The organism is Streptomyces sp. NPDC092952, assembly GCF_044754785.1.
GTDB lineage: Bacteria > Actinomycetota > Actinomycetes > Streptomycetales > Streptomycetaceae > Streptomyces.
In genome coordinates this window covers 1-54763 of sequence record NZ_JBIVPT010000005.1, presented here as the reverse complement: position 1 = coordinate 54763, position 54763 = coordinate 1, and the positions used below count along the sequence as shown (strand labels likewise).

52 protein-coding genes, 1 other RNA gene and 1 pseudogene (1 of these 54 cut by a window edge) are annotated in these 54763 nt (G+C 73.7%); 29 read left to right on the top strand and 25 right to left on the bottom strand.

What is annotated here, in order from left to right; genetic code table 11:
• Position 1, top strand: a 1-nt sliver of a protein-coding gene (locus ACIQGQ_RS14310; protein ID WP_402394991.1) for a polysaccharide lyase 8 family protein. Its footprint begins 2441 nt before the window's first position; just 1 of its 2442 coding nucleotides falls inside the window; the start codon falls outside the window, past its left edge; only part of the stop codon is in view: it crosses the left edge, with 1 base visible at position 1.
• 12 nt (positions 2–13) lie between these two features.
• Here the strand turns inward: ACIQGQ_RS14310 and ACIQGQ_RS14305 are convergent, their stop codons facing one another.
• Positions 14–628: a TetR family transcriptional regulator gene (locus ACIQGQ_RS14305; protein WP_402394988.1), complete on the bottom strand. Its 615-nt coding sequence runs from the start codon at positions 626–628 to the stop codon at positions 14–16.
• A gap of 106 nt (positions 629–734) precedes the next feature.
• Between ACIQGQ_RS14305 and ACIQGQ_RS14300 the strand changes: the two genes are divergently transcribed.
• Positions 735–1610 (top strand): class I SAM-dependent methyltransferase, encoded by an 876-nt coding sequence (locus ACIQGQ_RS14300; protein ID WP_402394985.1) that lies wholly within the window; start codon positions 735–737, stop codon positions 1608–1610.
• Between the two features lie 97 nt (positions 1611–1707).
• Here ACIQGQ_RS14300 and ACIQGQ_RS14295 read toward each other — a convergent pair whose 3' ends face one another.
• Positions 1708–3150, bottom strand: a complete 1443-nt coding sequence (locus tag ACIQGQ_RS14295) for an MFS transporter (protein ID WP_402394982.1) — start codon at positions 3148–3150, stop codon at positions 1708–1710.
• Positions 3151–3375: 225 nt separating this feature from the next.
• Here ACIQGQ_RS14295 and ACIQGQ_RS14290 point away from each other — a divergent pair, with 225 nt between their 5' ends.
• Positions 3376–4239 (top strand): RNA methyltransferase, encoded by an 864-nt coding sequence (locus tag ACIQGQ_RS14290; protein ID WP_402394980.1) that lies wholly within the window; start codon positions 3376–3378, stop codon positions 4237–4239.
• A gap of 46 nt (positions 4240–4285) precedes the next feature.
• On the opposite strand, the gene ACIQGQ_RS14285 is transcribed toward ACIQGQ_RS14290, so the two are convergent.
• The 3 genes from ACIQGQ_RS14285 to ACIQGQ_RS14275 form a co-directional block, all read right to left on the bottom strand.
• Positions 4286–4810 (bottom strand): hypothetical protein, encoded by a 525-nt coding sequence (locus tag ACIQGQ_RS14285; protein WP_402394977.1) that lies wholly within the window; start codon positions 4808–4810, stop codon positions 4286–4288.
• Positions 4811–4837: 27 nt separating this feature from the next.
• Positions 4838–5593 (bottom strand): SDR family NAD(P)-dependent oxidoreductase, encoded by a 756-nt coding sequence (locus tag ACIQGQ_RS14280; protein ID WP_402394975.1) that lies wholly within the window; start codon positions 5591–5593, stop codon positions 4838–4840.
• Between the two features lie 159 nt (positions 5594–5752).
• Positions 5753–6085: a hypothetical protein gene (locus tag ACIQGQ_RS14275; protein ID WP_402394972.1), complete on the bottom strand. Its 333-nt coding sequence runs from the start codon at positions 6083–6085 to the stop codon at positions 5753–5755.
• 83 nt (positions 6086–6168) lie between these two features.
• On the opposite strand from ACIQGQ_RS14275, the gene ACIQGQ_RS14270 reads away from it, so the two are divergent.
• Positions 6169–6633, top strand: coding sequence for a MarR family winged helix-turn-helix transcriptional regulator (locus tag ACIQGQ_RS14270; RefSeq protein ID WP_402394969.1), 465 nt, complete (start codon positions 6169–6171; stop codon positions 6631–6633).
• Between the two features lie 27 nt (positions 6634–6660).
• Here the strand turns inward: ACIQGQ_RS14270 and ACIQGQ_RS14265 are convergent, their stop codons facing one another.
• From ACIQGQ_RS14265 to ACIQGQ_RS14250, 4 genes are all read right to left on the bottom strand, one after another.
• On the bottom strand, positions 6661–7179 hold the full coding sequence (locus ACIQGQ_RS14265; protein ID WP_402394966.1) for a GNAT family N-acetyltransferase: 519 nt from the start codon (positions 7177–7179) through the stop codon (positions 6661–6663).
• 163 nt (positions 7180–7342) lie between these two features.
• Positions 7343–7774 carry a GNAT family N-acetyltransferase gene (locus ACIQGQ_RS14260; RefSeq protein ID WP_402394963.1) on the bottom strand — a complete coding sequence of 144 codons (432 nt, stop codon included), beginning with the start codon at positions 7772–7774 and terminating at the stop codon, positions 7343–7345.
• An 11-nt stretch (positions 7775–7785) separates the two neighbouring features.
• Positions 7786–8145: a hypothetical protein gene (locus ACIQGQ_RS14255; RefSeq protein WP_402394960.1), complete on the bottom strand. Its 360-nt coding sequence runs from the start codon at positions 8143–8145 to the stop codon at positions 7786–7788.
• A gap of 273 nt (positions 8146–8418) precedes the next feature.
• The gene (locus tag ACIQGQ_RS14250; RefSeq protein ID WP_402394958.1) at positions 8419–9072 is read right to left on the bottom strand and encodes a class I SAM-dependent methyltransferase; all 654 of its coding nucleotides are present in this window, start codon (positions 9070–9072) and stop codon (positions 8419–8421) included.
• Positions 9073–9165: 93 nt separating this feature from the next.
• On the opposite strand from ACIQGQ_RS14250, the gene ACIQGQ_RS14245 reads away from it, so the two are divergent.
• Positions 9166–9771: a GNAT family N-acetyltransferase gene (locus ACIQGQ_RS14245; protein ID WP_402394955.1), complete on the top strand. Its 606-nt coding sequence runs from the start codon at positions 9166–9168 to the stop codon at positions 9769–9771.
• Between the two features lie 123 nt (positions 9772–9894).
• Here ACIQGQ_RS14245 and rnpB read toward each other — a convergent pair.
• Positions 9895–10296, bottom strand: an RNA gene (gene rnpB, locus ACIQGQ_RS14240) — RNase P RNA component class A.
• A gap of 77 nt (positions 10297–10373) precedes the next feature.
• Here rnpB and ACIQGQ_RS14235 point away from each other — a divergent pair.
• The 3 genes from ACIQGQ_RS14235 to eda all read left to right on the top strand — a co-directional run bounded on the left by ACIQGQ_RS14235 (position 10374) and on the right by eda (position 12735).
• Complete coding sequence (locus tag ACIQGQ_RS14235; protein ID WP_402394952.1) at positions 10374–11117, top strand: MerR family transcriptional regulator; 744 nt, start codon at positions 10374–10376, stop codon at positions 11115–11117.
• 107 nt (positions 11118–11224) lie between these two features.
• Positions 11225–12025, top strand: coding sequence for a peroxide stress protein YaaA (gene yaaA, locus ACIQGQ_RS14230; protein ID WP_402394950.1), 801 nt, complete (start codon positions 11225–11227; stop codon positions 12023–12025).
• Positions 12026–12111: 86 nt separating this feature from the next.
• Positions 12112–12735, top strand: a complete 624-nt coding sequence (gene eda / locus ACIQGQ_RS14225) for a bifunctional 4-hydroxy-2-oxoglutarate aldolase/2-dehydro-3-deoxy-phosphogluconate aldolase (protein ID WP_402394947.1) — start codon at positions 12112–12114, stop codon at positions 12733–12735.
• Between the two features lie 25 nt (positions 12736–12760).
• Here the strand turns inward: eda and ACIQGQ_RS14220 are convergent, their stop codons facing one another.
• From ACIQGQ_RS14220 to ACIQGQ_RS14205, 4 genes are all read right to left on the bottom strand, one after another.
• Positions 12761–14029, bottom strand: coding sequence for a bifunctional RNase H/acid phosphatase (locus ACIQGQ_RS14220; RefSeq protein ID WP_402394945.1), 1269 nt, complete (start codon positions 14027–14029; stop codon positions 12761–12763).
• Positions 14029–14772 carry a C4-type zinc ribbon domain-containing protein gene (locus ACIQGQ_RS14215; protein ID WP_366296693.1) on the bottom strand — a complete coding sequence of 248 codons (744 nt, stop codon included), beginning with the start codon at positions 14770–14772 and terminating at the stop codon, positions 14029–14031. The genes ACIQGQ_RS14220 and ACIQGQ_RS14215 overlap by 1 nt, the downstream gene beginning before the upstream one ends.
• Positions 14769–15608, bottom strand: a complete 840-nt coding sequence (locus ACIQGQ_RS14210) for a Nif3-like dinuclear metal center hexameric protein (protein ID WP_402394942.1) — start codon at positions 15606–15608, stop codon at positions 14769–14771. Before ACIQGQ_RS14210 ends, ACIQGQ_RS14215 begins: the two co-directional genes overlap by 4 nt.
• A gap of 118 nt (positions 15609–15726) precedes the next feature.
• Positions 15727–16770: an ABC transporter substrate-binding protein gene (locus tag ACIQGQ_RS14205; RefSeq protein ID WP_402394939.1), complete on the bottom strand. Its 1044-nt coding sequence runs from the start codon at positions 16768–16770 to the stop codon at positions 15727–15729.
• 197 nt (positions 16771–16967) lie between these two features.
• On the opposite strand from ACIQGQ_RS14205, the gene ACIQGQ_RS14200 reads away from it, so the two are divergent.
• Complete coding sequence (locus ACIQGQ_RS14200; RefSeq protein ID WP_402394936.1) at positions 16968–18176, top strand: hypothetical protein; 1209 nt, start codon at positions 16968–16970, stop codon at positions 18174–18176.
• A 466-nt stretch (positions 18177–18642) separates the two neighbouring features.
• On the opposite strand, the gene ACIQGQ_RS14195 is transcribed toward ACIQGQ_RS14200, so the two are convergent.
• From ACIQGQ_RS14195 to ACIQGQ_RS14185, 3 genes are all read right to left on the bottom strand, one after another.
• On the bottom strand, positions 18643–19584 hold the full coding sequence (locus ACIQGQ_RS14195) for a 3-oxoacyl-ACP reductase (protein WP_402394934.1): 942 nt from the start codon (positions 19582–19584) through the stop codon (positions 18643–18645).
• Positions 19585–19618: 34 nt separating this feature from the next.
• Positions 19619–20695 (bottom strand): Zn-dependent alcohol dehydrogenase, encoded by a 1077-nt coding sequence (locus ACIQGQ_RS14190; protein WP_402394931.1) that lies wholly within the window; start codon positions 20693–20695, stop codon positions 19619–19621.
• Positions 20696–20792: 97 nt separating this feature from the next.
• On the bottom strand, positions 20793–21665 hold the full coding sequence (locus tag ACIQGQ_RS14185) for a MaoC/PaaZ C-terminal domain-containing protein (RefSeq protein ID WP_402394929.1): 873 nt from the start codon (positions 21663–21665) through the stop codon (positions 20793–20795).
• Positions 21666–22010: 345 nt separating this feature from the next.
• Between ACIQGQ_RS14185 and ACIQGQ_RS14180 the strand changes: the two genes are divergently transcribed.
• The 9 genes from ACIQGQ_RS14180 to ACIQGQ_RS14140 all read left to right on the top strand — a co-directional run bounded on the left by ACIQGQ_RS14180 (position 22011) and on the right by ACIQGQ_RS14140 (position 34058).
• Positions 22011–22988 (top strand): ABC transporter ATP-binding protein, encoded by a 978-nt coding sequence (locus tag ACIQGQ_RS14180; protein WP_402394926.1) that lies wholly within the window; start codon positions 22011–22013, stop codon positions 22986–22988.
• Positions 22988–23704 (top strand): ABC transporter permease, encoded by a 717-nt coding sequence (locus ACIQGQ_RS14175; RefSeq protein WP_402394923.1) that lies wholly within the window; start codon positions 22988–22990, stop codon positions 23702–23704. Before ACIQGQ_RS14180 ends, ACIQGQ_RS14175 begins: the two co-directional genes overlap by 1 nt.
• 20 nt (positions 23705–23724) lie before the next feature.
• Complete coding sequence (locus ACIQGQ_RS14170) at positions 23725–24963, top strand: sensor histidine kinase (protein WP_402394921.1); 1239 nt, start codon at positions 23725–23727, stop codon at positions 24961–24963.
• A 67-nt stretch (positions 24964–25030) separates the two neighbouring features.
• Positions 25031–26290 (top strand): M48 family metallopeptidase, encoded by a 1260-nt coding sequence (locus ACIQGQ_RS14165; RefSeq protein WP_402394918.1) that lies wholly within the window; start codon positions 25031–25033, stop codon positions 26288–26290.
• 96 nt (positions 26291–26386) lie between these two features.
• The gene (locus tag ACIQGQ_RS14160) at positions 26387–27019 is read left to right on the top strand and encodes a response regulator transcription factor (protein WP_366296696.1); all 633 of its coding nucleotides are present in this window, start codon (positions 26387–26389) and stop codon (positions 27017–27019) included.
• A gap of 105 nt (positions 27020–27124) precedes the next feature.
• Positions 27125–27544, top strand: a complete 420-nt coding sequence (locus ACIQGQ_RS14155) for a CU044_2847 family protein (RefSeq protein WP_402394916.1) — start codon at positions 27125–27127, stop codon at positions 27542–27544.
• Between the two features lie 3 nt (positions 27545–27547).
• The gene (locus tag ACIQGQ_RS14150) at positions 27548–29731 is read left to right on the top strand and encodes a trypsin-like peptidase domain-containing protein (protein ID WP_402394914.1); all 2184 of its coding nucleotides are present in this window, start codon (positions 27548–27550) and stop codon (positions 29729–29731) included.
• Positions 29728–30696 carry an AAA family ATPase gene (locus tag ACIQGQ_RS14145; RefSeq protein ID WP_402394912.1) on the top strand — a complete coding sequence of 323 codons (969 nt, stop codon included), beginning with the start codon at positions 29728–29730 and terminating at the stop codon, positions 30694–30696. Before ACIQGQ_RS14150 ends, ACIQGQ_RS14145 begins: the two co-directional genes overlap by 4 nt.
• A complete protein-coding gene (locus ACIQGQ_RS14140; RefSeq protein WP_402394909.1) occupies positions 30693–34058 on the top strand; it encodes an SAV_2336 N-terminal domain-related protein in 3366 nt (1121 codons plus the stop codon). Before ACIQGQ_RS14145 ends, ACIQGQ_RS14140 begins: the two co-directional genes overlap by 4 nt.
• 7 nt (positions 34059–34065) lie before the next feature.
• On the opposite strand, the gene ACIQGQ_RS14135 is transcribed toward ACIQGQ_RS14140, so the two are convergent.
• Together ACIQGQ_RS14135 and ACIQGQ_RS14130 are read right to left on the bottom strand one after the other, a co-directional pair.
• Positions 34066–35262: a lipid-transfer protein gene (locus ACIQGQ_RS14135; protein WP_402396006.1), complete on the bottom strand. Its 1197-nt coding sequence runs from the start codon at positions 35260–35262 to the stop codon at positions 34066–34068.
• A gap of 47 nt (positions 35263–35309) precedes the next feature.
• A complete protein-coding gene (locus ACIQGQ_RS14130) occupies positions 35310–37493 on the bottom strand; it encodes an acyl-CoA dehydrogenase (protein WP_402394906.1) in 2184 nt (727 codons plus the stop codon).
• 271 nt (positions 37494–37764) lie between these two features.
• Between ACIQGQ_RS14130 and ACIQGQ_RS14125 the strand changes: the two genes are divergently transcribed.
• Positions 37765–39564, top strand: coding sequence for an MFS transporter (locus tag ACIQGQ_RS14125; RefSeq protein WP_402394903.1), 1800 nt, complete (start codon positions 37765–37767; stop codon positions 39562–39564).
• Here ACIQGQ_RS14125 and pepE read toward each other — a convergent pair.
• On the bottom strand, positions 39527–40255 hold the full coding sequence (pepE, locus tag ACIQGQ_RS14120; protein ID WP_402394900.1) for a dipeptidase PepE: 729 nt from the start codon (positions 40253–40255) through the stop codon (positions 39527–39529). The genes ACIQGQ_RS14125 and pepE overlap by 38 nt on opposite strands.
• Positions 40256–40322: 67 nt before the next feature.
• Positions 40323–41150: an IclR family transcriptional regulator gene (locus tag ACIQGQ_RS14115; protein ID WP_352277788.1), complete on the bottom strand. Its 828-nt coding sequence runs from the start codon at positions 41148–41150 to the stop codon at positions 40323–40325.
• 165 nt (positions 41151–41315) lie between these two features.
• On the opposite strand from ACIQGQ_RS14115, the gene ACIQGQ_RS14110 reads away from it, so the two are divergent.
• The 7 genes from ACIQGQ_RS14110 to ACIQGQ_RS14080 all read left to right on the top strand — a co-directional run bounded on the left by ACIQGQ_RS14110 (position 41316) and on the right by ACIQGQ_RS14080 (position 48638).
• Complete coding sequence (locus ACIQGQ_RS14110; RefSeq protein WP_402394897.1) at positions 41316–42272, top strand: DUF1177 domain-containing protein; 957 nt, start codon at positions 41316–41318, stop codon at positions 42270–42272.
• Complete coding sequence (locus tag ACIQGQ_RS14105) at positions 42272–43660, top strand: cytosine permease (protein WP_402394895.1); 1389 nt, start codon at positions 42272–42274, stop codon at positions 43658–43660. The genes ACIQGQ_RS14110 and ACIQGQ_RS14105 overlap by 1 nt, the downstream gene beginning before the upstream one ends.
• Positions 43657–44997: a M20/M25/M40 family metallo-hydrolase gene (locus ACIQGQ_RS14100; protein ID WP_402394892.1), complete on the top strand. Its 1341-nt coding sequence runs from the start codon at positions 43657–43659 to the stop codon at positions 44995–44997. Before ACIQGQ_RS14105 ends, ACIQGQ_RS14100 begins: the two co-directional genes overlap by 4 nt.
• A 196-nt stretch (positions 44998–45193) precedes the next feature.
• Entirely contained in the window at positions 45194–45952 is a 759-nt protein-coding gene (locus ACIQGQ_RS14095) for a MerR family transcriptional regulator (protein WP_402394889.1), read from the top strand.
• Positions 45953–46237: 285 nt separating this feature from the next.
• Complete coding sequence (locus ACIQGQ_RS14090; protein WP_402394886.1) at positions 46238–46591, top strand: hypothetical protein; 354 nt, start codon at positions 46238–46240, stop codon at positions 46589–46591.
• A gap of 42 nt (positions 46592–46633) precedes the next feature.
• A complete protein-coding gene (locus ACIQGQ_RS14085; protein WP_402394883.1) occupies positions 46634–47878 on the top strand; it encodes a hypothetical protein in 1245 nt (414 codons plus the stop codon).
• Positions 47862–48638 (top strand): hypothetical protein, encoded by a 777-nt coding sequence (locus ACIQGQ_RS14080; RefSeq protein ID WP_402394881.1) that lies wholly within the window; start codon positions 47862–47864, stop codon positions 48636–48638. The genes ACIQGQ_RS14085 and ACIQGQ_RS14080 overlap by 17 nt, the downstream gene beginning before the upstream one ends.
• Before the next feature lie 27 nt (positions 48639–48665).
• Here the strand turns inward: ACIQGQ_RS14080 and ACIQGQ_RS14075 are convergent, their stop codons facing one another.
• Positions 48666–50642, bottom strand: a complete 1977-nt coding sequence (locus ACIQGQ_RS14075) for a heavy metal translocating P-type ATPase (protein ID WP_402394879.1) — start codon at positions 50640–50642, stop codon at positions 48666–48668.
• 94 nt (positions 50643–50736) lie between these two features.
• Between ACIQGQ_RS14075 and ACIQGQ_RS14070 the strand changes: the two genes are divergently transcribed.
• Positions 50737–51114, top strand: a complete 378-nt coding sequence (locus ACIQGQ_RS14070; protein ID WP_402394876.1) for an ArsR/SmtB family transcription factor — start codon at positions 50737–50739, stop codon at positions 51112–51114.
• Positions 51115–51263: 149 nt separating this feature from the next.
• Here ACIQGQ_RS14070 and ACIQGQ_RS14065 read toward each other — a convergent pair whose 3' ends face one another.
• Positions 51264–51839 carry an SMI1/KNR4 family protein gene (locus tag ACIQGQ_RS14065; protein ID WP_402394873.1) on the bottom strand — a complete coding sequence of 192 codons (576 nt, stop codon included), beginning with the start codon at positions 51837–51839 and terminating at the stop codon, positions 51264–51266.
• A gap of 337 nt (positions 51840–52176) precedes the next feature.
• Between ACIQGQ_RS14065 and ACIQGQ_RS14060 the strand changes: the two genes are divergently transcribed.
• The gene (locus ACIQGQ_RS14060; RefSeq protein ID WP_402394870.1) at positions 52177–52731 is read left to right on the top strand and encodes a hypothetical protein; all 555 of its coding nucleotides are present in this window, start codon (positions 52177–52179) and stop codon (positions 52729–52731) included.
• Positions 52732–52744: 13 nt separating this feature from the next.
• Here the strand turns inward: ACIQGQ_RS14060 and ACIQGQ_RS14055 are convergent, their stop codons facing one another.
• Together ACIQGQ_RS14055 and ACIQGQ_RS14050 are read right to left on the bottom strand one after the other, a co-directional pair.
• Positions 52745–53482, bottom strand: a complete 738-nt coding sequence (locus ACIQGQ_RS14055; RefSeq protein WP_402394867.1) for a VOC family protein — start codon at positions 53480–53482, stop codon at positions 52745–52747.
• Between the two features lie 28 nt (positions 53483–53510).
• Positions 53511–53657 (bottom strand): annotated as a pseudogene (locus ACIQGQ_RS14050) (nuclear transport factor 2 family protein); the annotation flags it as partial.
• A 134-nt stretch (positions 53658–53791) separates the two neighbouring features.
• On the opposite strand from ACIQGQ_RS14050, the gene ACIQGQ_RS14045 reads away from it, so the two are divergent.
• Positions 53792–54316: a MepB family protein gene (locus ACIQGQ_RS14045; protein ID WP_402394864.1), complete on the top strand. Its 525-nt coding sequence runs from the start codon at positions 53792–53794 to the stop codon at positions 54314–54316.
• Positions 54317–54763 lie beyond the last annotated feature (447 nt).

Genomic DNA, 54763 nt, shown 5'->3' with positions numbered 1-54763 from the left:
ACGGACGGCCCGGTCATCCGCCTGCGGCCGGCCCGTCCGGCCGCAGGCCCGCGTCGAGCTGGGCCACCAGCCGGGCGACCCGGTCCCGCTCGGCGCCCCGGTCGGGCCCGCCGGTCATGAGCAGATGGTGGAGGGTGCCGACCAGGGCGAGGGCCACGGCCCCGGTGTCGGCCGCCTCCGCGACCCGCCCGCCGAGGCGCTCCGCGTCCAGGTAGGCGGTGATCGCTTCCTGGACCGTGCCGAAGCCCGGCGCGCCGTCGAGCAGGGCGGCCCGGATCCGCGCGGCGGCCGCGGGGCGGGCGAGCGCCAGGCCCGCGACGGTGGGCCCGGAGGAGGCCAGCAGGGCCAGGGCGACGTCGAGCAGGTTCGCCGCGACGGCACCCCGCCCCACCCGGCCCGGCAGCCCCTCGGCGTGCCGGGCCACCCGGGCGAACCGGTCCAGCACCAGCTCCGCGACGAACGCGTCCAGTCCGTCGAAGTGGGCGTGCAGCAGCCCCTTCGCGCAGCCCGCCTCGCCGGTGACCGCCCTGCTCGTCAGGGCTCCCGGCCCCTCCCGTTCCAGCACCCGCTCCGCGGCGGCGAACAGCAGCTCGCGCACGTCCGGAGTCGTCACACCACGCGGGGACATGAGCCCCTCCCTCTCGCCCTGTTTACAGCATGGGCGTTTGCCCATACCTTTGCCCGACCATGTATGGGCACTTGCCCATACTAGCCGTTTCCGTCGGGAGCAAGGGATGCGACAGATCGTCAATGAGAGCCAGGACCAGGCGTGGAACGGTTACGAAGGGACGTACTGGGCCGAGAACCAGGCCCGTTGGGACGACGTGAACGACGGGTTCAACGAACTCCTGCTCTCCGCCGCCCGCGTCGCGGAGCGGGACCGGGTGCTCGACCTCGGCTGCGGGGCGGGGCGCACCACCCGGCTGGCCGCGCGGCGGGCGGCCCTCGGGAGGGCCACGGGGGTGGACCTGTCGGCCCCGATGCTCGCCCGCGCCCGGGTCTCGGCGCGGCGGGAGGGCCTCGGCAACACGGCGTTCGAGCGGGCCGACGTCCAGGTCCATCCGTTCGGCCCCGGCTCCTTCGATGTGGCGGTCAGCCGGTTCGGGGTGATGTTCTTCGCCGACCCGGTGGCGGCGTTCGCCAATGTCGGGCGGGCGCTGCGGCCCGGCGGCCGGATCGCCTTCGTCTGTTCCACGGATCCCGGCCGGACCGAGTGGCTCGGGGCGATCCGGGGGCTGCGCGGCATCCTCCCGGTCGGCGGCCTCGGCGCACCCGGCGCCCCGGGGATGTTCTCGCTGGCCGATCCGGGGACCGTACGGGAGGTGTTGTCCGACGCCGGGTACGAGGCCGTCCGCACCGAGCCGGTGGAGGCGTACGGGATCTGGGGCCGGGACGCCGCCGACGCGGCCGCCTTCCTGCTGGGCTCGGGACCGGGCCGGCATCTGCTGGACCAGGTCGGGGCGGCCGACCGGGAGCGCGCTCGACGGCGCCTGGTCGAACTCCTGGAGCCGTACGAGCGGGACGGGGCGCTCCGGCTGCGCACCACGGCCCTGCTGGTCACCGCCCGGCGCCCGGCCTGCGGGGCGGGTGCGGAGCGGCGTCCGGGGTGAGAAACGGAGCGGCGTCCGGGGCCGGGGCGGACACCCGCCCCGGGCCGCGGACGCCGCCCGGTTCCGTCATCGCGGAGACATTCCGCTTCCTTCCGGCTCACCCGTTCGCACCCTCCTCGGCCGGTGCGGGCGCGGAGCGCAGTGTCAGCAGGGCGGCGAGGCCCCCGACCACGGCGAGCACCGCGGCTCCGGTGAAGGCGGCGGAGAAGCCGTCGGTGAGGGCCACCGGGTCGCCGAGTTCGCGGGAGCCGTGCGCGGCGGCGATCGCGGTCATCGCGGCGAGGCCGAGCGCGGAACCCACCTGGTAGCTGGTGTTGACGATCCCCGAGGCCAGGCCGCCCTCCTCCGGGCGGGCGCTGGAGAGCGCGGTGCCGAGCGACGGGATGAACGCCAGGGACATGCCGACCGCCGCGAGCAGGGAGGCGGGCAGGACGTCGACGAGGAAGCTGCCGTCCGGGCGGGCCAGCGAGAGCCAGAACATACCGGCCCCGAGCGCCAGCAGGCCCAGGACGATGAGGGGCTTGGGTCCGAAGCGGGAGATCAGCCTCGGTGCCAGCACGATCATCATGATCATGATGGCGACGGTCATCGGCAGCAGCGCGGCACCGGAGGCGAAGGCGCCCAGCCCCAGGACCTGCTGGAGATAGAGGTTGAGGAAGAACCACATGGGGATCCACGCGGCGGCCATCAGCAGCTGGGCGAGGTTGGCCCCGGCCAGGTTGGGCGCCCGCAGGATCCCGAGCCGCATCAGCGGTTCGCGCCGCCTGGACTGGATCGCGACGAAGGCGGCGACGAGCGCCACCCCGGCCAGCAGGACCAGCCAGGTCTCGCCGGAGCCCCAACCGGTCTCGGGGGCCCGGACGATGGCGTAGACGGCGGCGGCCAGGCCCGCGGTGACGGTGACGGCACCGGCCAGGTCGACCGATCCGCGCCGCCCCGCGCCCGAGGGCATGACGGCCGGCGTGACGAGCAGGACGGCCAGCGCGACGGGGACGTTGATGTAGAAGACCCAGGGCCAGCTGGCGTACTGGGTGATGACGCCGCCGAGGAAGACCCCGGCGGTCCCGCCGGCCGGCGCGGCGGCACCGTACAGCGCGAAGGCCCGCCCCAGCTCCTTGGGGCGCGAGCCGAAGAGCGTCATCAGCAGGGTGAGCGCGGACGGTGCGATGAGCGCGGCGCCCACGCCCTGGAGGGCCCGTCCGGTCAGCTCGACCCAGACCTCCCCGGCGAGGCCGGCGGCCAGGGAACCCGCGGCGAGGACGACCCACCCGGCACTGAACAGGCGCCGGGCGCCGAGCAGGTCCGAGAGCCGGCCGCCGAGCAGCAGCAGCCCGCCGAAGGCGACGACGTAGGCGTTGAACACCCACGACAGGTTCTCCTGGGAGAAGCCCAGGTCGGACTGGATCCTGGGCAGGGCCACCCCGATGATCGAGGTGTCCATGATGACGATGAACTGGGCCAGGGCGATCAGGGCGAGCGCGGACCATCTCCGCGCGTCGGACGGCGCGCCCGATGCGCTTCGTGCGGATGATGCGGACATCACAGAACAACTCCTTTACCTGGAGGGGGTATCCACGCGGAAGAACATACCCCCAGGGGGTATCTATTTCCAGTCCTGGAGCCGAGAAAGGGCGGACGCACCGCTCAAGCGGGCGAGCCGCCGACCGGGCGGCCGGATCGCGCCAACTGGCCTTCCGTACAAGGAGTGGGAGAGGATGCGGGGGCACGCGCCGCGCGGCGATCGACTTCGATTCGGAGGACCCGGGTGGCAGTTCAGCGGATCTCGACCCGCAACGCCCGCTTCCAGCAGCTCCAGACACTGCTCGGCAACCGCACCAAGCGCGGGCGCGCCAAGGAGTTCCTGGTCCAGGGCGTACGCCCGATCACGATGGCGGTGGAACACGGCTGGACCGTACGGTCCCTGATCCACGGAGCGGACCGCCCGCCCTCCCGCTGGGCCGAGGACCTGTTGCGCCGGGTCGGCGCCGAACGCATCGTGATGGCACCAGAGTTGCTCGCCGAGCTGAGCGAGAAGGCCGACGGGTCGGCGGAGTTGCTGGCGGTGGTCGCGATGGAGCCGGACAGCCTGTCACGGATCAGGGTCCACGAGGACTTCCTCGGGCTGCTCTTCGACCGGCCGACCCAGCCCGGCAACATCGGGAGCATCGCGCGGTCGGCCGACGCGATGGGGGCCGACGGGCTGATCGTCACCGGGCACGCGGCGGACCCGTACGACCCCAAGTCCGTCCGGGCCTCGACGGGTTCGCTCTTCTCCGTGCCCGTGGTGCGCAGTCCCTCGCACCGCGAGGTGATGGCGTGGCTGGACGAGCAGCGCGCCCGGGGCCTGCCGGTGGCCGTCGTCGGCACGGACGAGAACGGCGAGGCGGACATCGCGGAGTTCGACCTGACCCGGCCGGTCCTGCTGCTGATCGGCAACGAGACCGCGGGCCTCAGCGCGGCCTGGCGGGAGCTCTGCGACCATGTGGTCAGCATCCCGATGACCGGTTCCGCCAGCTCCCTGAACGCGTCGAACGCCGCTTCCGTCGTCCTCTACGAAGCCCGCCGCCAACGCCTGGCGCACGCCCGCCGCACCCCGCTCGCGTCGTCGGTACCGGCTCCGCGCCGGTAGGGGCCGGACCGCCCCGGTCCGGCGGGGGCCGGACCGGGGCGCGGGATCAGTGCCCGGCGAGCAGCTTCACCGAGACGACCCCCGCGCCGATCGCCGCGTTGAGTACGGCGGCGACCGCCGCGCCCGCCCGGCCGGAGCCCACCCGCCGGCCGCCGACGAACCCCCACAGGGCCAGCGCGGCGACCTCGCTGCCCACCGAGATCCACAGCGCCGTGGTGAGCCCGAAGAGGCCGGTTCCGGACGCGCCGATCAGCAGCAGGGGCCCGGCCGCGCTGCTCAGCAGCGGGCTGCTGGTGAACAGCGCGTGCCGGATCTCCCGCAGCCGCGGGCGGCGCCCGTACACGACCGGATGGGCCTGGAGGTCCGCGACGAGGGTCGCCAGCCACAGCCCCAGGGCGGTCACCGCGACCGACACCGCCGCCCCCGTCCGGCCGGCGTGCCCGCCCTGCGCCAGCCCCACCAGCACCGCGAGCAGGGTGAGGGAGGCGTAGATCCGCTCCTTCAGGCGCTCGCCCTCCGCCTCCGCCCGCTCGCCCGGGACCGCCCCGCCCAGCATCCCCTCGTCCGACACCCCTGCCTCCACCACTCGCCCCGACCGTCAGCGGAGCTTGATCGCACCGCCGTCGGCCATCAGGGTCTGACCCGTCATGTACTGGGCATCGTCACTCGCGAGGAAGGCGACGACGGGCGCGACATCCCGGTCCGGGTCGCCGAACCGGCCCAGCGGCACCTTGGCCGCGGACTGCGCGTACTGCTCGGGGCGCGCCTCGGCCCACCGGGCCACGCCCGCCGTGAGCGCCATCGGGCAGACCACGTTGACGCGGATGCCGTACGGGGCCCACTCGTTGGCCACGACCCGGCTCAGCCCGCGGATCGCTTCCTTCGCCGCCGCGTAGGACGCCTGGTTGGGCTGGCCGTCGAGCCCGGCGCCCGAGCCGAAGTTGACGACCGAGGCGCCGCCTGCCCGCTTCAGCTCGGGCAGGGCCGCGAGCATGAAGTTGCGCGTGGCGTACAGACCGGTGTCCATGGCGAGGTCCCAGTCGTCGTCCGTCTGCTCCTCGAACGGCTTCTGGCGCGACACGCTCGCGTTGTTCACCAGGACGTCGAGCTTGCCGAACCGCTCGACGGCCGTAGCGACGGCCCGGTCGGCGACGGCCCGATCCGACACGTCCCCGCACAGGAAGGCCACGCCGTCCCCCAGCTCACGGACCAGCGCCTCCCCCGCCTCCTCCTGGAGATCGACCACGACGACCCGGGCGCCGCGCGCGACGAACAGCCTGGTCACGGCCCCGCCGATGCCGGAGGCGCCGCCGGTGACGACGGCCACCTTGCCCTGCAGACCGAGTGGGTTCATGGGGTGGTTCCTTTCCTGAGCGCCTGCGCGGCAGGCGGTCCCGCCCGGCGGCCACGGCCCCCGCGCAGGGCAAATATGCACCATGCACTTCATATGCAAGATACACATGATGTGCATGGTGCACCAACCATCGCGACACGGCGACCGCCACCCCGCCCGTCAGGACGACCCGCCGGCCACCTCCCCCCGGACCGCGCCCCGCCGCCCGGCCATCCGGCAGCCGAAGCAGCCCGGATGCCCCTCGCGCGCGGAGCGGTCCCGCACCCCGAACCCCCTTCGACCGACCAGCCGCACCCCCGGCGGCTTCCCCCAGCCCGCGAGATGCAGCCCCCACGCGGCCAGCACCGCGACCACCAGAAGGGCCGACCCGATCCAGACCCCCGGCCGCCAGCCGACAACCCCCAGACCGACGGCCAGGGACCCCACTACGGCGACGGCGAACCCCGTCCACCCCGCGACGGTGTGCCCCTCGTCATGATGCGCCCCACCCATGCGCCTGCCCCCTCCACTCACCCATCGAGGAACTACGATGACTTAGCAGCTAAGGAATTTATCTCACGTACTAAGGGAATTCAATGGAGAGCACCCCGCTCCCCGCCGCCTCCGCCACGGAGGCGATCGGCGCGATGAACGACCTCGTCGCGACGAACATGGTCGGCAAGCAGGAGTTCGCCCGGAACCTCGGGCTGAGCGTCACGGACCTCGTCTGCTTCGCGCACGTCCTGGAGGCCGAGGGCCCGGTGAGCGCCGGGGACCTGGCCGTACGCGCCCACGTCACGACGGGGGCGGTGACCGGCGTCCTCAACCGGCTGGAGCGTGGCGGATTCGTGGAGCGCCGACCGGACCCGGCCGACCGCCGCCGGGTCCTCGTCACGGCGGTGCCCGCCGCCGCCGAGCGCGTACGGGCCGTCTACGGGCCGTACGACGCGCTCCTCACGGAGCTGTTCACGCGGTACTCGCGGGAGGAGACCGCGGTGATCGCCGACTGGCTCACCCGCGCCGCCGCGCTGTCCCGCGCCTACTTGGAAGGGTCCTGCTGAGCCGGGCGCCCCGGCCGGTCCCCGCGGTCAGCCCCCGAGGTGCCGCCGCCACCGGATCTCGCCGTCGTGCTGTTCGGCGGTGGGTACGAGCCCGGCGGCCGCGGCGACACCGGCGGAGGCCCGGTGGTCCGGGTGGATGTGGGCCATGACGGTGTGCACCGACTGCCGGCCGAGCCAGTCGACGAGCCCCCGGGCCGCCTCGCCCGCGATGCCCCGACCCTGCCACGGGGTCCCCACCACCCAGGCGATCTCGGCGACGGACCCGTGGCCGGAGGGGGAGACCGTCGCCTGGACCGTGCCCGTCGCGCGGGAATCCGCACGGAGCCGGATCACCCAGTTCAGCCAGGACACGGCCGGATCGGGGGAGCCCGCAGTCAGCCGCCGGTAGCGCGCACGCAGGGCCTCCGGGGCGTCCGGAGCACCGCCGATGAACGTGTGCAGGTCCGGATCGGACAGCACCGACGCCATCTCCTCGGCATCCCCGACGCGCAACGGCACCAGCTCCAGCCGCTCCGTACCGATGACCTGGGCTACGAGAGCACCCACGCCGCGACCACCTCCCGACCCACGGGCCGATCGCCCGCTCCTCCGGGACCGTACACGTCCCGGGCCGAAGGCGGCCGGGGCAGCCCGGGGACCACCCCGCCCCGCCCGAGACCCTCCTGATTCCGGGACGCCGAACTCCCCACCGACCCGGGGATCCCGGATGTCAGCCGGCCGCCGTCCCGCGCACCATCACCGCGTACAGCGGGGCACCCCCGGAGGGCTCGACCTCGCCCCGCTTCCCGTAGCCCCATTTCTCGTACAGGGCCTGCACCTTGGGGTGGGCGGAGTCGACGAGGAGCGTCACGAATCCGACGTCGGCCGACCGGATCAACGCGTCGTGGATCCGCCGCGCCCGACCCGTACCCCGCCACTGCTCCACCACCATCAGCTCGGACAGGGCGAAGGTCCGACCGCGCACGTCCCTGGGCCGGTCCGCCCCCTTCCACCAGCCGCCCGGCCTGAACTCCGACCCGTACGCGTACCCGACCGGAGCGCCGCCCTCCCACCCCGAAACACATCGCCAGTCCGCACGCCCCGACCACAGGTCGACGAAGTACGAGAACCTCGGACCCCTCCGCCTCGAACGGCCCGTCACGGGCTCCGTGTTCAGAGCCGGGCGGTCCGCTCGATGTGCTCGAAGATGTCCGCGTCCGTCTCCCGCTGCCAGGCCGGGAGGTCGGCCCAGTCGGCGACGTATCCGGGCTTCGGGTTCTCGAAGTGCCGGAACATCTGGGCGGTCCAGCAGATCGCCACGAAGCGGCCCTTCTGCTCGCGGGAGAGCCGTGCCGCGTGCCCACCGCTGACCGCGATGAAGTCACGCACCTGCCCGCACACCGCCCCGGCCGCCGCACGCTCCCACTCCGGCGTCCCCTCCCACGGCGTGATGTAGCCCGGCTTCGGCTCCCCGGGGTAGTGCTTGTTCACACCGTCGATCCACGCCTCGCGGAAGATCCGGCCGTCGCTCATGAACGTGTCCCTTTCGTCATGCGGTGCGCGAAAGCTCCGCGATTCTGTGATCAAGACGGGAGACCCGGCCATCGGACAGGAGCGGGGCAAGACGCCCTCGGATTCCGGCCAGCTTCTTCCCGACGAACCCCGAGTCCGACCGGCCGGCCAGGCCGATGGCAGCCTCCGCGCAGTGCACGACCTGGTCGATGGGCCCCGAGAGCGGCGAGGTCGCACAGCACGGCCGCGCGGCGACGCAGCGACAGGGGCTGCCAGGGCTCTCCGCGCCGTCCGTCACCGGCTCGTCACGCGCAGTGCGAGGGCCTCCCAGGAGACGTCGTCGCGGCCGAGGCGGTCGCGCTCGCCGCCGGCATGCCGCACGATCTCGAACCCGGCGGCCCGGCCCTGCTCCGCCACCTCGTCGGCCGGTACGTCGAACATCCGGCGGTCCTGCGGCGGTTCACCCCGCCGCAGCGAGATCAGCAGAACGCCCCCGGGCGCGAGGAGTTCGGCGAGTCGGCGCAGGGCCACCGGCCGTTCCTCGGGGAGCAGATGCATCCAGACCGCCGAGAGCAGGACCGCCTCGAAGCCGCCGTTGAACTCGCCATCGAGATCGGCGAGTTCGGGGAGGGCGCCACGGCGCCAGCTGATCCCCTCCTCCCCGTGCAGCCGCTCCGCGACCCGCCGGAGCTCCGCCACCGGTTCCACCGCCACGACCCGGTGGCCCAGCCGGGCCAGCGCGGCAGCGTCACGGCCCGTTCCGGCGCCGACGTCCAGCACACGCGCCGGTGCCTCGGGAAGCAGATCGAGCAGTGCGGCATGCACCTGCTCGAACGAGACGCTCTCGTACCGTTCCGCCAAGCTCTCCGCAGACTGCGCGTAGTACGCCTGAACCCCCGGGCCGGGCCCGGTTCCGTCGTCCTCGGCCATTTCGGAAATCCGCATCATGGCGAAACGGTACGACGCGGCCCCGCCTTCTCGTCCGTACGGGCGGACGGAAATCAGTTGCCGCACACCGGGCGGGCTGCTCGAATCGCTGCCATGGCCATCCACCTGGAAACCGAGAGGATGACGCTTCGCCGCTTCACCGGGGCGGACGTCGATTCCCTGGCCGCCCTGCACGGCCACCCCGACGTCATGCGGTGGATCGACGACGGCCGCCCGGTGCCCCGGGACGTCGTCGAGCAGCACCAGCTGCCGGGGATCCTCCGCGAGTACGTCGACCTACCGAGGGGTCAGGGCTGCTTCGCCGCGGAAGGAAAGTCGTCCGGGGCGTTCTTGGGATGGTTCTCGCTGCGGCCCGCGGCCAGCGTCGGCCTGAACGGCGGAACGGAGCTGGGCTATCGGATGCTGCCATCCGCCTGGGGCCTGGGCTACGCGACCGAAGGCGCGCGGGCGCTGGTGCGCCATGCGTTCGCCGAGCCGGCAGTGGACCGGATCGTGGCCACGACGATGACGGTCAACACCGCCTCGAGGCGGGTCATGGAGAAAGCCGGACTGTCCTTGGTCCGCACCTTCTTCGAGGAGTGGCCCGAGCCGATCGAGGGTGCCGAGCACGGCGATGTGGAGTACGCGGTCACGCGCGAGGCCTGGTTCCGGCAGCACGGCGGCCGACAGCGGCCGGAGCCGCGCATCCACAAGTCCTGACGATGGCCCACCCATCGGTCCGACCCGGCTCGGAGGCATCGCCGCCCCCTCCGTCCCAGGGACTCTTCAGGGGCCTCCACCGCAGGCCAGAGGCCCCTTCCGGGGCAAAGCCGCAGGTGGGGGCAGACGAGTCGGGCTGTACGCCGGGTTCTGTCACCCGGTCGCCTCGCGGCGGCCGGGGAGACGGCCATCCATCTAGGACCGGCATTGCTGCCGGTCTCGTGCGGTCTACCCGCGGACTCGGGCGGGCCGCCCTCGATCATCCGCGCAGGGCCGTCTCGCGACGGCCCCTCTTGACCTTGCTCCGGGTGGGGTTTACCTAGCCGCCTGAGTCGCCTCAGGCGCTGGTGGTCTCTTACACCACCGTTTCACCCTTACCGGGGACCGAGGTCCCCGGCGGTCTGTTTTCTGTGGCACTGTCCCGCGGGTCACCCCGGGTGGCCGTTAGCCATCACCCTGCCCTGTGGAGCCCGGACGTTCCTCGGGGGGATCCGGGGATCCCCACGCGGCCGTCCGCCCGGCTCGTCTGCCGTGTCGGCCATCGTACCTCCCGGCCCCGGTGTGCTTGACCTTGCCGTGGCGTCAGGGTTTCTACTGGTCGTATGCGTATCGGAGAGATGGCGGCGCTCGTCGGGGTCACCACCCGGACGGTCCGGCACTACCACCACATCGGGCTGCTGCCCGAGCCCGTGCGCCGTGCCAACGGGTACCGCGTCTACAGCGTGCGGGACGCCGTGGTGCTGGCCCGGGTGCGGCGGCTCACGGAGCTGGGGCTCGGGCTGGACGAGGTGCGGGACGCGCTCGCGGACTCGGCGGGGCACGAACTGATGGAGGTGCTGGCCGAGCTGGACGCGGACCTGGCCCGGCAGGAGCAGGCGATCCGGGAGCGGCGGCACCGGCTGGCGCGGCTGCTGGAGGGGCCGGTCTCCGCCGACGAGCCGGTCTCCCCGGCCCTCGCCGAGCTGCTGGGGACGGGGCCGGTGACCGGTTCGCCCATGGCGGCCAGGGACCGCGAGCACCTGGTGCTGCTGGACACCACGGGGGCCGGCGGGGAGCTGCACGCCGCGTTGGCGCCGCTGGCCGGGGACCCGGCCGTGCACGCGCTGTACGAGCGGCTGGACGCGCTGGAGGGGGCTGCCGTGGACGATCCCCGGATCGCGCCGCTCGCCGCCGAGATGGCGGCCGTCGTGCCGGAGGCGGTGCTGGCGGCGATCCCCTCGGACGGGCCGGTGCTGACCGGGCTGGGCGAGGCGTTGCTCGACGACTACGCGCCCGCCCAGGCCGAGACGGTGCGCCGGGTGATGGAGGCCCTCGCCGCGCGCGTGGCGGAGCGGAGGGGGCCGTAAGGGGACGGCCTCGTCCACCCGACGGGGACGGACCGGCCGGCGCGGGCCCGTACGCTGGCGCGGGGGCCCGGCCGCGCCCCGTTCCGTGCGTACGAAGGAGAACCACCGTGCTCGTCCTGTTGCCGCCCTCCGAGGGCAAGGCCGCCTCCGGGCGGGGGGCACCCCTGAAGCCGGAGTCGCTGTCGCTGCCGGGGCTGGCCGAGGCGCGGGCGGCGGTCCTGGACGAGCTGGTCGAGCTGTGCTCGGCGGACACGGAGAAGGCCCGCGAGGTGCTCGGGCTGAGCGAGGGGCTGCGCGGCGAGGTCGCGAAGAACGCGGAGCTGCGCACCGCCGGGACGCGTCCGGCCGGGGAGGTCTACACGGGGGTGCTGTACGACGCGCTGGACCTGGCCTCCCTGGACGCGGCGGCCAAGCGGCGGGCCGGGACGTCGCTCCTGGTCTTCTCCGGGCTGTGGGGCGCGGTGCGGGTCGGCGACCGGATTCCCTCGTACCGCTGCTCGATGGGGGTGAAGCTGCCGGGGCTGGGCGCGCTGGGGGCGTACTGGCGGGCGCCGATGGCGCGGGTGATGCCGGAGGCGGCCGGGGACGGGCTCGTCCTGGACCTGCGGTCCTCCGCGTACACCTCGGCGTGGAAGCCGAAGGGGGAGGTGGCGGAGCGCACGGCGAGCGTGCGGGTGCTGCACTCCCAGTTGGTGGGCGGGGTGGAGAAGCGGTCGGTGGTCAGCCACTTCAACAAGGCGACGAAGGGCCGGCTCGTCCGCGACCTGCTGGTCTCCGGCGCACGGCCCGAGCGGCCCGCCGAGCTGGTGGAGATCCTGCGGGAGCTCGGGTACGTGGTGGAGGCCGAGGCTCCGGCACGGGCCGGGCGGGCGTGGTCGCTCGATGTCGTGGTGACGGAGATCCACTGAGCCGCGACCGGTGAGAGGGAGGCCATCTGTTGCACTGTGCGCAACGCTCGTTGCGCACTGCGCTGTCCGCGCGGCAGGATGAGGCCATGACCTCCTTCTCCGTGCTGGACCTCGCCCCCGTCGTGCCCGTCGTCGTGCTGGAGGACGCCGCCGACGCGGTGCCGCTCGCCCGTGCCCTGGTCGCGGGCGGGCTGCCGGCCATCGAGGTGACGCTGCGGACCCCCGCCGCCCTGGACGCGATCGGGGCGATCGCGTCGGAGGTGCCGGACGCGGTGGTCGGGGCGGGCACGGTGATCTCCGTGGGCCAGGTCGCCGACACCCTGGCGGCGGGGGCGCGGTTCCTGGTCAGTCCGGGCTGGACGGAACGGCTGCTGGGCGCGGCGCGGGAGTCGGGGCTGCCGTTCCTGCCGGGCGTCTCGACGACGTCCGAGGTGGTCGCGCTGCTGGAGCACGGGGTCACGGACATGAAGTTCTTCCCGGCCGAGGCGGCGGGCGGTACGGCGTATCTGAAGGCGCTCGCCGCGCCGCTGCCGCAGGCCCGGTTCTGCCCGACCGGCGGGATCTCGGCCGCCTCCGCGCCGTCCTATCTGGCGCTGCCCAACGTCGGTTGCGTGGGCGGCAGTTGGATGATCCCGGCGGACGCGGTCGCCGCGAAGGACTGGGCGCGGGTGGAGCGGCTGGCGGGCGAGGCGGCGGCCCTGCGCGGCTGAGCCGCCCCGGGCCCCGCCCGTCCCGCTATCTGAGGTGCGAGGTGTCGTTGACCAGCCGGACCGACGCGTTGCCGTCCGCGTAGTACGCCACCGCCGAGACCGAGGCCGCCGAGAGCTCCATCCGGAACATGGCCTCGGGCGGGGCGCCGAGCGCCAGCCGGATCAGGGTCTTGATCGGCGTGACATGGGTGACCAGGAGGACCGTGCGGCCGGCGTAGCGGGCGGTGAGGCGGTCGCGGGCGGCGGCCACCCGGCGGGCGACCTCGGCGAAGCTCTCGCCGCCGCCGGTCGGGGCGGCCTTCGCGGAGGCCAGCCAGGCGTCCAGGTCGGCGCCGTGGCGCTCGCGGACCTCGGCGAAGGTCAGCCCCTCCCAGGCGCCGAAGTCCGTCTCGCGCAGCCCGTCCTCGACGAGGACCTCCAGGCCGAGCCGGGCCGCGACCGCGGCCGCCGTCTCGCGGCAGCGGCGCAGCGGGGAGGTGACGATCGCCTCGACGGTGCCCCGGGCGGCGAGCGCGCCGGCGATCCGCTCGGCCTGCTCGCGGCCGGTCGCGGAGAGCTCGGGGTCGCCGCCGCCGCTGCCGGAGAACCTCTTCTCGGGGGTGAGGGCCGTCTCGCCGTGCCGGAGCAGGACGAAGGTGGCGGGGGCGCCGAGGTCGGGCGCCGCACCCCAGCCGACCTGCGGGGTGGCGGGGGCCTGGGCGGCCGGGGCTGCCGGGGCCTGTCTGTGGGCGGCCAGTGCCGCGCGGGCCTTCGCCGCGCCCGCCGCCGCGTCGCCGGGCGGGCCGGACGGGGGCGGCGGTCCGCCGGCGCGGGCGGTGTCGAGGGCGGCGGTCGAGGCGGACGGCTGCCACTGCTCGCCGCGCTTGCCGGCGTCCATCGCCTCGTTGGCGAGCCGGTCGGCGTGCTTGTTCCGCTCGCGCGGGATCCACTCGTACGTGACGGCGGAGCGCGGCAGGACCGCGGCGGCCCGGGCGGCGAGCGGCTTCATGTCGGGGTGCTTGATCTTCCAGCGGCCCGACATCTGCTCGACGACGAGCTTGGAGTCCATCCGGACCCGCACCTGGACCGCGCCGTCCGCCGAGGCGTCCGGCACCAGCGCCTTGACCGCCTCCAGGCCCGCGACCAGGCCCCGGTACTCGGCGACGTTGTTCGTCGCGACGCCGATGTACTCGGCGGCCTCGGCCAGGGTCTCCCCCGTCACCGGGTCGATGACGACGGCCCCGTAGCCGGCGGGGCCCGGGTTGCCCCGGGAACCGCCGTCGGCCTCGACGACGAACTGGCGCGGCCGGTCCATTACAGGCCCGACTCCGCCGTACGGACCAGGATGCGGCGGCAGTTCTCGCAGCGCAGCACGGTGTCCGGGGAGGCCGCCTTCACCTCGTTGATCTCGGTGATGTTCAGCTCCAGGCGGCAGCCCTCGCAGCGGCGCTGGTAGAGGCGGGCGGCGCCCACCCCGCCCTGCTGGCCGCGGAGCTTGTCGTACAGCTTCAGCAGGTCGGCGGGGACGGAGGCGGCGACGACCTCGCGCTCCTTGGTGACGGAGGCGGCCTCGTCGTCGAGCTCCTTGGTCGCGGCGTCGCGGCGGGCGGAGGCCACGTCGACCTTGGCCTGGACGGCGGAGACCCGGTCGGAGAGCTCGGTGACGCGCTCCTGGGCGGACTCGCGGCGCTCCATCACTTCGAGGACGACGTCCTCCAGGTCGCCCTGGCGCTTGGCCAGCGAGGTGATCTCGCGCTGGAGGTTCTCCAGGTCCTTGGGCGAGGTGACCGCGCCGGAGTCCAGGCGCTGCTGGTCGCGGGCGGCGCGCTGGCGCACCTGGTCGACGTCCTGCTCCGCCTTGGTCTGCTCGCGGGCGGTGTCGCTCTCCTCGGTCTGCGAGGCGACCAGCAGGTCGCGCAGTTGCGCGAGGTCGCTGGTGAGCGCGTCGATCTCGGCGTGCTCGGGGAGCGACGTGCGACGGTGGGCGAGCTGCGACAGGCGGACGTCGAGGGCCTGGACGTCGAGGAGTCGGATCTGGTCGGCGGGCGCGGCGTTCAGTTGGGGGCTCCAGAAGAGTGGTGGGTGGTGGTCCAGGGGTCGGTGACCTGCTTCGAGACATGGACCCTCAGGTCCCATCCGTGGCGGTCGGAGATCGCGTCGAGCTGTGCCGCGGCCTGCTCGCACCAGGGCCATTCGGTGGCCCAGTGGGCGGCGTCGATCAGGCCGAGCGGGGAGTGCTGGACGGCCTCGGAGGCCGGGTGGTGGCGCAGGTCGGCGGTGAGGAAGGCGTCGACCCCCGCGGCGCGGACCGCGTCGAAGAGGCTGTCGCCGGAGCCGCCGCTGACGGCGACCCGGCGCACCGTCGCCGAGGGGTCCCCGGCCAGCCGGACGCCCTGCGCGGTGGCGGGCAGCCGGGCGGCGGCGCGGGCGGCGAACCCGGCCAGCGTCTCGGGGTGGTCGAGCACGCAGATCCGGCCGAGGCCGCGGTGGCCCTTCGGGTCGGTGGGGTCCGGTACGAGCGGGCCCTCGACACGCAGGTCGAGCGCGCCGGCCAGGGCGTCGGACACGCCGGGGTCGGCGGTGTCGGCGTTGGTGTGGGCCACGTGCAGCGCGATGTCGTGCTTGATGAGGGTGTGCACGACCCGGCCCTTGAAGGTGTCGGCGGCGACCGTCGTCGTCCCCCGCAGGTAGAGCGGGTGGTGGGTGACGATCAGCTGGGCGCCGAGCGAGATCGCCTCCTCGGCGATCGTGTGGACGGGGTCGACGGCGAAGAGCACGCGGTCCACGACGGCGTCCGGGTCGCCGCAGACGGTACCGACCGCGTCCCAGCTCTCGGCCCGCTCGGGCGGCCAGAGGGCGTCGAGCTCGGCGAGGACTTCAGACAGACGGGGCACAGGCAGAAGGCTACCTGCCCGCCGTGCCCGGCCGCCCATGGCTGTGGCCGGTCCGTACGGACCGGCCACGGGCTGTTCCGCCTCCGTCACGTCACGCCATCGGGCGCCGCGGGGAGGGCTACTTCTTCACCAGGTCGGCGCGGAGGTCGTCGAGGACCAGGTTGGCGGCCGTGACGCCGAGGCCGAGGTACCAGGTCTCGTCGGGGACGTCCTTGGCCCGGCCCTCCTTGACGGCCTTCAGGTTCTTCCACAGCGGGTTGGCCTGCGTGGTGTCGCGCTTGGTGGCCTTCACGTCGCCGTAGACGCCGGTGAAGATCCAGTCGGCGTCGGCCTCGTCGATCTTCTCCGGGCTGATCTCCGCGGCGAGGTCGTCGATCTGCTGGTTCTTCGGCCGGGGCAGGCCGACGTCCTCCAGGATGGTGCCGATGAAGGACGCCTTGGCGTAGAGGCGGATGCGGTCGGGCATGTAGCGGACCATGGAGATGGTCGGCTTGTCCGCGCCGATGTCCTCGCCGAGCTTCTCGGCGTCGGCCCGGTACTCCGCGAGCTCGCTCTTCGCCTTGTCGGTCCGGTCGAGCGCGGCGGCGTTGAGGAGGTAGTTCTCCTTCCAGGTGAAGCCCGGGCGGATGGAGAACACGGTCGGCGCGATCTTGGAGAGCGCGTCGTACTTGTCGGCGGCGCGCAGCTGGCTGCCGAGGATCAGGTCGGGCTTCAGGTTGGCGATCGCCTCGAGGTTGAGGTTGTTGATCGTGCCGACGTTCTTCGGGTCGCCCGCTTCCTTCTTCAGGTACGAGGGGATCGCCGCGTCGCCCTCGGAGGGGGCGTAGCCGACCGGCTTCACACCCAGCGAGACCACGTTGTCGAACTCGCCGACGTCCAGCACGACGACGCGCTTGGGGGCGGCCTTGATCTCCGTCTTGCCCATGGCGTGGGTGAGGGTGCGGGGGAACTGGCCGGGCTTGGCGTCCGTCCCGTACGCGGCCGTCTTCTTCGCGGCGTCGGCGAAGTCCTTGCCGCCGGTGGCGACGGCCGCCTTCTTGTCGCCGCCGTCCGACTTGGCCGAGCCGCCCGAGCCGCTGTCGTCGCTGCCGCAGGACGAAAGGGTGAGGGCGGCGGCCACCGCCAGGCCGACTGCGGCGGTGCCGCGGCGACGAAGGGACATCACGTGCTCCAGTCGAAGATCACACAGATAACGCTTAGGAGTGCCTAACCTTACTGACCCGTTCAGGGCACAGCACAGCCACCCCCTCCCCCTCAAGGAAATCCCGACATCGCCACCCTTATGTGTGAAGTGGCGAGTCTCGCGTTGTTCGGCTGGAAGTGCGATAACTACCTTCGGTCGCCGGAGGTGAGCATTCGATGACTCTCTGTGCCACCGAGAACGAGGCCTCGGCGGCCCCGGAAGCCGCGGGGCGGCCGTACGCACCCGCGTTCACGATCGCCGCGGACGGCTCGTACGCGGCCCGGCTGGCGCTCGCGGACGTGGCGGGCGCGTCCGGCGGCGACGGTACGGGCGAGGGGGCCTGGTTCGTGGAGCGGTGGACGCTCGACGGGCCCGAGCCCTACGCCGTGCCGCTCCCCCTCGACCAGCCGGAGGAGCCCGACTCCGAGGTCCTGCCAATGGCCGACGGCCGGGTGCTGATCCGGCGCCGGGTCGCGGACCGGCACACGGTGTCGCTGCTCTACCCGACCGGGCCGGGGACGGGCGAGCTGCTGCTGGGCACCGTCGCCCGCGCGGAGCTGCGTCTGCTGCCGCCGGTGCCGGACGGGGCGTGCGCGTACGCCCTCTCGGCCGACGCGCACAGCACGTCCGTCTGGCGGGTGGCGGGCGGTGCCCTCGGGCCCGAGCAGGTCGCGCGGGTGCCGGGGCGGTGCTCGGGCGGGGTCTGGCTGGACCGGGCGGGCCGGATGCTGGCCCTGGACCGGGCGATGCCGGGCGGCGGCCCGGTCAAGGCGGTCGCGGTGGACCTGGAGCGGGGCGGCGAGGTGTCGCCGCTGCTCCAGATCGCGCCGGAGAGCAACGACCGGCTGCTGCTGGCCGATCCGGGCAGCGGGCTGCTGCTGATCCGGTCGGACGCGCCGGGCCACGACCGGCTCGGCTGGGGGGTGCTCGGCAGCTGCCTGCCGGTGCGCTTCCCGGAGTGCCTGCGGCTGCCCGACGCGGCGGTGACCCCGTTCGCCGTGCAGCCGGGCCAGATGCTGATGCCGGAGAGCTGCGCGGTGGCGCTGCGGGTCGACGGGGCGTCGGGGAGCTGGATCGGCGTGTGGCGTCCGGCCGGGCGCCGGCTGCACCGGTTCGCCGCCCCGGGGGGCTGGCAGTCCGGCCGCGGGGTGTGGACCCGGGACGGCCTGCTGAGACTGCCGTACGCCGACGGGGACACGGCCTGCGGGGTGGCGCTGCTCCGGGCCCCGGAGGACGACGGGCCCGACGCGCCGCCGGGACCGGGGGCGTGCGGCGTGGGCGGTGCGGCCGGTGCGGAGGGCCTGCCCGCGGCCGTCCCGCTGCCCGTGTGCAGGCCGGTGCCGTTGGGCCAGGCGCCGCTCACGGGGCGGGTGTTACCCGGTTAAAATCTGGGCCGGGCCGATCAGCACGAGGCCCTGCGCAGCCGTACCCGCGCGGTCGCCCAGGCGGCCGCACCGGGCCGCGGTGTGGCGTGACCGGCCCAGGTGACCACACGCAAGCGATCACAACGGGGTGACTTCCCACATGTCTGAAGCCCGAACCGACACGACCCAGCCGCGCCTCACGGACGCGGATCGGGCCGAAGCCGGCGGCGCCGGAAAGCACCGAGGGGGTGAGTCGAGGGACGACGCGTCGGCACAGCCGCACGGCCGCCACCGCCGCCCCTCCGAGGGGGACGGCCGCGCGGCCTGACCGCGCGGCGGCAGCAGGAAGGAACGGGTGGGCCCCGGCAGCCGTCTGGCCGCCGGGGCCCACCCCCGTTCCCGTGGACGGCCGGTCCCGTGACCGCCCCGGGCGGTCGGCCCCCGGGCGCCCTCGGAACCGGCCGGCTCCGAAGGCGCCCGGGGATGCTCAGCCCCGCTTGAGGCCGAGGACCTCCGCCGCGGCGAAGGTCTCGTTCGGGGGGCGGTCCGCGTAGTACGGGGAGATCAGCTCGTCCAGCTCGTCGTGGGTGAAGGTCTCCTTCGCGGCGTCGAACTTCGCCGCGACCCTGGGGCGTTCGACGATCGCGACCATGCCGCCGTGGACCACGAGCAGCTGCCCGTTGACCTTGGCCGCGGCCGGGGAGGCCAGGTAGCCGACGAGCGGGGCCACGTGCTCGGGGGCGAGCGCGTCGAGCCGTCCCTCCTCCGGTTCCTGGAAGCCCGCGAAGACGTCCTCGGTCATCCTGGTGCGGGCGCGCGGGCAGATGACGTTGGCGGTGACCCCGTAGCGGGCCAGGGCGAGGGCCGTGGAGGTGGTGAGGCCGACGATGCCGCCCTTGGCCGCCGCGTAGTTCGGCTGGCCCGCCGAACCGGCCAGGAACGCCTCCGAGGAGGTGTTGACGATCCGGCCGTGGACCGGACCGCCGGACTCCTTCGAGCGGGCCCGCCAGTGCGCGGCGGCGAAGCGGGTGGTGTTGAAGTGGCCCTTGAGGTGGACCCGGATGACGGAGTCCCACTCGTCCTCGGTCATCGAGAAGATCATCCGGTCGCGCAGGATGCCCGCGTTGTTGACCAGGATGTCGAGCTTTCCGTAGGTGTCCACGGCCAGGTCGACCAGGGCGCGGGCCTGTTCGTGGTCGGCCACGTCGCCGAGGTGCGCGACCGCGCGGCCGCCCGCGGCCCGGATCTCCTCGGCGACCTCCTCGGCGGGGGTGGCGGACGCCGCGCCGGAGCCGTCGCGGCCCGGCTGCCCGTAGTCGTTGACGACCACGGCCGCGCCCAGCCGGGCCAGTTCGAGCGCCTCGGCGCGGCCGAGGCCGCGGCCCGCGCCGGTGACGATCGCGGACCTGCCGTCCAGGGGAAGTGACATCGGCTTCTCTCCAGTCCTCTCGGGCGGTCCGTGGTCAGAGTTCGATGCAGGTGCGCAGCGACTCGCCGGTCCGCATCTGGTCGAGCGCGTCGTTGATGCCGTCCAGCCGGACCCGGTGGGTGATCATCGATTCGAGGTCGATCCGGCCGGCCCGCCAGAGCGCGATGGCGCGTTCGTAGGAGCGGAGGACGTCGCCGCCGCCGTACATGGAGGGCAGGATCCGCTTCTCGTCGAAGAACAGCTCGAACATGTTGACCTGGAAGTTGTCGTCCATCGCCCCCGCGCCGACGATGCACAGGGTGCCGCCGCGCCGGGTGTGCTCGTACGCGGTGCGCGCGGTGGCCGACTTGCCGACGACCTCGAAGACGTAGTCGAAGCCCTCGCCCGCGGTGACGCGGTGCTTGGCGTCGGCGAACTCGTCGGGCGAGACGGCCTCGGTCGCGCCGAACCGCAGCGCCGCCTCGCGCCGGGAGGCGACCGGGTCCACGGCCACGATCTGGGCGGCGCCCTGCACCCGGGCCCCCTGGATCGTGGAGATGCCGACGCCGCCGCAGCCGATCACGGCCACCGACGAACCGGCCTCCACCCGCGCGGTGTTGATCGCCGCGCCGAGCCCGGTGGTCACCCCGCAGCCGATCAGCGCCGCGATCTCGAACGGTACGTCGTCGGGGATCGGGACCGCGCAGCCCGCGCCGACGACGACCTCCTCGGTGAAGGTGCCGGTGCCCGCGAAGCCGAAGACGTCCCCGCCCGAGCGCTTGAAGTTGGGGGTGCCCGCGTTCATGAAGCCGGCCAGGCAGAGGTGGGTCTGGCCGCGTTTGCAGGACGGGCACGCCCCGCAGGCGGGCAGCCAGCAGACCAGGACCCGGTCCCCGGCGCTCAGCCCGGTGACGCCGTCGCCGACGTCCAGGACCTCGCCGGCGCCCTCGTGGCCGGGGATGAACGGGGCGGGCTGCGGCAGCACCCCGCTCATCGCGGAGACGTCGGAGTGGCAGAGTCCGGTGGCCCTGATGCGGAGCCTGACCTTGCCGGGGCCGAAACCCACCGCCTCGACGTCGTCGAGGACCTCCAGCTTCTCCTGGCCTATCTCGTGCAGTACGGCTGCGCGCATGGTGCGGCTCCCTCTGGATCGGGCGGCTTCGGGTTCGGGTTCGGGGTCCGGCTCGCGGGCGCCGGGGCCGGACGGGCCCGGGACGGCGGTGCCCGGGTCAGGCGTACGCGACGAAGGTGTCGGCGAGGACCGGCGCGTTCTCCCGCTCGACGGCGCTCACCTCCACGCGCACCTCGTTCCCGGCGTCCCACATCTCGATGCGGAGGGTCTCGCCCGGGAAGAAGATCCCGGCGAACCGGGTCCGGTAGGAGCGGACGCGGGACGCGTCGCCGTCGAGGAGCGTGTCGGTGACCGCCTTGAGCGTGATGCCGTAGGTGCACAGCCCGTGCAGGATCGGCCGGTCGAACCCGGCCAGCGCGGCGAACTCGGGGTCGGCGTGGAGCGGGTTCCAGTCCCCCGACAGCCGGTACAGCAGCGCCTGGTCGGGGCGGACGGGCCGCTCCACGACATGGTCCGGGGCGGCCTCGGGGCGGGGGCTCCGCTCGGAGGGGCCGCGCTCGCCGCCGAAGCCGCCCTCGCCCCGTACGAAGATCTGGGCGTCGTTGGTCCACAGCGGGCCCTCGTCGTCGGCCGCCTCGCTGCGCAGCACGATCACGGCCGCCTTGCCCTTGTCGTACACCGCGGCGATCTTCGAGGTCTGCACGGCGCTGCCGCGCACCGGGATCGGCCGGTGCACCTGGACGGTCTGCCCGCCGTGCAGGACGGCGGCGAGGTCGATGTCGATACCGGGTGCGGCGAGGCCGCCGAAGCCGCCCATCCCGGCGCCCGCGACGGTGGCGAAGGAGGGCAGCACCTGGAGCCGGGACTCCAGGGTGTAGCGCAGCTCCCGGGGGTCGACGGCGGGGTCGGTCCGGTCCGGGTCGGAGCCGGCGCCGATCCCGAGGTGGTAGAGCTGGACGTCCTTGTGGTCCCAGCCGATCCGGCTGGAACGGGGTTCGGCGGCGAGGGCCTTTTCGGCATCGATGGGCATGGCGGGGCTGCTCCTTGGCGGTGGGAGGACCGGGGGCCTTTCGTCCGGGTCGTGCCGGGCGCGCCCCGGACGGAAAGACCTCGGCGCGGCCGTCCGCACCGTCGGCCGCACCGAGGTCGCGCGGGACCGGCCGTGACGCCCCTTCCAGGACACGACCTAGAACGCGTTCTAGCCGATGGACCCATGTATAACGCAGCCCCCGGCCGTTGGGAAGACCGTCGCTGACGGAACGTCAGATCTGTTGCGCGGCCCGGATCCCACGGCCCCGGCCCATGACATTTGTCATCGCCGGTTCCGTACGCACGCCCCTGCCCGGCCGCCGCCGTACTCCGTAGCGTCGTTCCCATGACACGGACAACGGGGGAAACAGGGCACGGGACGGCGCTGGCCGTCACCGGTGCGGTGCGGACGTTCGGCCGCGCGGGGGCCGAGGTGCGGGCGGTGGACGGGATCGCCCTCGCCGTCGACCGCGGCGAGACGGTGGCGCTGCTCGGCCGCAACGGCGCGGGCAAGTCCACCACCATCAGGCTGCTGCTCGGCCTCGACCGGCCGGACTCCGGCACGGTGCGGGTGCTGGGGCGCAGCGCCGAGCAGGCGGTGCGCGACGGGCTGATCGGCGCGATGCTCCAGGACGGGCGGCCGATCCAGAAGGTCACCGTCCGCGAGCTGGTCGCCTTCGTCGCCTCGACGTATCCGGCGCCGATGCCGGTGGCCGAGGCGCTCGAACTGGCCGGGCTGACCTCGTACGCGGGCCGCCGGGTCGACAAGCTCTCCGGCGGCCAGACCCAGCGCGTCCGCTTCGCCGTCGCGCTGGCGGGCAACCCGGAGCTGCTCGTGCTGGACGAGCCGACCGCCGCGCTGGACGTGGAGGCGCGCCGCGTCCTGTGGGAGTCGATACGGACGTACGCCCGGCGCGGCAACACCGTCCTGTTCTCCACGCACTACCTGGAGGAGGCCGACCGGCACGCGGACCGGATCGTCGTCATCGACCGGGGCCGGATCGTCGCGGACGGCACCGCCGACGCGCTCCGGGGCTCGGCGGGCGCGAGCCTCGTCTCCTTCGACCTGGCGGGCGGGCCGTCCGAGGGGCTGGAGCGGCTGCCCGGCGTGGTCTCGGTCGAGGTGTCCGGGGACCGGGCGCTGCTGCGCACCGACGACTCCGACGCCACGGTCCGCGAGCTGGCCCGCCGGGACGCGATCCGGGGCCTCCAGGTCTCCCGGGTCACTCTGGAGGACGCCTTCCTCGCCCTCACCTCGCCCGCGGGCGAGGCCGCCACCACCGATTCCGGCTCCGGCTCCGGCTCCGAGAGGGAGGCCGTGTGATGTTCCGCTACACCGTGCTCGAAGTCCGCCGCACCCTGCGCGACTCCTTCTTCCTGGTCTTCGGCACCGGAATGCCGGTGATGATGTACCTGCTCTTCACCAACATCGGTGAGAACGACGGCAGTTGGCGCGTCTCGTCGATGGTCGGCATGGCCGCGTACGGGGCGCTGGGCTCCGCGATGTCGATCGGCACGGGGGTGGCGTCCGACCGGCAGCTCGGCTGGCTGGACCAGCTGCGGGTCACCCCGCTCTCCCCCGGCCGGGCGGTCGTGGGCCGGGCGGTCAGCGGTTCGGTGACGGTCCTGCCGACGATCCTGACGGTGCTGCTGGCCGGTGCGCTGGTCAACGGGGTGCGGCTGGCGGCCTGGCAGTGGGGTGCGTTGGCGGTGCTGCTGTGGGTCGGGGCGCTGCCCTTCACCATGCTCGGCCTCGGCAACGGCTACCGGCTCACCCCGCAGGGCACCGGGGTGGTCAACATGACCTGCCTGATGGGCTTCGCGGTCGTCGGCGGGCTGTGGTTCCCGCTGGAGGCACTGCCCGGGTGGCTCGGCACCATCGGCGGCTTCACCCCCGCCAACCGCTTCGCCGAACTGGGCTGGGCGACCACCCGGGGCCATGCGCCCGGCGCGGGAACCGTCGCGGTGCTCTGCGGGTGGCTGCTGTGCTTCGGGGCGTACGCCGTGGTCTCCTACCGTCGGTCGACCAGGACCGCGTGACGGGAACGGGGGAGACGGCCATGACCGGGAACCGGACGGACGAGGCGTGCGAGGGCCGGCGGCCGCGCCCGTGGCGGCGGGGCGGGAAGGCGGGGCGGCGCCCCGGTCCGCCCGGTCCGTTCGCGCTGCTGCCCTGGCTGCTGCTGGGCCTCGGCTCCTTCTCCAACCTCTTCCAGGGCGAGGCGTCCAACCCCTGGCTCGGCGGTCTCGGGCTGCTCCTGTTCAACTCCCTCTACGTGTCGGTGGTGTTCCGGGGCTTCGAGCGGTCGAAGCGCGAGAGCCCGGTGTCGTACGTACTGCTCGGCGCGATGACCGCCGTCACCCTGGCGCTGGCGATCGGGTACGGCGGGAGCTGGCTGCTGTTCTTCCCGCTGCTCTCGCTGGCCTGCGGGACCATTCTGCGCAAGCGGCGGCTGGGGCTGGGGCTGTTCGCGCTCACCGCGGTCGCCGTGGCGGTGGCGGTGTGGCGGGGCGGCTCGGAGCCGTGGACGATCGGCTACGGCACGTTCATCTCCGGGGCGGTGACCTCCGCGATCCTGGCCCTTTCGGAGACCGTGATGGAACTGCGCGCCACCCGGCAGGAGCTGGCCCGTACGGCCGTGGAGAAGGAGCGGCTGCGGTTCTCCCGGGACCTGCACGACCTGCTGGGCCACACGCTCTCGGTGATCGTGGTCAAGTCGGAGGCCGCGCGCCGGCTCGCCCCGCGCGATCTGGACGCGGCGCTCTCCCAGGTGTCCGACATCGAGGCGGTCGGCCGTCAGGCGCTCACCGAGATCCGGGAGGCGGTCACCGGCTACCGGGAGGGCAGCCTCGCCACCGAGCTGGACCGGGCGCGCTCGGCGCTGACCGCCGCCGGGATCGAGCCGGCCCTCCGCCGCTCGGGGCCGCCGCTCGCCCCGCAGACGGAGGCGCTGCTGGGCTGGGTGGTCCGGGAGGCCGTCACCAACGTCGTACGCCACTCCCGCGCCACGAGCTGCTCGTTCGTCCTGGAGGGCGCGGCCGGCCGGGTCCGGCTGACGGTGACGGACGACGGCCCCGGTCCGGACGTTCCGCCGGGCCCCGGCGTCGGCGGAACCGGCCTGACCGGTCTCACCGAACGCCTGGCCGCGGCGGGCGGCAGCCTCCGCGCGGGCCCCGGACCGGGCCGCGGCTTCGTGGTGACGGCGGAACTCCCGGCGGACGGACCGGACGCGGGCGGGCCGGAGCCGGACGGGGCGGAACAGAGCGGGAGCCGGGCGGCGCCGGACCGGGCCCGGTGAGTCACGAACGGACAACGAATACCCGTTCGAGCAGTACCGATGCCGGGTTCCGCACAAGATCGTATTCATGACGGACGACTCGGACGCTCGCTGCCCCCGGTGCCACACGGCGCTTCCGACGGCGGACGACCGGTTCAGCAGTTGGTGCCCGGCCTGCGACTGGAACGTGGACCCGGCCGGTCCGGTCACCGTCTCCAGGGGCGCCTCCCGCGAACTGGCGCGCCACGAGCGCCTGTACCGGCGGACGGCGGAGCACGGCACGGACACCCCGCCCCGGAGCGCCGCCCGGTACGTCGCGTTCGCGTTCGCCACCGTCGTCAACCTGGTCACCGTCGGCCTGGCCGTGACCGGGGTGTGGCTGCTGGCCACCGGCACCCGCCCCCAGCAGGTGCTGGGGGCCATCGAACTCCTCGCCGCCTTCATGCTGTTCCCCCGTCCGGGCCGGCCGCCCCGGCACGCCGTCGACCGCGCCACCGCGCCCGCGCTCCACGCGCTCGTCGCACGGATCGGCGCCGAGGTCTCCACCCGCCCGCCCGACCTGATCGCCTTCGACACCCGGTACGGGGCCCACTGGACGTCCGTGGGCCTGCGCCGCCGCCGGGCCCTCGTCCTGGGCATGCCCCTCTGGGAGACCCTCACCGACGACCAGCGGCTCGCCCTGCTCGTCCACGAACTCGCCCACGCGGCGGACGAACGACGGCCGCACGCCCGCTGGATCCGCTCCGCGCTGGAGGCGCTGGCGGGCTGGGAGAACCTGCTCAGGCCGGACCCCGAGCAGAACCGGCCGTACCACGACCCGCGCCAGGAGCTCGCCGGCGGCGGGCGGGCGGGCAACCTCGCCCGGGCGGGCGAGATGATCGCCCGTCCGCTGATGGGGCTGCTCTCCCAGGGCGCGCACCTGCTCCACTCGGGGCTGCGGTGGCTGGACCCCCGGTCCGTCGACCGGACGTACCGGGCGGACCGGACGGCCGCCGGCCTCACCACCGCCGCCACCACCGAGTCCCTGCTGCGGGCCCTGCTGCTGCGGGAACCCGCTGCCTTCGCCCTGCACCGCGTCACCCGGGGCGGCGGCGATCCGTGGGAGGCGATGCGCGCCTACTGCGCCTCGGTCCCGGACTCCGAACGGGCGCGCCTGCACCGCCTCTCCGAACTCCGGGGCGACGCGTCCGGCACCGGGAAGCCCCCCACCCATCTGCGCATCCGGTTCGCCGACACCCTCCCCCGCACCGGACCGGCCCTCTCCCCGGACGACGACGGGATGCGGGCGCTCGACCGGGAGCTGACCGCCGTCCGCGCGGCGATCGCCGCGGAGTGCCGGGTGGGGTAGGCCCACCCGCCGCAGCGTCTCGACGACACCCGTGCGCGGCGGTCGCGGACGGCCCCGAACGGCGGGGCAGCGCTTAATCTGTCCCGCGTGAACGAGATGCCGCAGGACCACCGCCCGGCACGGCTCACCCGGGTGCTCCTCGCCGAGGACCAGGGGATGATGCGCGGCGCGCTCGCGCTGCTGCTGGGGCTGGAGCCGGACATCGAGGTGGTGGCGCAGGTGGGGTCCGGGGACGAGATCGTGCCGACCGCGGCGCGGGTCCGGCCGGACGTGGCGCTGCTGGACATCGAGCTGCCGGGGTGCAGCGGGCTGGACGCCGCCGCGGAGCTGCGCGCGGAGGTGCCGGACTGCCGGGTGCTGATCCTGACCACGTTCGGCCGCCCCGGCTATCTGCGCCGGGCGATGGAGGCCGGGGCGGCAGGTTTCCTGGTCAAGGACGGTCCGGTCGAGGAGCTCGCGGTGGCGGTGCGGCGGGTGCTGGCCGGGGAGACGGTGATCGATCCGGCGCTGGCGGCCGCCGCGCTCAGCGCCGGGCCCAGTCCGCTCACCGCGCGCGAGCGGGACGCGCTGAACGCCTCGGTGGACGGTGCCACCGTCGCCGACATCGCGGCGAAGCTGCATCTGTCGGAGTCCACCGTGCGCAACTACCTGTCCGCGGCGATCGGCAAGACCGGTACCCGCAACCGGATGGAGGCGGTGCGGGCGGCGCGGCAGCAGGGCTGGCTCTGAGGGGTGTGACCGGGAGAAACGGCCGGACGGCGTCAATGTATCGATGACGTAACCGAGTTGGCCATCAGGTCGTTCGACGGGCGCCCGCGCGGTGAGAATGCCGTCGTGTCCACAACACCTGACTTCGCACTCGACGACGGCACACCCGTCCGCTTCCTGCTCGCGCCGGCCGCCGGAACGTCGGGGTCCGCGCCCTCCCCCGCGTACGACGAGGGGGACCTGCCGGAAGGGATGGGGCGGGCGGTACCGGTGGCCTCCGGGGGTGGCCGGGCGGTGGCCAACCTGGCGATCGGGGCCCTGCGGGGCGCGCTCAAGCCGGTCGGCCCGCTGCTCCAGGAGGTGCACGACGCCGCGGTGGCCTCGCCGAACCCGCCCACCGAGCTGAGCGTCACGTTCGGCGTCCAGATCGGGCAGGACCTCAAGCTGGGGATCGTCGGCGGCAGCGGGCAGGCCCATCTCACGGTCACCGCCGGCTGGAACCCGGTCCCGGCCCGGGGCGCCGACGCCGGACCGGCCGCCGAGTAGCGCATGGGGTGGTTCGGGCTCAGCGGCGACGCCCCGGTCGAGGACCCGTCCCGGCTCGTCGTCACGGTGCGCCGGGACGAGGACGGCCGGGTCGCGGGCGCGGGATTCGCGCTCGGCCCCGATACGGTCCTGACCTGCGCCCATGTCGTGAACGAGGCCTTGGGACGGCCCCTGCTCGATCCCCGGACGCCTCGGCGGGAGGAGATCCGGGTCGAGGTGCGGGGCACCGCCGTCACGTCCTGCCGGGCCCGGCTGCTCCACTGGGTCGCCCCGCGTTCCCCGGGCGGCGGCCCGGTCCGGGAGACGGACCAGGAATGGCTGGGCGACCTGGCCGTGCTGCGGATCGACGAGCCGGCCGGGCGGGACGTGCCGACCCTCGTACCCGGGCGGGCCGGCATGGCGGCCGGTCAGCCGGTGCACGCCTGGCACGGCGGCGGGCACCCGTCCACCCTGGCCCGGCTCACCGTCGCCGCGCTCCACGCCCCGCTCGGCCACCTCGACCCCGCGCTCGGCTATCTCGACGGCGAGGCCACCGGCATGGCGGTCGGCCCCGGGTACAGCGGCGGCCCCGTCTGGTGCCCCGGGGAAAAGGCGGTCGTCGGCCTGGTCGTGGCGCACTTCCTGCCGCCCCGGTCCCCCGCCACCGGGGAGCCCCTCCCGTACAGCCCGCAGCAGCTCGTCCGGCGGAGCTGGGCGGTCCCCTGGCAGCGGGTCAGGGACGAGCTGGCCGCGGTGGGCGGCCTCCCGCAGGAGCTGGAGCCGGACGAGGACGGCGGGCCCGATCCCGACGACCCGGCGCTGATCCTCCTGGAGGAGGCCGTCGCGGAGATCCTGTACTCGTCGACCGAGCGCTCGACGGCCGCCGCGCGACTGGCCCGGCACTGCGGGATCGTGGAGGGCAGCTCCGTCACTCCGCCCACGCACGCGGAGTTCGCCCGGTTCCTGCTCACCCATCCCCGGGCCCTGGCCGCCTTCTCGGGCATGCTGCGGCGCTCCAGTCCGGCCTGGGCCGACCGGGTGCTGGCCGCCGGTTCGCTCAGCGGCACGCCCAGGCTGCTGTCCCCGACGGAGTACGCGGCCCTGCGCCGGCTGCTGCGGGACCTGGACCGGGCGGTGCTGGCCAGGATCCCGGAGGCCGTGCGCGCCGCGCTGCCCCATGTGCCGGCCGCCCCCGGCGAGGAACCCCTGGGCCTGCTCCTGGACCGGCTGGAGGCGCTGCCCGGGGACGGCCACGCGGCGGGCGGGGAGCGCCGCGTCCCGGCCCTGCTGCGGGTCATGGAGTACGTCGGCGCGCTGTCCTCGTCGGGGAAGCGGGCCGAGCAGCGGCTGTGGGCCGACGGGGTCGCCCAGCGGCTGGGCATCTCGCGGGCGGCGCTGGGCGAGCGCCGGACGGACTCCCAGGCGTGGGGGCGTTCGATGCGCGGCCGGTCCGCGCGGACCCGGGTGCTGGTCCAGGTGACGCGGGCCGAGCGGGGCCTGCACCGGCTGCGGATCTGGTGCGACGAGGGCGCGGGCCCGCGGCAGGTCTCCACGGACAGTCTGACGGCGTACTCGGCGTCGGACGGGGCACGGGAGGTACTGCGGGTCCTGGACTCGCTGACCCCGGCGGCCGACGACGAGCAGGCGCCGCTGGTGGAGGTGCTCGTCGACCGGGCGAGCCTGAACCTTCCGGTCGACGAGTGGACGGCGTACGACGCCGACGACATCGTTCCCGGGGTGCTCGGGGTGGAGTTCCCCCTGGTCGTGCACTGCCCCGAACTCGTGCGCAAGCACCGGCGGTTCGACTCGCACTGGCGCGGCCGGTGGCGTCGGCTCGACTCGGGGAAGACGCTGGTCGTCGACGACGCCATGGCCCCGGGGGCCCTGTACCCGATGCTGGTCAACCAACTCGACACGGTGCGCGTCTGTGTGGACGTGCCGCCCGGCCCCCGGGACGGCATCGTGCAGGCCTGTCTCGTGCTGGGGATTCCCGTGGTGGTGTGGGACCGGAGCCAGGACGGCGCGTCCCATCTCGTCCGGCACATGGCGGACGTCGCCACCCCCGAACTGCCCGACGGGGTACGCGACTACCGGGCGAACGCCCACGCCCGGCCGCCCGATTTCCCCGGCCGCCCGGTCCTCGCCTGGGCCGACGCCGACCGCACCGTACCCCGGCTCCATCTGACCGAACCACAGGAGAGCGCATGACTTCCGCTGCCGGAGCGTCCGGAGCTCCCGGGACCGACTGGCGCCTCTTCCACGGCGACGGCGAGCCCCGGGACGTGGCCCTGCCCCCGGCCCCGCCGTGGCGCCGCTTCACCCCGGAGCGGCCGGACCGCCCCGGCATGCCGTACGTGATCGAGCCGAGCCACGCGGACATCGTGAACGCGGCGCTGCTGCTGCGCCGTCCGCTGCTGGTCACCGGCCCGGCGGGGACCGGGAAGTCGTCGCTCGCCCATGCCGTCGCCCGGGAGCTGCGCCTGGGCGAGCTGCTGCGCTGGCCGGTCAACAGCCGCTCCACGGTGAAGGACGCGCTCTACCAGTACGACGCGATCGGGCGGCTGCGCGAGACGACGCTCAGCCGGGACCGGGGCGACGCGGAGCCGTCGATCGGCACGTTCGTGCGGCTCGGCCCGCTCGGGACCGCCCTGGTGCCGTCGGCGACCCCGAGGGCGCTGCTCGTCGACGAGATGGACAAGGGCGACGTCGACCTCCCCAACGACCTGCTGACGGTCTTCGAGGACGGGGTCTTCGACATCCCGGAGCTGACCCGGCTCCCGGAGGACATGGCCGACGTGGAGGTGCGGACCCTGGACCACCGGGGGACCGTCGTGGTGCACCAGGGGGTCGTGCGGTGCTCCGAGTTCCCGGTCGTCGTCATCACCAGCAACGGTGAGCGCGACTTCCCGCCCGCGTTCCTGCGCCGCTGCGTCCGGCTGGATCTGCCGGTGCCCGACGAGGAGCGGCTGCGGTCCATCGTGGCGGCCCATCTCGGGGAGGAGGCGCTGCGGACGGCCGACGACCTCGTCGAGGCGTTCCTGCGCCGCCGCGCCCCCGGGGAGCTAGCCACCGACCAGCTGCTCAACGCGGTGTTCCTGCGGACCGGCGGCGTCGACCTGGACGCGGAGGGGCTGCTGGACGCCGTGCTCCACCAGCTCACCGGGGCGATGTGACCGTGTCCGGCGACGGGGCGCGGCTGGCCGAGGCGTTGCGGGTGCTGTCGGCCTGCGGGCACGAGCTGGACGCGGACCAGTTGCTGGACGTGCTGTGGCTGGCGCGGAGCCTGCCCGCGGGGCCCGGTGCCCCGCTGCGGCGGGAGCGGCCCGGGCAGGCCCCGCCCGCCGCCGGGCCGGATTCCGGGGCGGAGGGGGCGCGGGAGGCGCCGGGGCCCCCGCCGAAGCCGGGGCCCGACGACGACGGCCTGCCCGATCTGACCGCCCCGTCCCTGTACGCGGCGGCGCGGCGGTCCCCGGCGCCCGAGCCCGTCCGTCACCACTCCGGCGGTGACGCCCGCAGGGCCATGCCGGTACGGGTCCCCGAGGAGAAGGCGCTCGCCGACGAGCTGGCGCTCGGCCGGGCGCTGCGGCCGCTGCGGCGCCGCCGGGAGAGTCCGCACCGGCTGGAGGTCGACGAGGAGCTGACGGCCACCGAGTTCGCCCGGACGGGGCTGGCCGATGTGGTGCAGCGGCCGGTGCGGGAGCGCTGGCTGGATCTGGTGCTGCTCGTCGACGACGGGCTGTCCATGCTGTTGTGGCACCGGCTCGGGGCGGAGCTGCGGGCCCTGCTGGAGCGGCTGGGCGCCTTCCGGACCATCCGGGTGCTGGGGCTGGACGCGGGGGGCGTACGGCCCCGGCTGCATGCCCGGCCGTTCCGTGCCGACGGCCCGGAGCTGGCGCCGAGCGCGGTGAACGACGCCTCGGGCCGGACGCTGCTGCTGGTGGTGAGCGACGGGATGGGGGCGGCCTGGCGGTCCGGCGCGATGCACGGTCTGCTCGCCCGGCGGGCGGCGCGGGGCCCGGTCGCGGTGGTGCACACGCTGCCGCCGGAGATGTGGGAGGCGTCGGGGATCTCCGCCGAGCGCTGGCGGGCGACCACCCGGCGGATCGGCGGGGCCAACGCGTCCTGGCGGATCGTCGATCCGGTGCTGCCGCCGGAGATCGCCGCCTTCGAGGGGGTCCCGGTGCCGGTGCTGGCGCCGGAGCCGGCCGCCTTGCACGACTGGGCGCGGCTGCTGGCCTCGCCGGGGGCGACGGTGGAGCTGCCGCTGCTGGTCCGGCCGGACGCGTACGCGGCGCCGGACGTGCCGCCCCGGGGTTCGGGCGGTGCCCAGCACTTCCGGGACGCGGCGACCCCGGAGGCGTACCGGCTGGCGGCGCACCTGGCGGCGGTGGCGCCGCTGTCGGTGCCGGTGATGCGGCTGGTGCGGGGCGCGGTGCCGTGGCGGGCCAGTACCGCGCATCTGGCGGAGGTGTTCCTGGGCGGGCTGATGCAGCCGCGTCAGGCGCCGGTGCCGGGGCCGGTGCCCGCGAAGCACCGGATCTTCGACTTCTCCGACGAGACCAGGACCGTGCTGCTGGACGCGGTGCCGCCGGCGGAACTGTTGCGGACGAGCCGGCGGATCGGGCTCCGGCTCGACGAGCTGGCGGGGCGTTCGCCGGACTTCCCGGCCTGGCTGTCGCACCCCGAGGGGCCGGCCGAACTCCTGGACGCACAGCTGCCGTTCACCAGTGTGGAGCGGCGGCTGCTGTCCCGGTTCGGGGTGTCGTCGGGTGGCGGCCCGTCCGGTTCCGGGCCCGGTCCGGAGCCGGAACCGGAGGAGGTGGACGGCTGGCGGCCGCTGCGGCCGGAGGACCCGCGCCGGCTCGGCGCGTACACCCTGCGCGGGCGGCGCCGGGGCCACCGCACCGTGGTCTACCGGGGGTTCGACGCCCGGGGCGGCGAGGCGGCGCTGCGCATGACGCATCCGGGGGTGCCCCCGGTCCACCGGTGGCTGGTCGAGGTGGAGGCGGAGGCCCTGTCCCGGCTCCAGGGCCAGTACGCGCCCGCCCTGCTCGCCACCGGTGAGCACGACTCCGCCCCCTGGCTGGCGATGACCACCGTCGCGGACGCGGACGCCCCGGGGACGGAGCCGCCCCGGCTGGAGGACGTCCTCAACCGGGCGCTCACCGACGGGGTCGCGCCCTTCGACACGCTGCGCGGGCTCATCGTGGCGTTCTACCTCGCGAACGCGGTGGCGCTCTGCCATGTCAACGGGCTGGTCCCGGCGTCCCTGGGCGCCGACAGCGTCTTCGTGCTGCGGCGCTCGGTGGTGCTGGCCGATCTGTCGGACTGCGCGGTGGACGGGGAGTACGCGGGGCCGGGTCCGGTGCCGACCCGCGAGGACAACATGTACGCGCTCGGGGAGCTGCTCCAGCTGATCAGCAGCAAGCCCGGTGCGCGCCTGCGGGGCATGCCGGAGGGGATGCACCTGTGGCAGGGCGACACCTGGACGGAGCTGCGGCTGCTGGTGCTGCGCTGTCTCGACCCGGACCCGGCGCGACGGCCCACGGCGGGCGAGGTCGGCGAGGTGCTGGGCAAGTACGTCGCCCGGGCCCGCGCCCAGTACCGGGATCCGGCCCCGGGGGCGGAACGGCCGGCCCCCGCCCGGCGGGCGGTTCCCGCACGGCGCGAGGCTCCCGTTCCGCTGACCCCGCCGACGCTGCCCGGCACTCCGGGGGACGAGGCGGCCGGGCCGCGCCTCGCCCGGTTCGGGGCGGCCCGCCGCAGGGCACGGGAGCGGCTGGCCCGGTTGCGGGCGCCGATGACGTACGGCAGGCGGCTGGCGCTGATCGGCGCGCACCGCTACAGCGGGCGGGCCACCACCACGATGGCGCTCGGGCAGTTGCTGGCGGCGGTGCGGAGCGAACCGGTCCTGGCCATGGACGCCGCCGGGGACTCCGGGGCGCTGGCCGCCTTCCTCCCGCCCGGGGACCGGCCCGTCCCGCGCGGGCTCGCCGCGCTGGCGCCGTCGTCCCCGTACGAGGAGATCAGCGCCCGGACGGCCCGGCTGGGCCCGGGGCTGGAGGTGGTCGCGCATCCGCCGGGCCACTTCAGCCCGAGCCCCACGCACGACCACGACTACGTCGCCGTCCTGGGGCTGCTCGCCCCGTACTACTCCTTCGTGCTGAGCGACTGGGCTCCGCTGGGGCTGGGCGGGCGGGCGGACGTGGTCCTGGACCACACCGACGAGTTGCTCGTCTGCGGCAGCACCGCCGAGACCTCCGTCGGGGAGACGGCGCGGCTGCTCGCGCGGCTGCGGGGGACGGAGCACGCACACCTGGCGGACCGGGCGATCGTGGTGGTCACCGATGTCGACGGCCACCGGGGGCAGCTGTCCCACGGGCTGGCCGAACGGCTGGGGGTGGCCCCGGAACGGCTGGTGCGCGTCCCCCACGACCCGGCGCTCCGCTCCCCCGGCTGGGACCTCGGCCGGCTGCGGGCCGCCACCACGGAGGCGTTCCTGGACCTCGCGGAGCTGGTGCTGCCGCCCGCGTGACCGGGCGTCAGCGTCGCAGCAGGGTCACCACGGCGGCGCCGCCGAGCCCGATGTTGTGGGTCAGTCCGGTGCGGGCGCCGTGCACCTGGCGGTCGCCCGCCTCGCCGCGCAGCTGCCAGGTGATCTCCGCGACCTGGGCGATGCCGGTGGCACCGAGCGGGTGGCCCTTGGAGATGAGCCCGCCGGACGGGTTGACCACCCAGCGGCCGCCGTAGGTGGTGGCGCCGGACTCGACGAGCTTCCCGGACTCCCCCTCGCCGCAGAGGCCGAGCGCCTCGTAGGTGAGGAGTTCGTTGATGGAGAAGCAGTCGTGGAGCTCGATGACGTCCAGGTCGGCGGCCGAGACCCCGGCGGCCTCGTACACCTGGCGGGCGGCGGCCCGCGACATCGCCGGCCCCACCGCGTCGATGCAGGTGCCCGAGGCGAAGGAGTCGCCGGTGTCGGTGGTCATGGCCTGGGCGGCGATCTCCACCGCCCGGTCGCCGAGGCCGTGGCGTTCGACGAAGCGTTCCGAGACGACGACGGCGGCGGCCGCGCCGTCGGAGGTGGGCGAGCACTGGAGCTTGGTGAGCGGGCGGTGGACGGGTTTCGCGGCGAGGACCTCCTCGACCGTGTACGGGTCCTGGAACTGGGCGTACGGGTTGTTCACCGAGTGCCGGTGGTTCTTGGCGCCGACGGCGGCGAGCTGCGCCTCGGTGGTCCCGTACCGCGCCATGTGCTCGCGGGCCGCGTTGCCGAAGATCTGGGCGGTGGGCGGGCTCGCCTCGAAGCCGTGGGCGGCGGCCATGATCCCGTAGTGCCGGGCGACCGGCGAGGTCTTGAAGTCGGCGGCGGCGCCGCCCGCGCCCCCGCCGCCGAGCGGGCCGCGCGTCATCTTCTCGAAGCCGAGCGCGAGGACGCAGTCGCTGCCGCCGCCCTCGACGAACTGGCGGGCCGCCATCAGGGCGGTGGAGCCGGTGGCGCAGTTGTTGTTGACGTTGTAGACGGGGATGCCGGTCAGGCCGAGCCCGTAGACGGCGCGCTGGCCGGCGGTGGAGGCCTGGAAGCAGTAGCCGACGACGGCCTGCTGGATCCGCTCGTAGTCGAGCGAGGCGTCGGCGAGCGCCGCCGTTCCGGCCTCCTTCGCCATGTCCCAGTACTGCCAGTCGCGGGTCTCGGGCTTCTCGAACTTCGTCATGCCGACGCCGACGACGTACGCCTTCATGAGTTTCATGGGTTTCACGGGGGCGGTCCCTTCGGTTTCGATCGTGTTCAGTCGCGCGGGAGGCCGAGGATGCGCTCGGCGACGACGTTGAGCTGGACCTGGGTGGTGCCGCCCGCGATGGTCAGGCAGCGGGACATCAGGAAGCCGTGCAGGGCCCGTTCCCGGGGTCCTTCGCCGGTGGCACCCGCCGGGCCGAGCAGTTCGAGGACGAGTTCGGCGACCTTCTGCTGGTGGGTGGTCTGGACGAGCTTGCGTACGGAGGCCCCGGCGCCGGGTTCGAGTCCGGAGACCTGCCGCAGGGTGGTGCGCAGTCCGACGCAGCCGAGCGCGTGGGCCTCGGCGGCGAGCGCCCCGATCCGGGCCCGGCAGGCGCCGTCGAGTTCGCCGGAGCGGGCGATCAGCGCTTCGAGGCCGGTGTCGAAGGTCATCTGGTCGGCCATGTGGACGCGTTCGTTGCCCAGGGTGTGGCGGGCGACCTTCCAGCCGTCGTGGGGTGCGCCGACGACGGCGTCGGCGGGCAGCAGGACGTCGTCGAAGTACACCTCGTTGAAGAGCCGGTCGCCGGTGATCTCGCGCAGCGGCCGGATGTCGATGCCCGGGGTGTTCTTCATGTCGACGAGGAAGTAGCCGATGCCCCGGTGCTTGGGGGCGCCGGGGTCGGTACGGGCGAGGAGGATGCCGTGGTCGGCCCCCTGGGCGGCGCTGGTCCACACCTTCTGGCCGTTGATCCGCCAGCCCTCCTCGGTGCGTTCCGCCTTCGTACGGAGGGAGGCGAGGTCGGAGCCGGCGCCGGGCTCGGAGAAGAGCTGGCACCACAGGAGTTCGCCGCGCAGGGTGGGCAGCAGGTAGCGCTCCCGCTGCTCGGGCGTTCCGTGGGCGATGAGCGAGGGCACCACCCAGGTGGCGATCCCGAGGTCGCTCAGCCTGATGCCCTGTTCGGCCAACTCCCGCTGGATGGCGAGCTGCTGGACGGGGCCGGCGTCCAGCCCGTGGGGGGCCGGGAGGTGCGGGGCGGCGTAGCCGGTCGGGGCGAGGGCGCGGCGGGCGGCCTTCGGGTCGAGCCCCCGGGCCCCGGCCACGGCCTCGCGGGCGGCCTCCCGGTACGGGGCGGCCTCGGCGGGCAGTTCGAGGGCGAGCCCGCGCCGGGCCCCGGCCTCGGCGAGCCGGACGGCGCGCAGCCGGTGGGTGTCGCCGGAGCCGAGCAGCTGGCGGGCGACGAGGGCGCGGCGCAGATACAGATGGGCGTCGTGCTCCCAGGTGAAGCCGATGCCGCCGAGGATCTGGATGCAGTCCTTGGCGCAGCCGAACGCGGCTTCGAGGGCTTCGGACGCGGCGAGGGCTGCGGTCAGGGACCGCACGTCGGGGCCGGTGCCCTCCTCATCGGCGGCACGGGCGGCGTCCCAGACGAGGGCGCGGGCCCGTTCGACCCGTACGAGCATGTCGGCGCAGAGGTGCTTGACGCCCTGGAACTGCCCGATGGGGCGGCCGAACTGCTCGCGCACCTTGGCGTGTTCGGACGCCAGGTGCAGCGTCCGGGCGGCGGTCCCGCAGGCTTCGGCGGCGAACAGGACGGCGGCGAGGTCGCGGACGCGCACGGTGTCGGTGGCGACGAGCCGGGCGGCGGGGACGAGCACTCCGGCGGCGCGGACCTCGGCGGTGGGCCGGGTCGGGTCGGCGCCGAGGTGCGCCCGGACGGTCAGCCCCTCGGCGGCGGTGTCGACGGCGAACCAGAGGGTGCCGGTGGCCGATGCGGCGGGCAGGAGCAGCAGGTCGGCGTCGGCGGCGGAGAGGACGGGGGGTGCGGTGCCGTCGAGGAGGTGGCCGTCGCCGTGCTCGACGGCGGTGAGGGTGCCGGGTCCGAGTGCGACGGCACCGATGCGCTCCCCCGCCGCGAGGGCCCGCGCCAGGCCGGGCGGTCCGGACTCGGCGAGCACGGTGGAGGCGAGGGAGGTGGCCAGGTAGGGGCCGGGGAGGGCGGCGCGTCCGGCCTCTTCGAGGACCACGGCCAGGTCGAGGAGGCGGCCGCCGTCACCGCCGTGCTCCTCGGGGAGGTGGAGGGAGAGCAGGCCCTGTTCGGCGAGCCCGTCCCAGTACTTGGGACGTACGCCGGGGGTGCCCGGGGCGTCCGCGTCGAGCAGGGCGCGGATCTCCTCCGGTGGTACGGCGCGCGCCAGCCGGCCCCGTACGGCCTGTGCCAGCTCCCTGTGTTCTTCGGTGATTCCGATGCCCATGCGGATCCTCGCCGGTCGCAGCCACTGGAACGGCCGCAAGAGTAGAACACGTTCCATTCTGACGGAAGGTCAGATGACGGGTGGATCGGGCCCGGACCGCCCCCGTGCGCCCAACACGTGCGCCACCGCGCCCCGTTCGCGCCACGTTCACCGGAATACACCGGACGTCTGAAAGGTTTCACAGTGCACACAGTCGGCGGCCGGAGCTGCCCGCCCGCACCGCCCGTACACCTCTTCCCGACCTCGATCACGCCGCCCGGAGGCCGCACGCATGCCACAGACGACGAACGAACAGCACCCCGGGGAGCTCCCCGATCCCCGTCCGCGCAAGGCCGGTCGCGGGATCGTCCCCGTGCTCGCCTTCGCGGGCATCACCGTCGCGGTGATGCAGACCCTGCTCGTCCCCGTCATCAAGGACCTGCCCGCCCTGCTGCACACCGCCCCGTCGAACGCCACCTGGGTGATGACGGCGACGCTGCTCGCGGGGGCCGTCGCCACCCCGATCATGGGCCGGCTCGGTGACCTCCGCGGCAAGCGGAAGATGCTGCTCGCCAGTCTCGCCGTGATGGTGGTCGGCTCCCTGATATGCGCCTTCACCGACGAACTCGTGGTCATGATCGTCGGGCGCGCCCTCCAGGGCTTCGCGATGGGAGCCATTCCGCTGGGCATCGGCATCATGCGCGACGAACTGCCCCGGGAGCGGCTCGGTTCGGCGATGGCGCTGATGAGTTCCTCGATCGGGGTGGGCGGCGGGCTGGCGCTGCCCGCCGCCGCGCTGGTCGCCCAGCACGCCGACTGGCACGCCCTGTTCCTCGGCGCGGCCGGTCTCGGGGTGCTGTCGATGGCGCTCACCGTCCTGGCCGTGCCGGAGACCTCGCTGCGCGCCCCCGGCCGCTTCGACCTGCCCGGGGCGCTGGGGCTCTCGCTCGGGCTGGTCTGCCTGCTGCTGCCGATCACCAAGGGCGCCGACTGGGGCTGGACCTCGCCCGCCACGCTCGGCCTGATCGCCACCGCGCTGCTGATCCTGGTCCTGTGGGGCCTGTTCGAGCTGCGCAGCCCGACCCCGCTGGTCGACCTGCGCACCAGCGCCCGGCGCGAGGTGCTGCTGACCAACCTCGCCTCGATCATGGTCGGGGTCGCGTTCTACGCGGTCTCGCTGGTCCTGCCGCAACTGCTCCAGCTGCCGGAGTCCACGGGGTACGGGCTCGGGCGGTCGATGGTGGTCGCGGGGCTGTGCGTGGCACCGCTCGGCATCACGATGATGCTCGTCGCCCCGCTGTACGCCCGGCTCTCCGCCCGCCGGGGCCCCAAGGTCTCGCTGATGCTCGGCATGCTGGTGATGGCCGTCGGCTACGGGGCGGGGCTCGGGCTGATGAGCGCCGCCTGGCAGACCGTGGTGATCGCGGTGGTGCTCGGTGCGGGCATCGGGCTGGCGTACTCCTCGCTGCCCGCGCTGATCATCGGGGCGGTCGACCCGTCCGAGACCGGTGCGGCCAACGGGCTGAACACCCTGATGCGGTCGATCGGCACATCGGTGTCGAGCGCCGTCATCGGCATGGTGCTGGCGAACACCTCGGTGCGTACGGGCGGGGCCGCGCTGCCCTCGATGGAGGGGTTCCGCATCTCGTTCCTGATCGCCACGGGCGCGGTGGTGGCGGGGCTGGTGCTGGCCTCGTTCCTGCCGTCCCGCCGCGAGCCGGCGCGCCCGGTCCTGCTGGCGAGCAGCGAGGACGGGGCCCCGGCGCCCGCGGCCCCCGCGGCCTCCCGCCCGGTGGCCGGTTCGGGCGGCTTCCGGGGGCGGGTGCTGGACGCGGACGGCGCCCCGGTGGCCCGCGCCAATGTGACGCTGATCGACCACCGGGGGCGCCAGGCCGGCCTCGCCGTGGCGGGCGAGGACGGCCGCTACGCCCTGGCCGCCCCGCACGTCGGCAGCTATGTGCTGGCCGGATCGGCGGCCGGTTTCGCCCCGTGCGCCCGCCCGGCGGCCTACCCCGGCGACGGCCTGCCGGTCGACGCCGATCTGGTGCTGGAGGTCAGCGCGCCGGAGCGTCGAACCGCGGTGTCGTCGTAAGGAGCCACGAGACGTCAGACCCCGCCGCCAGCTCCCGCGGCGGGGTGTCACGGGTGAACAGCCGGGCCGGGTGGGCGCCGTCGACGGCGGCCCGGTCGCCCTCCACGCGCAGCCAGGAGCCCTCGCGCAGGCCGAGCACCGGCACGTCGTTCTCCTCCAGGAACTCCGTCAGCCGCTCCTCGCGGGTCTCGCCCTTGTGGGTGCTGGCCGGGTCCGGGTCCTGGTAGTGCGGGTTGATCTGGAACGGGACGAGCCCGAGCGTCGCGAAGGACGGCGGCTGCACGATCGGCATGTCGTTGGTGGTCCGCAGGGTCGGCGCCGCCATGTTCGTGCCCGCGCTGGCGCCCATGTACGGCAGCCCGTCCCGTACCGCCTCGGTCACGGCCTCCCGCAGACCGGTCCGGTACAGCGCGCTCAGCAGCCGGAAGGAGTTGCCACCGCCGATGAACACGGCGTCGGACGCGGCGAGTTCGGCGACCGGGTCGGCGTTCTCGTGGACCCCGCGCACGGTGATCCCGGCCGGTTCGAGGGCGGTGCGGACCCGGGCGGTGTACGTGTCGTGGTCGGCGAGCGCGTACGGGACGAAGGCCAGCCGGGCGCCTTCGGGCAGGAACGCGGTGACGGTGTCGAGGGCGTGTTCCAGGTAACCCCGGCCGTACTGGGTGGAGTTGGAGAGCAGCAGCAGATTCATCGGGTACCTCTCGGTTCTCTTCCGGTCTTCCGGTCTCTTGCGGACTCTTGCGGTGCGGTGACGGGCGTCAGGCCGTACGGGGGCGGCGGGCGCGGGGCCTGGGGCGCTGCGGCGGGCGGGTGAGCCGCTGCTCCAGCAGCCCGGCCGCGTGGCGCAGCGCGTCGAGCCGGTCGTCCGGCGCCCCCGCGAAGAGCTGCTCGGCGCCGCCGAGGCTGAGGCTGCCGTAGGGCTCGCGGCCCAGGAAGACGGGGACGGCGACGGTGGCGATGCCGGTGTCGTACTCGCCGACCGTCCAGGCGTACCCCTGGGCGCGGATCCTGAGGAACTCCTCCTCCAGCCGGTCCGGGTCGGTGACCGTCCGCTCGGTGAAGCGGGCCATCGGGCGGCCCCGGAAAAGGCGGTGGCGCTGCTCGTCGGGCAGGTAGGCGTAGTACGACTTGCTGGTCGCCCCGGCGTGTGCCGGGTAGAGCTCGCCGACCAGCGGGTAGTAGCGCAGCGGCCCGGCCTCGCCCTCCTCGGCGGCGACGCACCGCATGTGGAAGCTGTCCGGCAGGCAGAACAGCACGGTGTCACCGGTGACCCGGCGCAGCTCCTCCAGGACCGGCCCGGCCAGCAGCTCCAGCGAGCCGGAGCGCTCCCAGAGCCTGCCCAGGCGGAGCACGGCGGGGCCGATCCGGTAGCGGCGGGTGGCCGGGTCGGAGACAAGGAAGCCGCGCCCGGCGAGGGTGGCGAGCAGCCGCTGGGCCACCGAGGTGTCCCAGCCGAACTCCTCGGCGACCTCGGTGACGCCCCAGTCGGGCCGGGTCCGCTCGAAGGCGAGCAGCACGAGGAGCGCCCGGTCGACGGTTTGCAGGGCTCCGGCGGGGGTGCGCCGGTCCAGATCGAACTCCGCCATCGTCATCTCACCATTCAGACCTGAATTGCAAATAACGGGAAACTGTTGCGTTCAACGCTATCCGATCCCGAATGTGGCCTCAGCACCCCGCCCCGCGCATCTCCCCCGTCGAGCGCCGGCCGGGGGCCCCGGTCAGCGGGACCGGACGAGCGAGAAAGGCCCCCCATGTTGAAGTACGTGCTGGACATCGTCGATCTTCTGGACGATCCCCAGGCCAGTGGCAAGGCGGTCGTCGAGTACCTCGACTCCGTGAGCGGCGCCGAGGGCTCGTCCGCGCAGGTCACCACGGTCATCGGCGAGCAGGGCTCGACGGACTTCGTGATGGTCCGCATCCCCGGCTCCCGAGGACGCTCGTCCGGCGGCGACGCCCGCACCCTCGGTGTGGTCGGCCGGCTCGGCGGCATCGGCGCCCGGCCCGAGGTGACCGGCATGGTCTCCGACGCCGACGGCGCGGCCGCCGCCATCGCCACCGCCGCCAAGCTGCTCGACATGCGCCGCCGCGGCGACGTGCTGCCCGGTGACGTGATCGTCGCCACCCACATCTGCCCGAACGCGCCGACCGAGCCGCACGACCCGGTGCCGTTCATGGGCTCGCCGGTGGACATCGCGACGATGAACCGCCACGAGGTGACCGACGAGATGGAGGCCGTGCTCTCCATCGACACCACCAAGGGCAACCGCATCATCAACCACAAGGGCCTCGCCCTCTCGCCCACCGTCAAGGAGGGCTGGGTGCTCCGGGTCAGCGAGCGCCTCGGCGAGCTCCTGGCCGTGGTGACCGGTGAGCCGTTGGTCACGTACCCCGTGACCACGCAGGACATCACCCCGTACGGTAATGGGGCACACCACATCAATTCGATCCTCCAGCCCGCCACCGCGACGGCTGCCCCGGTCGTCGGTCTGGCCATCACCTCGGCCGCCGCGGTGCCCGGCTGCGGTACGGGCGCGAGCCACGAGACGGACATCGCGTCCGCCGCCCGTTACGCCGTCGAGGTCGCCAAGTCCTTCGGCGGCGGCCACCTGGACTTCCACGACGCGGTGGAGTTCGACAACCTCGTCAACCGCTACGGGTCCCTGGCGCACCTCCAGACCCTCGGCCGTACCCCCCAGCAGGAGTCCTGATGGCAGCCACCCAGCGGGCCGAGGCCGCGGCCCACGAGACCAAGACCATCGGCAGCGACGACTACGCGCTCTCCCGCGTCCCGCGCGACAAGCGCTTCGGCTTCTGGTCCATGCTGCTCCAGTGGCTGGCCCAGTCCGGTTCGATCTCGCAGTTCACCCTCGGCGCCACCATCGGCGTCGGGATGACCTTCGGCGACGCCTTCCTCGCCTTCACGCTCGGCGCGGTGATCCTGGAGATCGTGATCTTCGCGATCGGTCTGGCCGGGATGCGCGAGGGGCTGGCGACCCCGATGCTGACCCGCTGGGTCGGCTTCGGCAGAAACGGTTCCGCACTGGTCAGCTTCGTGATCGCGGTCAGCCTGGTCGGCTGGTTCGGCGTCCAGAACACGATCTTCGGCAACAGCGTCTCGGCGCTGGTCGGCGGCCCGTCCTGGATGTGGTGCGTGCTGGCCGGGGTCGCCATCACCGCCCTGGTGATCTTCGGCTTCAAGTACATGGCCGTCTTCGCCAAGATCGTCACGCCGCTGTTCTTCGCGATGGTCGCCTGGTCGGTGGTCTCCACGCTGAAGGACCACTCCCTGAGCGACCTGATCAGCTCCCCGCCGCCCGGCCAGACCATCCCGCTGGCCGTCGCCGCCACCGCCATCGCGGGCGGCTTCATGACCGGCGCGATCGTGGCCCCGGAGATGACCCGGTACAACCGGAAGGGCTCGCACGTCTTCCTGCAGAGCGCCTCGTCGATGATCCTCTCCGAGTACATCGTCGGCATGACCGGTGTGCTCCTGGGCCACCTGGTGAAGAGCAGCGAGGTGTCGCACATCGTGCTCTCCACCTCGGGCGTCTTCGGCGTGCTGGTGGTCCTGATGTCCACCGCGAAGATCAACGACTGGAACCTGTACGGCTCCTCGCTCGGCGTCGTCAACTTCTTCCAGGTCGTCTTCGGCAAGCGGCTGCACCGCGGTGTGGTCACGATCGTCCTCGGTATCGCCGGCACGGTCCTGTCCGCCGTCGGGATCATGACCCACTTCACCGAGTTCCTCTCCGTCCTCGGCGTCGCCATCCCGCCGATCGGCGGCATCATCGTGGCCGAGTACTGGATCGTGAAGCGGATGCGCAAGCCGCTGGACGAGACGCGCGCCTCGGAGACCCTTCCGGCCTCCTCGCCGACCTGGGTGCCGATGTCCCTCGCCATCTGGATCGCCGCGTTCTGCGTCGGCAAGTTCTACGACGGCGGCATACCGGCCCTGAACTCGCTGGCCACCGCCTTCGTCCTGTACAGCGTCCTCGGCCTGCTGGGCTGGGTGAAGCCGTACGGCACCTCCGCCCTGGACGACGAGGACGACACCGCCCCCGCCACCCCCGCGACAACCCCTGTGGGAGCAGCATGACCACCCCCGACCCCACCACCACCGGCTCCACCCCGCTCGTCCCGGCGTCCGCCGAGGCCCAGGACGAGGTGATCGGGCTCTGCGCCGAGCTGATCCGCTTCGACACCTCCAACCCCACCAGCGACGAGCGCGCCTGCGCGGACTGGGTGGTGGCCCGCCTCGCGGAGGTGGGCATCGCCTCCGAGCTGGTCGAGTCGGCCCCGGGCCGGGCCAATGTGATCGCCCGGATCGCGGGCGCCGCCCCTGGGCGCGGCGCGCTGCTGGTCCACGGCCACCTGGACGTCGTACCGGCCGACGCCGCCGAGTGGCGGGTGCCGCCGTTCTCCGGCGAGATCCGCGACGGCTACCTGTGGGGGCGCGGCGCGATCGACATGAAGGACACGGTGGCCGTGATGCTGGCCACCGCCCGGCACTTCGCCCGCACCGGCACCCGCCCCTCCCGCGACCTGGTCCTGGCCTTCCTCGCCGACGAGGAGGCGGGCGGCAAGTTCGGCGCGCACTGGCTGGTCGAGCACCGCCCGGAGCTGTTCGCCGGGGTCACCGAGGCGATCGGCGAGGGCGGCGGCTTCTCCTTCGCCATCGACGACACCCGCCGCCTGTACCCGATCGAGAACGCGCAGCGCGGCATGGCCTGGATGGAGCTGACCGCCACCGGCCGGGCCGGCCACGGCTCGTCCCCCAACGACGAGAACGCCGTCACCGACCTCGCCGAGTCGCTGGCCCGCATCGGCCGCGAGACCTTCCCGATCCGGCTGATCGAACCGGTCCGCGCCCTCCTGGAGGAGGCCGCCCGACTCTACGGCGTCGAGTTCGACGAGGACGACATCGAGGGCAGCCTCGCGAAGCTGGGCCCGGTCTCCGACTTCATGCAGGTGGTGCTCCGCAACTCGGCCAACCCCACCATGTTCACCGCGGGCTACCAGACCAACGTGATCCCGGGGAAGGCGACCGCCCGGGTGGACGGCCGCTTCCTGCCCGGCCACGAGCAGGAGCTGATCGACACGATCGACCGCCTGCTGCTGCCCTCGGTCCGCCGGGAGTGGGTCAACCACGACATCGCGATGGAGACCACGTTCGACGGCCCGCTGGTCGACGCCATGTGCGCCGCCGTCCGCGCCGAGGACCCGGACGGCCATCCCGTCCCGTACTGCAACCCGGGCGGCACCGACGCCAAGGCCTTCACCCACCTCGGCATCCGCTGCTTCGGCTTCAAGGGCCTGAAGCTCCCGCACGACCTGGACTACGGCCGCCTCTTCCACGGCGTGGACGAGCGCGTCCCGCTGGAGGGACTGCGCTTCGGCGTCCGCGTCATGACCCGGCTCTGGCAGAGCTGCTGACTCCCCACTCGGCACCCTGCCAGGGGCCCCGACCCGGGCCCACCCCACGTACGCCCCCTCCGGAACCATGCCTCCGGCGGGGGCGTACGTATGTGACGGCCCGGATCCGCGGTTCCGGCTTGCGGTTTCCGCTGCGTCAACTCCTACCGTCCTGGGTGTGGCCGGAAAGACCGGCCCGGCGATGTGAGGCGGGGCGATGACCTGGTCGATCGCGGATGTGGCCCGGATGTCCGGCGTGACCTCCCGGACGCTGCGGCACTACGACGAGATCGGCCTGCTGCCACCGGCACGGATCGGGAGCAACGGGCACCGCCAGTACGACGAGCCCGGACTGCTGCGGCTGCAGCAGATCCTGCTGATGCGGGAGCTGGGCCTGGGGCTGCGCGAGATCCAGGCGGTCCTGGACAGCCAGGTGGATCGGCTGGCCGCGCTCCGCGAGCACCACCATCGGCTGCTCACGGAACGCGACCGGCTGGAGACGCTCGCCCGCACCGTGAGCCGGACCATCGCCGAACTGGAGAGAGGCAAGGAGGACGGCATGGCAGAGATCAACAGGCCGGAGAACCTGTTCGAGGGGTTCGAGGCCGGACAGCACGACGCGGAGGCACGCGAGCGGTGGCCGGAGCAGTGGGAGCGGTCCCAGCAGGCCATCGCGGGGATGACCACCGAGGGCATGGAGCAGTGGCAGCGTGACGTGACGGCGCAGATGATCCGCATGGCGGAGTTCATGACGGCCGGCACACCCGTCACCGACCCGGCGGTGCAGGCCGAGGTGGACTCCCTCTACCAGGGCGTGTGCCGGTTCTGGACCCCGTGCGCGGAGGCGTACAAGGGGCTGGCCCGGACGTACGTCGACGACCCCCGGTTCCGGGCGAACTTCGACCGGATCGCCGACGGGCTGGCCGTCTACCAGCGCGACGCGATGGTCGTCTACGCGGACACCCGGCTGGACTGATCGACCGGCCGGGCTGCCGCCGGACGGAGCGGTCCCCTCGCTCCGGGTCCCGGCCATGCGCCACCTCCGGCGCGTGGCCGGGACCGGGTGACGCGGGGCCGAACGTGCTCGGCGGGGCGACCGGCCGTTCGCCCGCACGCCGGCGGCCCCCGAGCCGCGACGGCATCCGCCGTGCCGGGGCCCGGAACCCTGGCGCTATCGTTCCCCTGGGCACGGACTGAACGATTCGGCCGGGGCGCCGACACCGGGGACGGTGTCCGGGGTCACCGGCGTGGGGGCGGGGAGATGACGGAAGCACATCAAGAGGTCACGTGGGCCGAGCGGCTGACGGAGGGAATGACCGTCGCCGTGGTGCTGGGCCTCTCGTTCTTTCTGTCGGCCGGCCCGGCCATGCTCTTCTGCAACGCCTCCTGGAGTCTGATCAACGACTCCGGGGCCCCCACAGCAGCCCAGATCCTCGCGCCACTGATCACCCTCGTCCTCCTGGTGGCGCCGCTCGTCCTCACCTTCAAGGTGTTCCGCTCCGGCCTCCGCAAGGGCAGGAGACGGCTGGCGGCGGCGGTCCCGGCGGCGCTGACCCTGCTCGGCGGATCCGCCGTGCTCTTCGTGGTGCTGGCCCTGGCCTACCTGTACGGCTGACCCGGACCGTTTCCACGTCCGCGAAAGGGCGGGTACCACTCGATGTACGACACGGCAGAACCGGCGCAAGCCAGTATCGACGATTCGAGCAACGTGCTGGTGGCGCCTTCGGCGCTGCGGGACGACGACCGGGTCAGGGACTTCTTCGGAACCGTGATCACCCCGGACGACCTCGCCTCCGCCCCGACCGCCCTCACGGGCAGGTCCGTCTACCTGTGCGGCGACCTGTCCGGGATCGACCGGCACCGACTGCGTTCTGCCGAGCGGGTGTTCGCCGTCCGCGAGCTGTCGCACGGTGACGACGCGGACGACGCGGACGACGCGGCGGCACCGTGGGACGTCGTCGGGATCGGCCGGGTCCCCGTCCGCGTGCACGGCGCCGGGGTGTACTACCCCCGGTTCTTCGAACCCGGCGACGACCACTTCGGGCGGATCGTCGCGGAGCACGCGTTCCAGTCCCTGACGGAGTCCACCAAGCCCGGTACGGCGCACCGCAGCGGGATCTATCTGACCCCCGTCACCCGCGACGGCGACGATCTCCGCTTCCACCTGCTGCGGTGCTCCACGAACCTCTCGGGGCCGACCGAGAACTTCCGCCCCACCGACACGCACATCGTCGAGGCCCTGAACCGCGAGGCCGCCACCGTGTTCCGGGGCCAGGCGCCGCTGAACCACGTGCTCGCGCAGATCTACCACAACACCCCCGCCACGGCGGCACGCAAGCAGTCCAAGGCCAGGATCTCCGCCCACGCCGACAAGACCAAGGACATGCCCGCCAACGGCATCATGGCCTTCTGCACCTTCTACGACCGGCTCGACGGGCTGGATCCCCTGCCCGAGGACCCCTTCGACCACGGCGTACGGGGCACCAGCGGGCTGACCAGGCTCCGCTTCCGCCTCAAGGACCCGGCCGGGCACCACACCGTGACCGCGCTCCCCGCGCAGTTCACCCTGACCCTCCACCCCGGCTCCGTCTTCTTCATGCCGCTGTCCACCAACCGCCTGTACACGCACGAGATCCGCCCCGCGGGGCTGGACGCCGGACTGCTCCCGACCCGCCTGGGATACGTGGTGCGCTGCTCGGACACCGAGGCCGTCCACCGGAACGGCCGTACGTTCATCCACGTCGCCGGAGAGTCGGTGGAGTTGGGGCCGCCCACACCCTCCGGAACGGACGAGCTGCGCAGGCTGTACGCCGAGGAGAACAGGACGTCGTCCTTCATCGACTACGGCGGCAGGTTCCGCTTCAGCATGAACACGGGAGATTACCTTGCCCCCCGGCCCTAGGATCCCGGACGAGGTCCGCGCGTACGCCCTGCCGACCGAGGAGAACCCCTTCGCGGAGCTGTCCGCGTCCGCCCTCCTCGAAGACGTGGGGAAGGGGCGGAGGGGCGCCGCACTCACCAGGGTCGACGAGACGGGCGGCGTACCCCTCGTCCGTACCACCACCCGGTACACCGGCCCGGCGCAGTGTTTCCGGGCGGTGCACGAACGGCTGGCGCGGCGGATCCAGGACCGTGCGGCGATTCCGGTCGGCTTCAACAACGCCCTGATCGAGACCTACACCAACGCCTACGCCACCATGGGCGCCCATTCCGACCAGGCCCTCGATCTGGCCGATGACTCGTTCATCGCCGTGTTCTCCTGCTACCGGCACCCCGGAGCGGGCCCGCCGAGGAAGCTGCTCGTCGAAGCGAAGGGGCCCGAGGCCGAGAGGTTCGAACTCCCCCTCGCCCACAACGGCGTCGTCACGTTCTCCGTGGAAGCGAACCGGCGCCTCAAGCACCGCATCGTCCTGGAGTCGCCCGGCCGGGCGCCGGACAACCAGTGGCTGGGCATCACCTTCCGCACGTCGAAGACCTTCCTCCGCTTCCGCGACGGAGAACCGCACCTCCAGCACGGTCCACGCCTCACGGCGGCCGACGAGGAGCAGGCGCGCGAGTTCTACCGGCTGCGGCGCCGTGAGAACCACGAAACGGACTTCGTCTACCCGCCGTTGACGTACACCGTCAGCGAGAGCGACCTGCTGCCGCCCGTCCTGCGCTGAGGCCCCTGCGGCTCCGGGCGCGCCCGCTCACCCGGCGTCGTCGGCGGGCCGGGGCCAGGCGGCCCCGCGCAGCAGACGCAGCCCGTTGAGGCCGACGATGACGGTGGAGCCCTCGTGGCCGGCGACACCCAGGGGCAGCGGAAGGGTGCCGATCAGGTCCCAGGCGACCAGGACGGTGATGAACGTTCCGGCGATGACCAGGTTCTGGACCACGAGGCGGCGGGCGGCGCGGGAGAGCCGCACGACCGAGGGGATGGCGGCCAGTTCGTCGCGGACGACGACGGCGTCGGCGGTCTCCAGGGCGAGGTCGGAGCCGGCCCTGCCCATCGCGATCCCGGAGTGCGCGGCGGCCAGCGCGGGGGCGTCGTTGACGCCGTCCCCCACGACCAGCACACGGAGCCCCCGCGCCTCCCACTCCTTGACGGCGGCGGCTTTGTCCTGGGGCAGGAGGCCGGCGCGGACCTCGGTGATGCCGACCTCGGCGGCCAGCCGCCCGGCGGCGCGTTCGTTGTCGCCGGTCAGCAGGACGGGGGTACGGCCGGTCAGCCGGGCGAGTTCGGCGACGGTCGCCGCCGCATCGGGCCGCAGCCGGTCCGCGATCCCCAGCACGCCCACCGGCTCCCCGTCCCGCAGGACGACGGCGGTGGTGCGCCCGGCCTCCTCCAGCTCGGCCACCACTTCCCGGTGCGGCTGGTGGGCGGCGCCGCACAGCAGTCGCGCGGGAGCGCCGACCGCGACCTTGTGCCCGTCGACGGTGGCGACGACCCCCTGCCCCGGAGCGGAGGTGAAATCCTCGGCTCCGGCCAGGGGCAGGCCGCGTTCGCGGGCGGCGGCGACCACGGCGCGGGCGAGCGGATGTTCGCTGGCGTGCTCGGCGGACGCCGCCAGCGCGAGGAGCGCGCTCCCGTCCAGGCCGCTGCCGGGAAGCGGGCGCAGGTCGGTCACCTGCGGGGTGCCCTCGGTGAGGGTGCCGGTCTTGTCCAGGGCGACGGCGTCGATCTGGCCGAGGCGTTCCATGACGACGGCGGACTTGGCGAGGACACCTTGGCGGCCGGCGTTGGCGATGGCCGCCAGCAACGGCGGCATGGTGGAGAGCACCACCGCGCACGGGGAGGCCACGATCATGAACGTCATGGCCCGCAGCAGCGCCGAGGGGAGGGTGTCGTCGAAGGCGAGCGGGATCGCGAAGACGGCGAGGGTCGCGAGGACCATGCCGATCGAGTAGCGCTGCTCGATCTTCTCGATGAAGAGTTGCGTGGGCGCCTTGGTCCCGGATGCCTCCTCGACCATTCTCACGATCCGGGCGATCACCGAGTCCGACGGATCGCGTTCGACCCGCACCCGCAGGGCGCCGGTGCCGTTGACGGTACCGGCGAACACCTCGTCCCCCGCCCGCTTGACCACCGGGAGCGGCTCGCCGGTGATGGTGGCCTGGTCCACGTCGCTGGCCCCGTCGAGGACCCGGCCGTCCGCACCGACCCGCTCGCCGGGCCTGACCAGGACCGTGTCCCCGACCGCCAGCCGCTCGGTCTCCACCGTCTCCTCGGCGCCGTCGGACAGGAGCCTGGTGGCGGTGGTGGGAGCGAGGTCGAGCAGCCCGCGCACGGAGTCGGCGGTCCGCGCGGTCGCTACGGCCTCCAGGGCTCCGGAGGTCGCGAAGATGACGATCAGCAGCGCGCCGTCGAGGACCTGGCCGATCGCGGCGGCCCCGAGGGCGGCGACGACCATCAGCAGATCCACGTCCAGCGTCCTGCCGCGCAGGGCCTTCAGCCCCTCCCAGCCCGGTTCCCAGCCGCCGGTGACGTACGTGGCGGCGAACAGGGTTCCCCACAGCCACGCCGGACCGCCCAGGAGGTGGACCGGCAGCGCCAGGAGGAACAGCACCAGCGCCGCGAGCGCCCACCGGGCCTCGGGCAGCGCGAGCAGCCGGGTACGGCGCCGGGGCGGCGCCGGACGAGCGGCACCGGCGGACGGCGCGGAACGCCGTTCCAGGACAGAAGGCATGACAGAACGACCCTTCGCGGGCGGAGCGGGGCTACACCTCCACCGTACAGGAATATCTGAACAGCTCTTCAGGTGTCATCGTTATGATGGACCCATGGGCCATGGACGCGACACCACCGCCACCAACGCCGGTACCACCCGCGAGCGTCTCGACGCGGTCGGCACTGCCGACGTCGCCGCCACTCTCCAGGCCCTCGCCACACCCTCCCGGCTCTACATCCTGGCCCGCCTCCAGGAGGGCCCCTGCGCGGTCGGTGACCTCGCCGAGGCCGTCGGCATGGAAGCCTCCGCCTGCTCCCATCAGCTCCGGCTCCTGCGCAACCTGGGTCTGGTCACCGGCGAGCGGCAGGGCCGTTCCATCGTGTACTCGCTCTACGACAACCACGTCGCCGAACTGCTCGACCAGGCCCTCTACCACGTCGAGCACCTGCGTCTGGGACTGCACGACGCCCCGGCGCCCACCGCCGTCTGAGATCCGGCGGGCGCGACGCCTCCGGCGGGGGCGCCGGAGGTCCCGGCCGAGCGCGGTGGCGCTCCGCGTCCACGACCCGGCCGCCCGGGACGACGAGTACGGCATTCGGCCTCGCGCGAGGCCGACGGTCCGGCCCATGCCGCCGGACCTCACCCCCAGCCCGGCGGCAGCAGGTCCCAGGAGTCGCGCCCCAGCCACTCGCCGAAGGTGACGGGCCGGGCACCGGCCGCGTGGTCGAGGGAGAGCGGGACGATCAGGTCGCAGGTGGCCCGGCCGTCCCACCACATCGTGCCGGCCAGCGGACCGGTGAGTGCCAGCAGCGTCGCGAAGCCGCAGCCGTGCTCCCGCGCGACGACGGCTCCGGCCGTCTTCCGGTCCTCGAACTCGTCGTCGTCCCAGGCGGCCATGGCCCGAGCGAACGCCGCGTCGTCCGGATGGTCCCCGGCCCGGGGCTCGCGCCGGTCGAGCTCGGCGTCGGCCTCCACGTAGGAGTCGGGGTGGGGGAAGGGCACGGACAGCAGGTCGCGCCGGCACTCCTCGTTCCCCTCCCACCACCAGCCGTTCTCCGTCCTCATGAGCCGCGAGACGGCCCCGCCCGCGCTCACCCTCAACAGGTAGCGGCGGTACTCGGGCGGGAAGACGATCCCGAGCCCCGCCTCGGCCTCGGCCGTCTCAGCCTCGGTCAGCGGGGGCGGGAGCGGGAGCGGCACGACGGAACGGTTCATGGGCCAAGGCTAAAGCGCGTCCCGCACACGGCCGATGGGACGCGGTGCCGAGGGGCGGGCGATATCCCCCAGGCCGAAATTCATGACATGCACTCGTTCATCTGTGTACGGTATGGATCTTCGAACACGGACGCGGGCGCGGACCTAGCGGGCGCGGGACTGAACACGGGGGCGTACGGCCATGACGGGCGAGCCGGACGGAGCACAGCCACATCCACCGATGCCCTCGCAACCACCGCGGCCCGTACCTCCGCCGCCTGCGGGGCCCCCGAATCCACCTGCTCCCGGCCACGGTCCGCCGAAGTGGGCGTGGTGGGTCGTCGGCATCCTGATCCCTGTGCTGGGCGTGGTCGCCACGCTGATCACGCAGTCCTGGAACAACTCGTCGCGCACCGCGCCCACTCCGTCCTCGACGGCCCCCAAGGAGTCGCTGACTCCGGAGCGGCCGTCGTCCGCCGACCCGAGCGAGCCGACCACCGGCGACGGCGTCACCACCCTGTCCCCCTCACCCTCGCCCTCGCAGGCGTCGGTGAAGATCCTCCGGACGGGAGACTTCACGCTCGCCAGGGGGTACAGCGCCGACCTCGAACACGGCACGGTCGGCGAGACGGTGGAGAGCCCCGACATGGCGTGGCACGGCGGTGACGAGTTCTCCGCCATGAACGGACGCGTGGCCGACACGAGCAAGGGGGCGACCCCGAGGGTCTGCGCGGGAGCCCTGGACTCCCCGAGGTCGACGGGATGGATGGTCTCCGGCCTCGAAGGGACCTGGTTCTGCATGCCGACCAGCGCGAACCACCTGGCGGCCGTCGAGTGGCTGGGTGACGGCAACGACGGCCCGCGGTTCCACTACATCCTCTGGGACGTGACCGCCCCCTCAGACGACGGGTAGGGCGGGTGGTCCGTCAACGGGGGGTGAGGAGGCAGAACTCGTTGCCCTCCGGATCGGCCAGAACGGTCCAGGAGATGGCGGACTGGTCGATACCCGGGTCGGCGGCCCCCAGGGCGCGCAGTCGGGCCGCCTCTGCCGCCGGGTCGTCACCGGGGTAGGGGCTGACGTCGAGGTGGACGCGGTTCCATACGCGCTTGGCGTCCGGGGTGCGGATGAACTCCAGGTAGGGGCCGACGCCTTCGGCGGAGCGCATCGTCGCGTAGTCGTCGGTGACCCCGTGCAGCGTCCAGTCCATCGCCTCGCCCCAGAACCGGGCCATCTCCCGCGGGTCGGCGCAGTCGACCACCACCGCGGCGATCGGCCCGGTGTCCCGGTAGATCGGGCGGGGCTCCAGGACGCAGAACTCGTTGCCCTCCGGATCTGCCATGACCGTCCAGGGGACGTCGCCCTGACCCACGTCGGCGGGCGTCGCACCGAGACCCTCCAGGCGCGTGACCAACTCCGCCTGATGGGCGGCCGAGGTGGTGGCCAGATCGAGGTGCACCCGGTTCTTCACCGTTTTGGGTTCCGGGCGGGCGACGATGTCGATGCAGACGGCCACGGGGTCGGGGTAGGCGAACCCCACGGGTTCGAGGTTGGTCACACCGGGCCCCTCGCTGTCGGCACCCCAGCCGAGCGCCTCCGCCCAGAACCGGCCGAGCGCGGAGTCGTCCCGGGCCTTCATGTTGATCTGCACAAGTCGTGTCGCCATGCCGCAGATCCTAGGAGCCGGACGGCTCGATCCCCTCGCTGCGGCCCCACGGCCCCCGGAAGACCACGTCCGAGGCGAGGGCCCGGGAGAGCAGCTCGGTCACACGACTGTCGTCCGAGGCGTCGAACGCGGAGATGAACGTGTCGATCGCGGACCGCGCGGCCTCTTCCTGCACGCACCGGTAACACCACTCGCCGCGCGGTCCGCGTTCGTCCCGTGAGCCGCCTCCCGGCCACAGTGACGCCGGGCTCCGGAGCGAGGGCCGACGCAGGGCGCGGGAGCGCGGGAGCACGGTGAAAGGATGGCCGAATGGTGACGAATCATCCGTGGACGGGCTCTCCTGACGACCTGCTGGCGGCGAAGGCGCTGGTGTACGACCCGGGCGGCTTCGACTGCTCACCGCCGGTGCCCGAGCCGGAGAGCGCGGAGTACGCGGCCTGCGCGTTCACGCTCGACGGGCGCTCGGTCCGGTTCCGCGTGGCCAGGACCACCCCGACGAAGGTCGGCCAGTTCGTCACCGTCTGGCAGCGGTCGGCGGAAGGGCCGATCCGGCCGTTCGACGTGGCCGACGGGGTGGACCTCTTCGTCATCAGCTGCCGCGACGCCGACGGTTTCGGCCAGTTCGTGTTCCCGCGCGAGGTGTTGTGCGAGCGCGGCATCGTCTCGCGCGACGGCTCCGGCGGGAAGCGCGGATTCCGCGTCTACCCGCCGTGGGTGGCCACGACCAGCCGGCAGGCGCGCAGCACCCAGACGTGGCAGGTGCGCTGCTTTCTCGACCTCGGTCGGGCGGGGTCGGCCGATCCGGGGCTCGCACGCACCCTCTACCACCCCTGAGCGGGGCCCAGCCGGTCACGGGCCGAGGCGGGCCGGACCTGTCGGCGCACGCTCGGCCCTGGCGGCGGCTTTCGACGCGGCCGCGCCGCACGCCCCGCACGTCGGGCGCGCGAGATACCGAAGTCGATGGCTTTGACACCGCTGGCCGACAGCAGGACGCAGGTCCTGCACGACACGGCTCACCAGAAGGCATCTGCCGCGAAAGGCCGGCCGGGCATCGGCCTGGGCCGTCAAGGCCTCCGGTCGTGGTGAAGACAGGCATCTCCACTACGCCCGGAGGCCTCCTCTTGATCGACTACCGACGCGAGTGACCAGCCTCGCGGCCGAGTACGCCTAGTTACGTCCAGTTATGCCTAGTTACGGGGGCCCTTGGTCGTGGGCTGCTTCTTCTGGTTGTAGATCTCCTTGCCGTCCGCGTTGTAGGCGTGGATGTAGGGGTCCGCGGGG

Coding starts and splice junctions, on each gene's coding strand:
- ACIQGQ_RS14160 (WP_366296696.1), top strand. CDS start 26,387: ATGCCGCAGGACCACCGCCCGGCACGGCTCACCCGGGTGCTCCTCGCC.
- ACIQGQ_RS14105 (WP_402394895.1), top strand. CDS start 42,272: ATGGCAGCCACCCAGCGGGCCGAGGCCGCGGCCCACGAGACCAAGACC.
- ACIQGQ_RS14280 (WP_402394975.1), bottom strand. CDS start 5,593: ATGAACCCACTCGGTCTGCAGGGCAAGGTGGCCGTCGTCACCGGCGGC.
- ACIQGQ_RS14235 (WP_402394952.1), top strand. CDS start 10,374: ATGCGTATCGGAGAGATGGCGGCGCTCGTCGGGGTCACCACCCGGACG.
- ACIQGQ_RS14185 (WP_402394929.1), bottom strand. CDS start 21,665: ATGCCCATCGATGCCGAAAAGGCCCTCGCCGCCGAACCCCGTTCCAGC.
- ACIQGQ_RS14190 (WP_402394931.1), bottom strand. CDS start 20,695: ATGCGCGCAGCCGTACTGCACGAGATAGGCCAGGAGAAGCTGGAGGTC.
- ACIQGQ_RS14135 (WP_402396006.1), bottom strand. CDS start 35,262: ATGAAGGCGTACGTCGTCGGCGTCGGCATGACGAAGTTCGAGAAGCCC.
- ACIQGQ_RS14245 (WP_402394955.1), top strand. CDS start 9,166: ATGGCCATCCACCTGGAAACCGAGAGGATGACGCTTCGCCGCTTCACC.
- ACIQGQ_RS14145 (WP_402394912.1), top strand. CDS start 29,728: ATGACTTCCGCTGCCGGAGCGTCCGGAGCTCCCGGGACCGACTGGCGC.
- ACIQGQ_RS14100 (WP_402394892.1), top strand. CDS start 43,657: ATGACCACCCCCGACCCCACCACCACCGGCTCCACCCCGCTCGTCCCG.
- ACIQGQ_RS14125 (WP_402394903.1), top strand. CDS start 37,765: ATGCCACAGACGACGAACGAACAGCACCCCGGGGAGCTCCCCGATCCC.
- ACIQGQ_RS14110 (WP_402394897.1), top strand. CDS start 41,316: ATGTTGAAGTACGTGCTGGACATCGTCGATCTTCTGGACGATCCCCAG.
- ACIQGQ_RS14130 (WP_402394906.1), bottom strand. CDS start 37,493: ATGGGCATCGGAATCACCGAAGAACACAGGGAGCTGGCACAGGCCGTA.
- ACIQGQ_RS14090 (WP_402394886.1), top strand. CDS start 46,238: ATGACGGAAGCACATCAAGAGGTCACGTGGGCCGAGCGGCTGACGGAG.
- ACIQGQ_RS14150 (WP_402394914.1), top strand. CDS start 27,548: ATGGGGTGGTTCGGGCTCAGCGGCGACGCCCCGGTCGAGGACCCGTCC.
- ACIQGQ_RS14170 (WP_402394921.1), top strand. CDS start 23,725: ATGACCGGGAACCGGACGGACGAGGCGTGCGAGGGCCGGCGGCCGCGC.
- ACIQGQ_RS14195 (WP_402394934.1), bottom strand. CDS start 19,584: ATGTCACTTCCCCTGGACGGCAGGTCCGCGATCGTCACCGGCGCGGGC.
- ACIQGQ_RS14300 (WP_402394985.1), top strand. CDS start 735: ATGCGACAGATCGTCAATGAGAGCCAGGACCAGGCGTGGAACGGTTAC.
- ACIQGQ_RS14180 (WP_402394926.1), top strand. CDS start 22,011: ATGACACGGACAACGGGGGAAACAGGGCACGGGACGGCGCTGGCCGTC.
- ACIQGQ_RS14270 (WP_402394969.1), top strand. CDS start 6,169: ATGGAGAGCACCCCGCTCCCCGCCGCCTCCGCCACGGAGGCGATCGGC.
- pepE (WP_402394900.1), bottom strand. CDS start 40,255: ATGAATCTGCTGCTGCTCTCCAACTCCACCCAGTACGGCCGGGGTTAC.
- ACIQGQ_RS14165 (WP_402394918.1), top strand. CDS start 25,031: ATGACGGACGACTCGGACGCTCGCTGCCCCCGGTGCCACACGGCGCTT.
- ACIQGQ_RS14095 (WP_402394889.1), top strand. CDS start 45,194: ATGACCTGGTCGATCGCGGATGTGGCCCGGATGTCCGGCGTGACCTCC.
- ACIQGQ_RS14075 (WP_402394879.1), bottom strand. CDS start 50,642: ATGCCTTCTGTCCTGGAACGGCGTTCCGCGCCGTCCGCCGGTGCCGCT.
- ACIQGQ_RS14045 (WP_402394864.1), top strand. CDS start 53,792: ATGGTGACGAATCATCCGTGGACGGGCTCTCCTGACGACCTGCTGGCG.
- ACIQGQ_RS14055 (WP_402394867.1), bottom strand. CDS start 53,482: ATGGCGACACGACTTGTGCAGATCAACATGAAGGCCCGGGACGACTCC.
- ACIQGQ_RS14305 (WP_402394988.1), bottom strand. CDS start 628: ATGTCCCCGCGTGGTGTGACGACTCCGGACGTGCGCGAGCTGCTGTTC.
- ACIQGQ_RS14200 (WP_402394936.1), top strand. CDS start 16,968: ATGACTCTCTGTGCCACCGAGAACGAGGCCTCGGCGGCCCCGGAAGCC.
- ACIQGQ_RS14085 (WP_402394883.1), top strand. CDS start 46,634: ATGTACGACACGGCAGAACCGGCGCAAGCCAGTATCGACGATTCGAGC.
- ACIQGQ_RS14275 (WP_402394972.1), bottom strand. CDS start 6,085: ATGGGTGGGGCGCATCATGACGAGGGGCACACCGTCGCGGGGTGGACG.
- ACIQGQ_RS14175 (WP_402394923.1), top strand. CDS start 22,988: ATGTTCCGCTACACCGTGCTCGAAGTCCGCCGCACCCTGCGCGACTCC.
- ACIQGQ_RS14070 (WP_402394876.1), top strand. CDS start 50,737: ATGGGCCATGGACGCGACACCACCGCCACCAACGCCGGTACCACCCGC.
- eda (WP_402394947.1), top strand. CDS start 12,112: ATGACCTCCTTCTCCGTGCTGGACCTCGCCCCCGTCGTGCCCGTCGTC.
- ACIQGQ_RS14295 (WP_402394982.1), bottom strand. CDS start 3,150: ATGTCCGCATCATCCGCACGAAGCGCATCGGGCGCGCCGTCCGACGCG.
- ACIQGQ_RS14065 (WP_402394873.1), bottom strand. CDS start 51,839: ATGAACCGTTCCGTCGTGCCGCTCCCGCTCCCGCCCCCGCTGACCGAG.
- ACIQGQ_RS14115 (WP_352277788.1), bottom strand. CDS start 41,150: ATGGCGGAGTTCGATCTGGACCGGCGCACCCCCGCCGGAGCCCTGCAA.
- ACIQGQ_RS14250 (WP_402394958.1), bottom strand. CDS start 9,072: ATGATGCGGATTTCCGAAATGGCCGAGGACGACGGAACCGGGCCCGGC.
- ACIQGQ_RS14205 (WP_402394939.1), bottom strand. CDS start 16,770: ATGTCCCTTCGTCGCCGCGGCACCGCCGCAGTCGGCCTGGCGGTGGCC.
- ACIQGQ_RS14220 (WP_402394945.1), bottom strand. CDS start 14,029: ATGGACCGGCCGCGCCAGTTCGTCGTCGAGGCCGACGGCGGTTCCCGG.
- ACIQGQ_RS14255 (WP_402394960.1), bottom strand. CDS start 8,145: ATGAGCGACGGCCGGATCTTCCGCGAGGCGTGGATCGACGGTGTGAAC.